The 57671-nt window shown below is 48.0% G+C and carries 45 protein-coding genes and 2 tRNA genes (1 of these 47 running past the window's edge); 32 read left to right on the top strand and 15 right to left on the bottom strand.

All coding sequences use genetic code 11. The features are described from left to right. The 9 genes from HCZ42_RS13750 to tldD all read left to right on the top strand — a co-directional run. A protein-coding gene (locus HCZ42_RS13750) for a DUF6701 domain-containing protein (RefSeq protein ID WP_167421228.1) crosses the window boundary here: on the top strand, positions 1-1667 show its end. Its footprint begins 1738 nt before the window's first position; 1667 of the gene's 3405 nt are visible here — the last part of the coding sequence; its start codon lies off the left edge, out of view; the stop codon is at positions 1665-1667. Positions 1668-1819: 152 nt separating this feature from the next. Next, a complete protein-coding gene (locus HCZ42_RS13745; RefSeq protein WP_053410609.1) occupies positions 1820-2863 on the top strand; it encodes a rod shape-determining protein in 1044 nt (347 codons plus the stop codon). A gap of 51 nt (positions 2864-2914) precedes the next feature. Beyond that, a complete protein-coding gene (mreC, locus tag HCZ42_RS13740) occupies positions 2915-3799 on the top strand; it encodes a rod shape-determining protein MreC (protein WP_167421227.1) in 885 nt (294 codons plus the stop codon). After that, positions 3789-4277, top strand: a complete 489-nt coding sequence (mreD, locus tag HCZ42_RS13735) for a rod shape-determining protein MreD (protein ID WP_167421226.1) — start codon at positions 3789-3791, stop codon at positions 4275-4277. Before mreC ends, mreD begins: the two co-directional genes overlap by 11 nt. A gap of 2 nt (positions 4278-4279) precedes the next feature. Next, positions 4280-4840 carry a Maf family protein gene (locus tag HCZ42_RS13730; protein ID WP_167421225.1) on the top strand — a complete coding sequence of 187 codons (561 nt, stop codon included), beginning with the start codon at positions 4280-4282 and terminating at the stop codon, positions 4838-4840. Positions 4841-4861: 21 nt separating this feature from the next. Continuing rightward, complete coding sequence (rng, locus tag HCZ42_RS13725; RefSeq protein WP_167421224.1) at positions 4862-6331, top strand: ribonuclease G; 1470 nt, start codon at positions 4862-4864, stop codon at positions 6329-6331. An 8-nt stretch (positions 6332-6339) separates the two neighbouring features. Further along, positions 6340-10212, top strand: coding sequence for a YhdP family protein (locus tag HCZ42_RS13720; RefSeq protein WP_167421223.1), 3873 nt, complete (start codon positions 6340-6342; stop codon positions 10210-10212). A gap of 12 nt (positions 10213-10224) precedes the next feature. Further along, the gene (locus HCZ42_RS13715) at positions 10225-11043 is read left to right on the top strand and encodes a carbon-nitrogen hydrolase family protein (protein ID WP_167421222.1); all 819 of its coding nucleotides are present in this window, start codon (positions 10225-10227) and stop codon (positions 11041-11043) included. Positions 11044-11052: 9 nt separating this feature from the next. After that, on the top strand, positions 11053-12498 hold the full coding sequence (gene tldD, locus HCZ42_RS13710) for a metalloprotease TldD (protein ID WP_167421221.1): 1446 nt from the start codon (positions 11053-11055) through the stop codon (positions 12496-12498). A 79-nt stretch (positions 12499-12577) separates the two neighbouring features. Here the strand turns inward: tldD and arcA are convergent, their stop codons facing one another. Next, positions 12578-13798: an arginine deiminase gene (arcA, locus tag HCZ42_RS13705; protein WP_167421220.1), complete on the bottom strand. Its 1221-nt coding sequence runs from the start codon at positions 13796-13798 to the stop codon at positions 12578-12580. A gap of 567 nt (positions 13799-14365) precedes the next feature. On the opposite strand from arcA, the gene rraB reads away from it, so the two are divergent. Both rraB and HCZ42_RS13695 read left to right on the top strand, forming a co-directional pair. Next, positions 14366-14782 (top strand): ribonuclease E inhibitor RraB, encoded by a 417-nt coding sequence (gene rraB, locus HCZ42_RS13700; RefSeq protein WP_167421219.1) that lies wholly within the window; start codon positions 14366-14368, stop codon positions 14780-14782. A gap of 120 nt (positions 14783-14902) precedes the next feature. Continuing rightward, positions 14903-15703, top strand: a complete 801-nt coding sequence (locus HCZ42_RS13695) for a glycosyl hydrolase 2 galactose-binding domain-containing protein (protein ID WP_167421218.1) — start codon at positions 14903-14905, stop codon at positions 15701-15703. On the opposite strand, the gene HCZ42_RS13690 is transcribed toward HCZ42_RS13695, so the two are convergent. The 5 genes from HCZ42_RS13690 to argR form a co-directional block, all read right to left on the bottom strand. After that, positions 15700-16095, bottom strand: coding sequence for a DUF2061 domain-containing protein (locus HCZ42_RS13690; protein ID WP_167421217.1), 396 nt, complete (start codon positions 16093-16095; stop codon positions 15700-15702). The genes HCZ42_RS13695 and HCZ42_RS13690 overlap by 4 nt on opposite strands. A 144-nt stretch (positions 16096-16239) precedes the next feature. Next, positions 16240-16677 (bottom strand): universal stress protein, encoded by a 438-nt coding sequence (locus tag HCZ42_RS13685; RefSeq protein ID WP_167421216.1) that lies wholly within the window; start codon positions 16675-16677, stop codon positions 16240-16242. Positions 16678-16769: 92 nt separating this feature from the next. After that, entirely contained in the window at positions 16770-19349 is a 2580-nt protein-coding gene (locus HCZ42_RS13680) for a TRAP transporter permease (RefSeq protein ID WP_167421215.1), read from the bottom strand. Between the two features lie 225 nt (positions 19350-19574). Then, positions 19575-20543: a TAXI family TRAP transporter solute-binding subunit gene (locus tag HCZ42_RS13675; protein ID WP_167421214.1), complete on the bottom strand. Its 969-nt coding sequence runs from the start codon at positions 20541-20543 to the stop codon at positions 19575-19577. A 332-nt stretch (positions 20544-20875) separates the two neighbouring features. Next, positions 20876-21346 (bottom strand): transcriptional regulator ArgR, encoded by a 471-nt coding sequence (gene argR, locus HCZ42_RS13670; protein WP_167421213.1) that lies wholly within the window; start codon positions 21344-21346, stop codon positions 20876-20878. Positions 21347-21758: 412 nt separating this feature from the next. Here argR and mdh point away from each other — a divergent pair, with 412 nt between their 5' ends. Together mdh and HCZ42_RS13660 are read left to right on the top strand one after the other, a co-directional pair. Continuing rightward, positions 21759-22691 (top strand): malate dehydrogenase, encoded by a 933-nt coding sequence (mdh, locus tag HCZ42_RS13665; RefSeq protein WP_167421212.1) that lies wholly within the window; start codon positions 21759-21761, stop codon positions 22689-22691. 137 nt (positions 22692-22828) lie between these two features. Beyond that, positions 22829-23020: a hypothetical protein gene (locus tag HCZ42_RS13660; protein ID WP_167421211.1), complete on the top strand. Its 192-nt coding sequence runs from the start codon at positions 22829-22831 to the stop codon at positions 23018-23020. Positions 23021-23086: 66 nt separating this feature from the next. On the opposite strand, the gene HCZ42_RS13655 is transcribed toward HCZ42_RS13660, so the two are convergent. From HCZ42_RS13655 to HCZ42_RS13635, 5 genes are all read right to left on the bottom strand, one after another. Next, entirely contained in the window at positions 23087-23476 is a 390-nt protein-coding gene (locus HCZ42_RS13655; protein WP_053410580.1) for a RidA family protein, read from the bottom strand. Between the two features lie 124 nt (positions 23477-23600). Next, positions 23601-24062 carry an aspartate carbamoyltransferase regulatory subunit gene (gene pyrI / locus HCZ42_RS13650; RefSeq protein ID WP_053410579.1) on the bottom strand — a complete coding sequence of 154 codons (462 nt, stop codon included), beginning with the start codon at positions 24060-24062 and terminating at the stop codon, positions 23601-23603. 17 nt (positions 24063-24079) lie between these two features. After that, complete coding sequence (pyrB, locus tag HCZ42_RS13645) at positions 24080-25009, bottom strand: aspartate carbamoyltransferase (RefSeq protein ID WP_167421210.1); 930 nt, start codon at positions 25007-25009, stop codon at positions 24080-24082. Between the two features lie 255 nt (positions 25010-25264). Next, the gene (locus HCZ42_RS13640) at positions 25265-26269 is read right to left on the bottom strand and encodes an ornithine carbamoyltransferase (RefSeq protein WP_167421209.1); all 1005 of its coding nucleotides are present in this window, start codon (positions 26267-26269) and stop codon (positions 25265-25267) included. A 119-nt stretch (positions 26270-26388) separates the two neighbouring features. After that, positions 26389-27765, bottom strand: a complete 1377-nt coding sequence (locus HCZ42_RS13635) for a PhoH family protein (RefSeq protein WP_167421208.1) — start codon at positions 27763-27765, stop codon at positions 26389-26391. 493 nt (positions 27766-28258) lie between these two features. Between HCZ42_RS13635 and rapA the strand changes: the two genes are divergently transcribed. The 5 genes from rapA to HCZ42_RS13610 all read left to right on the top strand — a co-directional run bounded on the left by rapA (position 28259) and on the right by HCZ42_RS13610 (position 35312). Then, positions 28259-31168 carry an RNA polymerase-associated protein RapA gene (gene rapA / locus HCZ42_RS13630; RefSeq protein WP_167421207.1) on the top strand — a complete coding sequence of 970 codons (2910 nt, stop codon included), beginning with the start codon at positions 28259-28261 and terminating at the stop codon, positions 31166-31168. A 78-nt stretch (positions 31169-31246) separates the two neighbouring features. Continuing rightward, complete coding sequence (gene rluA, locus HCZ42_RS13625) at positions 31247-31984, top strand: bifunctional tRNA pseudouridine(32) synthase/23S rRNA pseudouridine(746) synthase RluA (RefSeq protein ID WP_167421206.1); 738 nt, start codon at positions 31247-31249, stop codon at positions 31982-31984. Between the two features lie 30 nt (positions 31985-32014). Then, the gene (locus HCZ42_RS13620; protein WP_167421205.1) at positions 32015-32977 is read left to right on the top strand and encodes a D-2-hydroxyacid dehydrogenase; all 963 of its coding nucleotides are present in this window, start codon (positions 32015-32017) and stop codon (positions 32975-32977) included. Positions 32978-33144: 167 nt separating this feature from the next. Next, positions 33145-34320, top strand: a complete 1176-nt coding sequence (locus tag HCZ42_RS13615; protein WP_167421204.1) for a YjgN family protein — start codon at positions 33145-33147, stop codon at positions 34318-34320. Beyond that, positions 34320-35312, top strand: coding sequence for a M48 family metallopeptidase (locus HCZ42_RS13610; RefSeq protein WP_167421203.1), 993 nt, complete (start codon positions 34320-34322; stop codon positions 35310-35312). The genes HCZ42_RS13615 and HCZ42_RS13610 overlap by 1 nt, the downstream gene beginning before the upstream one ends. Before the next feature lie 67 nt (positions 35313-35379). Here HCZ42_RS13610 and HCZ42_RS13605 read toward each other — a convergent pair whose 3' ends face one another. The 3 genes from HCZ42_RS13605 to pepA form a co-directional block, all read right to left on the bottom strand. Continuing rightward, a complete protein-coding gene (locus tag HCZ42_RS13605) occupies positions 35380-38238 on the bottom strand; it encodes a valine--tRNA ligase (RefSeq protein ID WP_053410570.1) in 2859 nt (952 codons plus the stop codon). Positions 38239-38409: 171 nt separating this feature from the next. Beyond that, the gene (locus HCZ42_RS13600) at positions 38410-38859 is read right to left on the bottom strand and encodes a DNA polymerase III subunit chi (protein WP_167421202.1); all 450 of its coding nucleotides are present in this window, start codon (positions 38857-38859) and stop codon (positions 38410-38412) included. A 61-nt stretch (positions 38860-38920) separates the two neighbouring features. Beyond that, on the bottom strand, positions 38921-40429 hold the full coding sequence (pepA, locus tag HCZ42_RS13595) for a leucyl aminopeptidase (protein WP_167421201.1): 1509 nt from the start codon (positions 40427-40429) through the stop codon (positions 38921-38923). A 191-nt stretch (positions 40430-40620) separates the two neighbouring features. On the opposite strand from pepA, the gene lptF reads away from it, so the two are divergent. Beyond that, positions 40621-41721: an LPS export ABC transporter permease LptF gene (gene lptF, locus HCZ42_RS13590; RefSeq protein ID WP_167421200.1), complete on the top strand. Its 1101-nt coding sequence runs from the start codon at positions 40621-40623 to the stop codon at positions 41719-41721. Between the two features lie 3 nt (positions 41722-41724). Next, complete coding sequence (lptG, locus tag HCZ42_RS13585) at positions 41725-42795, top strand: LPS export ABC transporter permease LptG (RefSeq protein ID WP_167421199.1); 1071 nt, start codon at positions 41725-41727, stop codon at positions 42793-42795. Between the two features lie 57 nt (positions 42796-42852). Here the strand turns inward: lptG and mutS are convergent, their stop codons facing one another. Next, a complete protein-coding gene (gene mutS, locus HCZ42_RS13580; RefSeq protein WP_167421198.1) occupies positions 42853-45417 on the bottom strand; it encodes a DNA mismatch repair protein MutS in 2565 nt (854 codons plus the stop codon). An 83-nt stretch (positions 45418-45500) separates the two neighbouring features. Between mutS and pncC the strand changes: the two genes are divergently transcribed. The 12 genes from pncC to HCZ42_RS13520 all read left to right on the top strand — a co-directional run bounded on the left by pncC (position 45501) and on the right by HCZ42_RS13520 (position 57671). Continuing rightward, positions 45501-45986: a nicotinamide-nucleotide amidase gene (gene pncC / locus HCZ42_RS13575; protein WP_167421197.1), complete on the top strand. Its 486-nt coding sequence runs from the start codon at positions 45501-45503 to the stop codon at positions 45984-45986. Positions 45987-46183: 197 nt separating this feature from the next. Continuing rightward, positions 46184-47230, top strand: a complete 1047-nt coding sequence (gene recA / locus HCZ42_RS13570; RefSeq protein ID WP_167421196.1) for a recombinase RecA — start codon at positions 46184-46186, stop codon at positions 47228-47230. An 85-nt stretch (positions 47231-47315) separates the two neighbouring features. Then, positions 47316-47771, top strand: coding sequence for a recombination regulator RecX (gene recX / locus HCZ42_RS13565; protein ID WP_167421195.1), 456 nt, complete (start codon positions 47316-47318; stop codon positions 47769-47771). 230 nt (positions 47772-48001) lie between these two features. Further along, positions 48002-50557, top strand: coding sequence for a nitrite reductase large subunit NirB (nirB, locus tag HCZ42_RS13560; RefSeq protein WP_167421194.1), 2556 nt, complete (start codon positions 48002-48004; stop codon positions 50555-50557). Positions 50558-50570: 13 nt separating this feature from the next. Continuing rightward, the gene (nirD, locus tag HCZ42_RS13555) at positions 50571-50894 is read left to right on the top strand and encodes a nitrite reductase small subunit NirD (protein WP_167421193.1); all 324 of its coding nucleotides are present in this window, start codon (positions 50571-50573) and stop codon (positions 50892-50894) included. 114 nt (positions 50895-51008) lie between these two features. Next, complete coding sequence (locus tag HCZ42_RS13550) at positions 51009-51854, top strand: formate/nitrite transporter family protein (protein WP_167421192.1); 846 nt, start codon at positions 51009-51011, stop codon at positions 51852-51854. Positions 51855-51935: 81 nt separating this feature from the next. Then, on the top strand, positions 51936-52691 hold the full coding sequence (cobA, locus tag HCZ42_RS13545; RefSeq protein ID WP_167421191.1) for a uroporphyrinogen-III C-methyltransferase: 756 nt from the start codon (positions 51936-51938) through the stop codon (positions 52689-52691). A 307-nt stretch (positions 52692-52998) separates the two neighbouring features. Continuing rightward, the gene (alaS, locus tag HCZ42_RS13540) at positions 52999-55581 is read left to right on the top strand and encodes an alanine--tRNA ligase (protein ID WP_167421190.1); all 2583 of its coding nucleotides are present in this window, start codon (positions 52999-53001) and stop codon (positions 55579-55581) included. 197 nt (positions 55582-55778) lie between these two features. Then, complete coding sequence (locus tag HCZ42_RS13535) at positions 55779-56966, top strand: aspartate kinase (RefSeq protein ID WP_167421189.1); 1188 nt, start codon at positions 55779-55781, stop codon at positions 56964-56966. A gap of 92 nt (positions 56967-57058) precedes the next feature. Then, positions 57059-57256, top strand: a complete 198-nt coding sequence (gene csrA / locus HCZ42_RS13530; RefSeq protein ID WP_004415691.1) for a carbon storage regulator CsrA — start codon at positions 57059-57061, stop codon at positions 57254-57256. Positions 57257-57439: 183 nt separating this feature from the next. Next, a tRNA-Ser gene (locus HCZ42_RS13525) sits at positions 57440-57532 on the top strand. Between the two features lie 62 nt (positions 57533-57594). Continuing rightward, positions 57595-57671: transfer RNA gene (locus HCZ42_RS13520), tRNA-Arg, on the top strand.

The following is a 57671-nucleotide window of genomic DNA, read 5'->3' as shown; positions in this document are numbered from 1 at the left end:
ATCAACAACCGCTGGCTCCTGAACTGGCGAGTGATTTGGTATTTACCGCCAAGCTCAGCGACACCAACCGTAATGCAGAGATGATCTTCAAAGAATCTGGTCATATTAAAATGCAAATCCAAGACCAGAGCTTTGTATGCGACCAAGACAACTGTCCGGTTGAAGGTGGTACATTGAAAGGCGAGTTTGAGGTCTATTCTCGTCCGTGGAAACTGGCGATTTGCGATGTGGTTCAGGCAACCAATATCGCCAATCTTAATCCAGCCACAACATCCAGTGGAACGGGATTTATCGCAGCAGGTGAACCGTTTGATGTGACTTACCGACCGATTGTACATCCCGATTCGCGAGTCAATGAGAACGATGAATGTAAATACCCACTTACCGGCAATTACTCGTTGGATAAAGGCCCGATTGAGCTTTCCTATTCGGTCGCCTATCCAACCTCTTCACTGACTAGCTTAGGTGCATTATCGTCTGTGCCGCTCACACCGTTTGAGCCAAACAGTGAGACGAAAACCGTTGAACACAGTTGGAGCGAAGCGGGCACGTTGCAGCTAGAGACCACGGCAAATTATCTGACGATGGACATTGATATCGACAGTCAGGCGATTGGTCGTTTCTATCCGGCTAAATTGGTCATGCAACCCGTTAACGAACAATGGCAATACGCGACAGGACATGATGGTTTTGCCTACATGAGTCAGCCAATCACTCACGCTTTTTCCGTTGAAGCGCAAAATGTTGAAGGGAATCCAACCTTTAACTACGGCTTGTTTAGCGACGCTTTGATTGTCGATTTGCAATACACCGCGAAAGAGCAGGTCAATGGTAACTCGTTAACCAACCGATTATTGGCCAGCGACAATTGGAACAGTGGCCTTTGGGGAGACAGTGCCGACTGGTTAACCGCAGACTCGGGTGGCGTGGTGAATAGTTCTCGACTGGCATTGGCAGTGAGTGATTTTAGTTTAGAAAAACAGACGGTTATTCATGCGTCGGGGAACTATACCTCACAACCTGATGGGCCGTTTGACGAGAGCAACGCGTGGTTTGGCCTGAACATCGTTGATGATCCTGACGGGATTCGCTTCTTAGTCGAAACCGACAACGCAGGAGTGCCGACTCAATCATTTGAACTCGAAGATGCGTTCCCAGAACAACCTGATTTTCGATATGGTCGTATGCGCCTGCAAGACAGCGGTACGACGACTGGAGTGAACGGCCTTAAGATTCCGCTCAAAGTGGAATATTGGGATAACAACCGATTTGTGACCAATACCGCTGATAGTAACAGTGACTTTGATGGGGCTGACTACTGTAAGCAAGTGATCTGGCCTGATTCCCTCACAAGTTCTGCCGCCACGCTGCAAGGTCAAGGCTCAGTCATCAATGGCCAATCAAATAACTTAACCGTTGACCATAGCGGAACGGAGCGTGAACAAGTGCGTATCTGGGCACGAATCAATCCGCTTGCTCCTGTGGCGCTCAATGGTGAAAACCCAATTAACTGCGGCAGCGACGGGAATATCCCCGAACGGTCATGGTTGAGGTACAATTGGCGCAACAACGGCGATGAAGATCCACCCGCGGTGATCACCTTTGGTATTTTCCGTGGCAATGACAAAGTGATCTTTCGCGGCGAACCCGGATTAATCGGACTCTAAATTTTGTGTTTTTTTTACGCTAAGTAAGGAATCTGTTAGAAATTGCGGGTTTCAGCCCATGTTTAGGTACCAATGCCTTGCTGTAGCGGCAAGGCATTGGTACATTTAGTGCAATTTTCTATCTTCTAATTCTTTCAGGACGAGCGAAGAATATGTTCAAAAAACTTCGTGGCATATTTTCAAATGACCTATCTATCGATTTAGGTACTGCCAACACTCTTATCTACGTTAAAGGACAGGGTATTGTTCTAGACGAGCCTTCAGTTGTCGCTATTCGTCAAGATCGCAAAGGCGCGGGTAAAAGCGTTGCCGCTGTTGGTCACGCAGCGAAACAAATGCTAGGTCGTACTCCTGGTAACATCTCAGCTATCCGTCCGATGAAAGATGGTGTTATTGCTGACTTCTACGTAACAGAAAAAATGCTACAGCACTTCATTAAGCAAGTGCACGACAACAGCGTACTAAAACCAAGCCCACGCGTACTTGTGTGTGTGCCTTGTGGCTCTACACAAGTTGAGCGCCGTGCAATTCGTGAATCAGCACTGGGTGCTGGTGCACGTGAAGTGTACTTAATTGATGAGCCAATGGCGGCGGCTATCGGTGCAGGCCTACGCGTATCTGAGCCTACCGGTTCTATGGTGGTCGATATCGGTGGTGGTACAACGGAAGTCGCGGTTATCTCGCTAAACGGCGTTGTTTACTCCTCATCTGTACGTATCGGCGGTGACCGTTTTGATGAAGCGATCATCAACTACGTACGTCGTAACTACGGCAGCTTAATCGGTGAAGCAACTGCAGAGAAGATCAAACACGAGATTGGCTCAGCTTATCCTGGTGATGAAGTTGAAGAGATCGAAGTGCGTGGTCGTAACCTTGCAGAAGGTGTACCGCGCAGCTTTAGCCTAAACTCAAACGAAATCCTAGAAGCGCTTCAAGAGCCGCTAACGGGTATCGTATCTGCAGTCATGGTTGCACTAGAACAGTGTCCGCCAGAGCTAGCGTCAGACATTTCTGAAAACGGTATGGTACTGACAGGTGGTGGTGCGCTACTGAAAGACCTAGACCGTCTGCTAACCGAAGAAACGGGCATTCCAGTGGTTATCGCTGAAGATCCACTAACCTGTGTGGCTCGTGGCGGCGGTAAAGCTCTAGAAATGATCGACATGCACGGTGGCGATCTATTTAGCGAAGAATAAATCGTATCGCCTTAGTTTGGCTAAGGTATCAAGATAAGGAACTCATATTCAATGAAGCCTATTTTTGGCCGAGGACCTTCACTTCAGTTACGTCTGTTTTTTGCCGTTATTCTATCAGCCAGCCTCATGCTGGCTGATAGTCGTTTAGGCGCATTTGCCGAAGTGCGTTACATACTCAACAGTATCGTAGCGCCCATTCAGTATCTGGCTGACGTGCCTCGTGTCGTATTTGATGATGCTTACGAGCGTTTTAACGTGCGTAAAAGCTACATGGAAAGCAACTACACGTTAAAAAGAGAGATCCTACGCCTGAAGAATGATCTACTGTTGCTCGATCAATACCGCGAAGAAAACCAAAGACTGCGTAAACTGTTAGGTTCTTCGTTTGTCCGTGATGAACGCAAGGTTGTCACTGAGGTAATGGCAGTGGATACCTCGCCATATCGTCACCAAGTTGTGATCGATAAAGGCCAGATCGACGGTGTTTACGTAGGTCAACCAGTCGCAAACGAGAAAGGTATTGTTGGTCAGGTGACATTTGTCTCGGCTCACAATAGCCGCGTGTTACTGCTTACCGATAGCTTAAGTGCGATTCCGGTTCAGGTGATCCGCAATGACATTCGTGTGATTGCTTCGGGCAGTGGCGATATGGAACACATCAACTTAGACCATATTCCTATCAGCCTTGATATTCAGGAAGGGGACTTGTTGGTCACCTCCGGATTAGGCGGTGTATACCCAGAGGGTTACCCAGTCGCTCATGTCTCGAAGGTTGACCGCGATAACGCGCGCGAGTTCGCCCAAATCGAAGCTGAACCGGTGGTGGACTTTGAAAGACTTCGTTACCTACTACTGATTTGGCCAAATGATTCAAGACAGGAAAAAATTCAGCAAGTGATCCCGGAACAACAAGAGGAACTCACCAATGGCAAATAGCATCTTTAAAGGACGCTTAGTGGTTTTGTGTTCTTTCTTGATAGCACTAACGTTGCAGACGATTCCTTGGCCGGGCACGCTCGATTTACTGCGTCCATCTTGGTTATTGTTGGTTACTTGTTATTGGGTTCTGGCGCTGCCACATCGAGTTAACGTCGGGACTGCACTGGTCCTTGGCTTGCTTTGGGATTTACTACTCGGATCTACATTAGGGATTCGCGGTATGATGTTGTCTATCGTCATTTACCTTGTTGCACTAAACTTTCTGGTAATTCGTAATATGGCGCTTTGGCAGCAAGCCATTCTTATCGCCTTAATGTCAGTGATCTTGGATCTATTGATTTTCTGCGGTGAGTACCTGATTCAGGACATCTCCTTTAATCCAGTCACCTTATGGAGCGGCGTGATTAACTTTATTCTCTGGCCTTGGATGTTCTTATTAATGCGCCGAGTCAGACGCAGTTGGCATGTGAGGTAAACATGAGCAAAGCGTTAGTTTTAGCCTCGTCGTCACCGCGACGTAAAGAGTTGCTGTCACAACTGGGTTACGAGTTCACGGTACTTGCTACTCACGTTGAAGAACGTCGTGAAGCGCATGAAAGTGCCGCGGAGTATGTTGCGAGGTTATCGCAAGACAAAGCGTTGGCAGCGCTAGAGATGAAGCCAGAATCAGTCGTGCTCGGTTCGGATACGGTTGTGGTGTGTGACGGGCAAGTGCTCGAAAAGCCGCTAGACTTTGCCCATGCAAAGCAAATGCTGCAGATGCTATCGGGTAAAGAGCACCAGGTAATGACGGCCGTTACCGTTGCAGATGAACAGAATCAACAGACCGTCGTAGTATCGACGAGCGTATGGTTTAAAACCTTGTCAGACAATGAAATAGAACAATATTGGCAGTCAGGTGAACCATGCGACAAAGCTGGTAGTTATGGTATTCAAGGATTAGGTGGACGTTTTGTAACCCGCATTGAAGGCAGTTATCACGCCGTTGTAGGGCTTCCATTATTTGAAACTGACCAGCTGCTGCATAAGTTTTTATAATTTTAACTTTGAGGTGCGCTCATGAGTGCAGAGTTGCTGATCAATGTCACCCCGAGTGAGACTCGGGTCGCCATGATTGAAGGGGGGACCCTACAAGAAATCCATGTAGAACGTGAATCAAAACGAGGTATCGTCGGAAACATTTACAAAGGCAAAGTGAGCCGCGTACTTCCGGGAATGCAGGCTGCATTTGTCGATATTGGCCTTGAAAAAGCCGCGTTCTTGCATGCTTCTGATATTGTCCCTCACACAGAATGTGTTGCTGAAAATGAAAAGCAGCAGTTCCAAGTGCGTGATATTTCTGAATTGGTTCGCCAAGGTCAGGATATCGTTGTGCAAGTGGTTAAAGACCCGCTTGGCACTAAAGGCGCGCGTCTGACTACCGACATTACCCTACCTTCCCGTTATCTGGTGTTTATGCCGGGTGCGAGCCACGTGGGCGTTTCTCAACGCATCGAAAGTGAAGAAGAACGTAACCGTTTGAAGAAAGTCGTAGGTCACTACTGTGACGAAGACGGTGGCTTTATCATTCGTACTGCCGCTGAAGGCGCGGTCGACAAAGAGCTTTCGCAAGACGCCGCGTTTCTTAAACGTTTATGGTCAAAGGTGATGGAGCGCCGCGTTAAGTACAAAACGCGTTCTACGCTCTACGGTGAACTTGGCCTTTCTCAGCGCATCCTACGTGATTTCGTTGGTACGGAACTGACAAAAATTTTGGTCGATTCACGTCAGGAATTTGAGAACTTAAAAGAGTTCACTTCCGAGTATGTGCCGGAGCTGACCGATAAACTTGAGCTGCACGAAGGCGATAAGCCTATCTTCGATATGTACGACACCGAAAATGAGATCCAGCGTTCACTAGAGCGTAAGGTGGAACTCAAATCGGGCGGTTATCTGATTATTGATCAAACCGAAGCGATGACCACGGTGGATATCAACACTGGTGCGTTTGTCGGCCGACGTAACCTCGAAGAGACCATCTTCAACACCAACATCGAAGCGACTCAAGCGATCGCTCGCCAGCTGCGCCTGCGTAATCTGGGTGGCATCATTATTATCGACTTCATTGATATGTTGTCTGATGAGCACCGTCAGCGAGTACTTACCTCGTTAGAGGCTGCGTTATCGAAAGACCGAGTGAAGACCAATATCAACGGCTTTACTCAGTTAGGGTTGGTGGAGATGACGCGCAAACGTACTCGAGAAAGTATTGAACATGTACTGTGTTCTACCTGTCCAACTTGTGAAGGGCGTGGTAGCGTGAAAACGGTCGAGACGGTGTGTTACGAAATCTTACGTGAGATCACCCGTGTTAACCGCGCGTACGACGCGGATAAGTTCGTTGTGTATGCGTCTCCGGCCGTGGCCGATACGCTGCAAGGCGAAGAGTCCCATGCTCTTGCTGAGCTGGAAGTGTTTATTGGCAAACAAGTTAAGATTCAGGCAGAGCCGCTCTATATCCAAGAGCAGTTTGATGTCGTAATGATGTAAGGTCGTATGTGAGCTCTAGAGCAACATTATTCACAAGGTTTGTTTTATGGTTAGCCGTTACGGTGATGGTCTTATTGGCCATCGTTGTCACGGCGTTACGTATTGCTCTACCTCAGTTAAATCATTTCCAGCCAGAGATAAAACAGTGGGCGAGTGGCAGAGCCGGGTTTGAACTCGAAATCGAGGACATTCACGGCTTTTGGCGTAACCTTCACCCGTCAATTTCTCTGCAAGGCATTCAAATCCACACGCCGTCGAGCAGTGGTATCACCTTCAGTGCCGACCGCGTTGAAGTCGAACTTGACCTGGTCCAATCTCTGCTTGAACTGCAGCCAGTTGTAGCCCAATCGAGTATCTACAAATTAACCCTAGATATGACGTCGGTAAAACTGGTCAAAAACCAGCAAGATCAACCTGTGCTGGAGCCGGAAGGTTCGCAGCAAAAAGTGTTTGAGCAATTAGACAACTTGCTGCTGAGACAGCTTGATGACTTCTCGTTGATTGACTCCACCGTCCATTTACAGAGTGTAGATGGCTCCGCGATTCAGGTTGACGTTGATAAGCTGCGTTGGATAAATAAAGGTGACCGTCACCTTATCGATGGTGAAGTAGGCCTTGCAACCAGTAACATCAACTCAGTGCTGGTCAAAGCGGATTTTATTGACCACGGCTCGTTGAAAGACGTCAGTGGTGAATTCTACGCATCGGTACAAAATGTTCGAGTGACGCCTTGGCTGACGGAGTACCTCAAACAAGAAACTGGTATTGAGAAAGGCTTAATCAGCTTTAATAGCTGGTTAACGATTGAACGCTCAAAGCCAGTAAGTGCTTACTTAGAAATCGAGTCTTCAGAGCTTGTTTGGCAGGAAGGTCATCGCCACGAGCTGTTTGTTGAGTCTGGTATTTTTGAGTTACAGCCGAAAAACAACGGTTGGCAAGTAAATGCTCACTCACTTGAACTAAGAACCGACGACACACCTTGGCCTGAATTGGATATGGTGTTCGAATGGCAACCGACACAATGGCGGCTCAATGCGTCGCAGCTAGATTTGAGCACAGTAACACCTTTAATCAAGCTTGCTCCACAATCAGCGCAAACGAACGAGTTACTGGAAACCCTCAAACTTGGCGGCCTTGTTGAAGATATCCGAGTATCAATGGGAGAAGAGCTGGATAGCTTGCGCTACTCTGCCGAGTTAACCAGTGGTTCGATGGCACAATGGGAATTACTGCCAGAGCTGCATAATTTGTCGGCGAAAGTATCCGGTAACTGGTCTCAGGCCAACGCGCATGTGTCGCTAATTGACGACATTCTACCTTATGGCGATGTTTTCCAAGCGCCACTGCGGATTCGTCAGGGAGTGGTGGATATCGTTTGGCAACAAGACGAGTCGGGCTGGCGTTTATGGGCGGATAAAGTCACCGCAGCAACACCAGACCTGCAAGTGCTCGGTGCATTCAGGCTCGATTTCCCCAAAGAGAAGAGCCCTTTCCTCTCTTTTTATGCCGAAGCAGACCTCTACAACGGCGGCGAAGTATGGCGTTACTTACCGACATTGGCGCTAGGGCGCGACTTAACCGATTATCTGTCTAGCGCGATTCAGGGTGGTAAAGTCAATACTGCTAAGTTGCTCTGGTACGGTGAGCTGGGTGATTTTCCGTATAAAGACAATAACGGTATGTTCCAGGCGTGGGTTGGTCTCAAAGACGCAAAGTTCAGCTTTGATACCGCTTGGCCTCCGATCACCGATTTACAGCTGGATTTACTGTTCCAAAATGATGCGATGTACCTCGATTCTCGCAGTGCCAAACTGCAGGATGTCACCGCCACGCGCATAACTGGGCGCATTCCGGAATTAGCTCCAGGCGGCCATATAGAAATTGAAGCGAGCGCGTTTGCTCAAGGTAACGCGGTACGCGATTACATGACGGCAACCCCTTTGGTCGATTCTGTTGGAGCAGCGTTAACTGCAGTGCAAGTCACGGGTCCAGTAACGTCCAGCTTCCAGCTCAACGTTCCATTTACTTCAGAACAAGAGGTTAGAGCTTGGGGTTATGCTGACCTGAAAGACAACCAAGTTGAGATCAATACGCCACCAATGGTTCTGGAGTCGGTCTCAGGCCGTATTGAATTTGACAACGATGTGGTTAAAGCGGCTGGGATCAATGCGCAGCTTCTCACTCAACCGGTGGCGATCGACTTTACTGGTGAGAATGCCAGCCAAGGTTACGCGGTTGGTATTGATGTTGTAGGAGATTGGGATATCAAGCCTGTCGCTCCATACGTAGGTGAAAACTGGGTCAAACCTTTGCATGGTCACGCGCCTTGGCGAATGGACGTTGATATCCAGCTAAACGATGTCGGCTTTACTTACCAGATTGATACCAGCGCCGATCTAAGAATGCTGCGCAGTGACTATCCATATCCGCTCAACAAAGCTGTCAAGCAAGCGGGCAAAGCGCGACTTCAGGCGTCGGGGAACCAAGAAAGTATCTCCGCTCGTTTGCAATTGCCAAACGCTAAATATCAAACCGAAATTGATATTCGCCCAGACATTCCTGTTTTGCGTGCCACCAACCTTGTGCTGGGTAAAGGCAGTTTTAAGGTTAGCCCTGTGGTTGGGCATCACGCCTCAGTGAGAACCGATAAGTTTGACCTCGACCAATGGCTCGACTTTATTGGCGAGCATAAGCTGGGTAGCGCCAAAGGGAAATCGACATCGAAAATGCCGGAGGTTCCGATGCCTCAGCGCGTGGCGCTGAACGTGAAGGAACTGAAACTTGCGGGTATCGACTGGAACGACGTCGTGTTCTCGGCTAAAGAAAAAGACCTAAGCTGGTATATGAAGCTGTCAAGCCAAGAGGCTAAAGGTGAAGCGACCTATATTGCGCCGTATGACCTGACGGTCGCATTGGAGCGTCTACACGTATTCGTGCCTGCTTTGGACGAAGAATACAAAGATTCGACCTTGTTAGATATCGAAGACGAAGAGCAGCCGCTGATCACCGCTTTCGATCGCACCCTACACCAGCAAATCCCGAATCTTACCCTGACGATCGATGACTTTTGGTTCCAAGGCTATAAAGTCGGTAAAGCGAACCTTGATCTGCAACGCAAAGGTGACCGAGTTGAGTGGAAGAAGCTCTCGTTTGAAAGCGGCACCAATAATGTCGAGATGGGCGGTTACTGGTTGCTAAACCAAACCCAAAATCACACCCGCTTAAAGGTGTCGATGAAAGGGGAAAACAACAGTGATTTGATGGAGCGTTTCGGCATTTCATCTGGCATCCAGAAAGCGCCGTTTGACTTAGATACTAACCTCGAATGGGATGGTGCTCCGTGGGGAATTAAAGTCAGCACGCTTCAAGGCAATGTGAAGACTACGCTTGGTAAAGGGATGATTTCCGATGTCAGTGGCGCGGCTCGATTACTCGGCCTGTTCAGTCTGGACTCGATTATCCGTAAGATGCAGCTCGACTTTACCGATGTGTTTGATGGCGGTATGGCATTTAACTCGATTACTGGTAGCGGCGAAATCAAAAATGGCATTTTCTTAACCAATGACATTAAGATGGATGCCGTAGCAGGCGAGATGACGATTCGCGGCTTGGCGAACTTAAACAACGAAACGGTCGACGCAGAAGTGAATTTTGTGCCAGACATTACCTCTGGTATTCCTGTGCTGACCGCGTTTGCGGTGACGCCTCAAACTGCCTTATACGTATTAGCGATCACGACGGTGATTTCACCGGTAGTAGAAGTCTTTACCCAAGTGAATTACGAAGTCAAAGGTCCGCTTGAAGCACCGGAAGTCAAAGAGCTATCGCGTAGCAAAGGCGAATTTGAATTACCGAAGAAGTTAAGGGAAATCGCAAAATAAAGGATGGGCCTCATGGATAGAGTGGGATTGATTCAAATGACATCCGGACCTGTGGTTGCAGAAAATCTGGCGTTTATTGCGCGTCAGGTGGAGTTACTGGCACAAGTCGGTGCGCAGCTGATAGTCACGCCGGAAAACTGTATCGTGTTTGGTAGCCGAGCGGACTATCACCAAATGGCACAGCCACTTGGCGAGGGCGAGGTTCACTCTCAGCTTGCAGAGCTGGCGAAGCGTCACTCTGTTTGGCTGGTGGTCGGCAGTATGCCGATTCGCAGTGGGGCTGGAGTCACGACGACCTCTTTACTGTTTGACCCGCAAGGGCAATGCGTCGCGCACTACGATAAACTGCATATGTTTGACGTTGATGTCGACGATGAACATAGCCGCTACCGCGAGTCAGAAACCTTTACCCCGGGGACAAAAATCGTCTCAGTGGAGACACCACTGGCGCATTTGGGGCTGACAATCTGTTATGATGTTCGTTTCCCGCCGCTATACAGTGAGCTGGCTCAGCGTGGTGCTAACGTCATTTTAGTGCCAGCAGCATTCACTGCTGTTACCGGGAAAGCGCATTGGGAAACCTTGCTAAGGGCAAGAGCGATAGAAAGCCAAACATGGGTTATCGCGGTTAACCAGTGCGGCACTCATCCTTGTGGACGAGAAACGTGGGGACACTCGATGGTGATATCACCTTGGGGGAAAGTCGTCGCTAGTCTAGAGAATGAGCCACAGAATTTGGTGGTCGATATCGACCTCAATCAAGTTCAAGAGTTAAGGAAAACCATGCCTGTTCTTGAGCACACCAGATTCAACAACCAGTTAAAAGTTTAAGAGCGAAGTATGACAATTAATCATGTAGAAGATGCGTTGCTAACCTCTGCAGGGCTGACACAGCAAGATGTTGCCGACACCCTAGCAAGTATGGCAACACGTCAGATCGACTATGCCGATATCTATTTCCAGTCAAGCTGGCACGAATCTCTAGTGCTTGAAGACAGCATCATCAAAGATGGCTCTTTTAACATTGATTGTGGTGTTGGTGTTCGAGCGGTGACGGGCGAAAAGACCGGTTTTGCTTACTCAGACCAAATCCAGCTCGATGGACTGAAACAAAGTGCTATCGCAGCGCGCGGTATCGCACAACAAGGCCAAAATGGCAAAGTCCAAGCGTTTCAACGTAGCGATAACCAACATGTCTACGGTGCGGTTAACCCGCTAGAGTGCTGGGAAAAAGAACAAAAGACTAAGTTATTGAAAGCGTTGGACGCTTATATTCGTACCAAAGAGCCTCTGATCAAAGAAGTTTCTATTAGCCTGAGCGGTGTGCACGAACAGATGTTGGTTGCGGCGACGGACGGCACTTATGCCGGCGATATTCGCCCGTTGGTTCGTTTGTCGATCAGCGTACTGGCTCAGCGTGGTGAACGTCGTGAACGCGGCAGCGCGGGTGGCGGTGGTCGCTTTGGGTATGACTTCTTTATTTCCGAACAACAAGGTAGCCAAGTCGCGTACCAATTCGCAGACGAAGCCATTCGTATGGCGCTGGTTAACCTAGAAGCGGAAGCGGCGCCAGCTGGCGCGATGCCTGTCGTTTTGGGCTCTGGTTGGCCAGGCGTACTGCTGCATGAAGCGGTAGGTCACGGTTTAGAAGGTGACTTTAACCGTAAAGAGTCGTCGGTATTTAGCGGCAAAGTCGGCCAAAAGGTGACCTCTGAACTGTGTACGATTGTCGATGATGGCACGTTGAAAGACTTGCGTGGTTCACTCAATGTCGACGATGAAGGCGTGAAAGGGCAATACAATACTCTGATTGAAAACGGAGTGTTGAAAGGTTACATGCAAGACAAGCTTAATGCGCGTTTGATGGGCGTAGCACCGACGGGTAACGGGCGTCGTGAGTCATATGCGCATCTACCCATGCCACGAATGACCAACACTTACATGCTACCGGGTCAGCACACGCCAGAAGAGATCATCTCGACCGTGAAGAAAGGTCTGTACGCGCCAAACTTTGGCGGTGGTCAGGTTGATATCACTTCCGGTAAGTTCGTATTCTCGGCTTCTGAAGCGTATTTGATTGAAGACGGTAAGATCACTCGACCAGTGAAAGGCGCAACTTTGATCGGTTCGGGCATCGAAGCGATGCAGCAAGTGTCTATGGTGGGTAATGATCTGAGTATCGACCGTGGTGTTGGTGTATGTGGTAAAGCGGGTCAAAGTGTACCTGTAGGTGTCGGTCAGCCGACACTGAAACTCGACTCCTTGACTGTGGGCGGCACCGAGTAACCGCACCAACAACGAATAAAAAAGCTGCGATTGTCGCAGCTTTTTTTGTTGATTGATTTTTTGTGCATTGAACCGAGGATTAGATTCCGTCACGTTCGATTGGACAGCTCATACAACGTGCGCCACCGCGACCGCGACCCAGCTCGTTACCTGGAATAGTCAGTACTTCAATGCCTGCTTTGTCGTATTTTTCGTTGGTGTAAACGTTGCGCTCATAACCAATCACTACGCCTGGTTTTACGGTCAATACGTTGTTTGCGTCGTTCCATTGTTCACGCTCTGCTTCGTAGCTGTCACCACCGGTGGTAATGACTTTCAAGTAATCCAGCCCCAAAGCTTCTTCAATCGCGTGAATGTAGCTAGGCACTTGTTCAACCTTAATGTCACCATCATCTTTGGCACTTAAGCGCCATGTGTTGAGGTCTTTGCGCATGATCTCTGGGTATACCGAGAAAGTATCGATATCCATATGCGTCATGACTGTGTCCAAGTGCATGCACGAGCGGTGCTTAGGAAGCTCTATCGCGATCACTTCTTTCGCTTGGCCGTGTTTAAACAGATTCGCCGCTAAATTTTCCACGCCTTGTGCGGTGGTACGCTCAGACATGCCGATCAACACAGAACCTTTACCGATAACTAAAACGTCACCACCCTCAATGTTGGCATTATCGTAGTGAAGGTCTTCGTCACCAAAGTACTTGATAAAGTCCTGACCAGCGAACACTGGATGCCAGCGATAAATCGCTTTAAGGTGGTTTGTCTCGCGTTGGCGCGCAGGTTTCATCATTGGATTGAGTGACACACCGCCGTATACCCAGCACGAGGTATCACGTGTGAACAGGTGGTTCGGTAGTGGTTCAATAACGAAATCAAGCGGGCGATGCATCTTTGGTAACATCGATGCGGTAGAAATAGGTAGCTCAGAATAGGCAAGGCCACCAAGTAGGATAGTTGCGAGGTGCTCGTTATCCATCTCCGCTAAGTAAAAGCGCAAGTCACGCGCAAAGATAGGGCCGTAACGGAAATCTGAAATCTGAGTGTTAAGCAGCCACTCTTTCGCTTCACGTACTTCAAGCGTTTCTACCAATAGGTCATGCAGTAGTAGTACTTCGACGCCCTGCTCAGTCAAGGTCTGGGCAAATTTGTCGTGCTCTTCGCCTGCGGCTTCAACCGCTAATACGTCATCGAACAGTAGTTCATGGCAGTTTGATGGGGTTAAATGTGTCAGTGCGCGCTCCGGGCGGTTTAACAACACTCGTCTTAACTGGCCAACTTCAGAGCCTACATACAGCTTACTCATTTTGCATCCTTACAAATAACTATTGAGCGTATTTATGACAAGGATGTTATTAAGATGCAAGCGGGCATGATGGATGTAAATTCTTACTTATGACAAATGTTTGGTTATATATACTGATATTTTAATCTTGAGTGTCGAGGTTTTGCTATTTTGTATTTTTTTCCGCTTTGGCGGGAGAGTGCGTTGCTATTCGATAACCTGCTGCAACAGGTTTGTGGCGGCATTGAGCTTTTACTACATAGCTATGCATAAGCTATCTTACTAGGCGCGATAAAGTGGCTTTTTATGCATTTGGACCATATCTGGATATATGCAGAGTAAAATAATAAAAACGCATACATTGGCGGCAAATCGCCGTTGATAGCTCGGCAGATAATTCTGAATACAACAAATGATAAAAAAATGTTAACTTTCTCGTCTTGTGAACTCGATCAGATTAATTTGAGTGCGGATCTGCCAATAAAGATCCGGATCTTCAGTGATTCTGGGTGGTATTTTGCTTAGATACATGCGATAGTCCGGTGCGTTAAATTACGATCAATATTGTCACTATCTGGAGCACGACTTATGTCTCATGAAGATGAATATCTATCAGTTGAAGAATTAATTGAGATTCAAAAAGAAGATACTCGCGACATTATCCAAGCACTACTTGAAGACGGCAGTGATCCAGAAGCTCTTTATGAGATCGAGCACCACCTGTTCGCAGAAGATTTTGCAACGCTAGAAAAAGCGGTTGTTGAAGCGTTTAAAATGGGCTTTGAAGTCCTAGAAGCGGAAGAGACCGAAGACGAAGACGGCAATAAGCTACTGTGCTGTGACGCGACAATGGAATCGGCACTGAATGCTGAAGCGATTGATGCGCAAGTTGAGAAACTGGTTCACCTAGCTGAGAAATACGACATCATCTACGATGGTTGGGGTACGTATTACGAAGGTGAAGACGCGCTTTATCCAGAAGAAGATGATGAAGACGAAGCGTAATTCAACTCGCTAACTTGTTTTTGAATGCCAGTCATAACGACTGGCATTTTTGTATCTTTGTCATGCGCACTGTTTTATAATCGAAAATTGATCTAGCTCAATTAAACCAGTGGACGTTCTATGCAGCTTTCTTTAGCAGGCCTTTGGCAAATCTCTCCCCTGACAGATCTTTCGATTCCTCAAGATGATATTGAATTTCCTGCTCCACTAAGTGACAAACTGCCTGTCGAGCTAGATGAACAAACCATCGCCGAACAAGAATGGCACCTGATGCACGACATCGAAGTGGACGACGCCATGCTGGCTTTTCCTGCGGTTGACCTCGTGCTAGGTGGTGTCGATTATCACGCAGAGGTACGTCTGAACGGTATTGCCCTGTTTGATTGCGATGGCACGCAAGCCGAGTACAGAAAAGACATCCGTCCGTTCATGCAGCTTGGTCGAAACCGCTTTGAGATTCTGTTCCTTGAAGAAGAAGAGGGACTGATTTTCGACGAAGACTTGGCAGAGCTCTGCTCGTTGGGAGAGCAAAAGCCGGAAGTTTTTGATCAGCGAATCGGTATCTGGAAAGAACCGTACCTGCAGTTTATTCGTCATATGCGTTTAGAGCACATCACGACCGAACAAATCTGGCACCACGGTGGTGGATGTGAGTTTATGGTCGAGCTGTATTACAAAACATTATCCGCTGGCTTAGTGTCTGCTTCGGTCAAATTTAATGGCATGACCTATCACGTGCCGATCGATGTGAGAAACAACCACGCCAGCGCGCTATTCCAAGTCGAAGCGCCGGTTTATATCGACGCAGAAAACCCAAATCCAGCTGATTTTTATCAACTGGAAGTGAGTTTAGATGGACAGGTTCAGAGCTTCAAAATCGGTCTCAGTGAAGACCTGTGCGTGACGCATTTCCCGATCTAAGCGTGTGCGCAGTGCCATGCCGAAGTGTGTGGCGCTTGTTTACGCTGCCATACTTTCTCGTGGAAGTAGAAGGCCATGGTGTTGATGCTTGGTTCAATCATCGCCATCACTCCACCGACTAGCCAACTGCCTGTCATCAAGTACGCCACACCAAATGCAACATTAAAGTGAATCACAGCAAAGCTGGTGGTTTTGATCCCTGTTGCGTTTGCAAGAGAGCGAAGTTTTGTATGGCTTTGCCAAGTGCGTTCATGGAAGTAGAAAGCCACCGTGTTCACCATTGGTTCGATCATAGCGATCAGACTGCCAAGTAAAATATCACCAGTCAGAACGTACGCCACGCTGAAAGCAATTGTGAAGTGTATTGCGGCAAATGTGATGGTCTTTTTCATGGGATAGTCCAACCGTTGTTGTTTCGATAGAACCATTATTGATAACTATTTGCATTTAAGAAAGGTGGATATAACTATAAGATTGATAGTTAACACCGATTAAAAAAGGGCTCTTAGAGCCCTTTTTTAAATTAAAGCTATCGACTAGCCTTGTGGCTTGACGACTAAGACATTGATCGGTGACTTCTGCACCACCTTGTTAGCAACCGAGCCTAAAATCACTTTGTCGATCTTTGAACGTTTATGACTAGGCATCACGATAAGGTCAGCACCCAATTTCGCTGCGTATTCGAGAATCGTCGAAGACGGCTTCCCCTCAGCCACATTAATGCTGTAAACCACTTCTTCTGGGATATGGTCAACGGCAAACTTTTTCAGTTGCTTCTCGACATCTTGCTTCATTTTCTTCGCTGCGTCTTTCGGGAAGTAAGTCGCGACCATCGACATATGAATACCCGGAAGCACATTGAGCAAGTGCAGTTGTGCATTGGAATGTTTCGCATGCCAAACGGCGGTTTTCAGTGCTTTGTCAGAAAAGCCTTGATCGTTCAGGTCTACTGGTACAAGGATTTGTTTGTACATTGCTGTGTCTCTTATTCAACGCTCCCTTTAAGGAGCTGAGTAAATGTATCCTGATTAAAGTGTAGCTCCACCTCAACGGTGGAGCTTGTTGATTACGCGGCTTGTTGCTCTTTACGAATACGGCGTTTTTGGTTCATCCCTAAGCCAAACAAGATCAATAGCGCAGGGACGAACACCCATTCTTTCATCGGGCGGTCTGAATCGACGACAACCGAACGGATTTCCCAATCAAAATCGATACCTGCAGCTTCAGCAGGGCTACCAAACTCGACCATATCCACCAGCATGCGGCCGTTCTCGTTGTTTAGCATCAGACCCATTGAAGAGATGCGCTCTTCAGCCGTCTTCGCTCTATCATCGAACGGTAGGCGAACGGTCTTCGAGCTGTAATCGCCTTCAAGGTTTTCACCAGCGACCATCAGTTCGACCTCCTCACCTACTTTCAAGCCTTCGACAATTTCAGTCACGCTTGTACCTGGGTAAAGGATGGTGGCTGGGTAAATCTTGTCCCACCAGTAACCTGGACGGAAGAAAGTAAACGTCAGCACTAACAGTAGAACGGTTTCCCACCACTTGTTCTTGGTAAACCACCAGCCTTGGGTTGCAGCGGAGAATATCAGCATCGCAATCACCGAGGAGACGACGGTCAACGTTAAGTGCCACCAACTGTCTATGCCCATCAAGAGTAGCTGGGTGTTAAAGATAAACATAAACGGCAGGATCGCGGTTCGTATATCGTAAGTGAAACCTTGAATACCGGTTCGAATAGGATCCGACTTGGCAATCGCTGCTGCTGCAAACGCGGCTAAACCTACTGGTGGGGTATCATCGGCCAAAATACCGAAGTAGAACACGAATAGGTGGACCGCGATCAATGGAATGATCAGACCGTGTTCAGCACCCAAGGTAACGATAACCGGCGCCATCAAGGTGGATACGACGATGTAGTTCGCCGTCGTCGGTAGACCCATGCCCAAGATCAAGCTGATCACTGCGGTAAACAGCAACATTAGGATCACGCTACCACCGGAAATGAACTCGACAAAGTCGGTCATAACCAAACCGATACCTGTAAGAGTTACCACGCCAACAACCGTACCCGCCGCCGCCGTAGCAACACCGATACCGATCATATTACGCGCACCCGCGACAAGACTCTCGGCAAGATCAATAAATCCAACTTTAGTTTGTTCTAGCAGATCACCTTGTTTGGACAAGATAGCGATAAGTGGACGTTGGGTGATCAAAATGAAGATCATAAATACCGTCGCCCAGAATGCGGATAGACCAGGTGAGAAGCGTTCAACCGTCAAACACCAAACCAGCACAACGATTGGTAGTAGGTAGTGCAAGCCCGATTTAATAGTTGGACCCGGATCCGGCACTTCATTGAGTTCCGCATCGATTTCGATCTCGCCATCTTTCGCGTGACGAGCTGAGACGCTGACCAATGCTACATACGCGATCAATAACGCCACCGTCACGATTGGGGTTGCTGCTGCGCCGAAGACATCTTTGGTCCAACCCACACCGTAATAGACCACAGCACTGATTACGCATAGGCCTAAGATGGTGCCAGTAAACGACAGCAGGCTCTGCACCAGAGTTGGGTTATGGCGACGAGGCAGCCCCTCCATTCCTGCTTTACACGCTTCTAAGTGAACGATGTAAATCAGTGCGATGTAGGAAATAAGCGCAGGTAGTAGTGCGGCTTTGATAACTTCAACGTAAGAGATACCCACGTATTCAACCATCAAGAAAGCCGCGGCGCCCATGATTGGTGGTGTAAGCTGACCGTTGGTCGATGCGGCAACTTCAACAGCACCTGCTTTGGTGCCCGGGAAGCCAACGCGTTTCATCAATGGAATCGTAAAGGTACCTGTAGTAACTACGTTCGCGATCGACGAGCCTGACACTAGGCCAGAAAGACCCGATGCGACAACCGCCGCTTTCGCTGGACCACCACGCATGTGACCAAGTAGGGAGAAAGCCACCTTGATAAAGTAAGCACCTGCGCCTGCGCGCTCTAGCATGGCGCCGAATAGTACAAACAAGAATACAAATGAGGTTGATACGCCAAGCGCGACACCAAATACGCCTTCGGTGGTTAGCCAAAGGTGAGACATGGCTTTGTTCAGGCTTGCCCCTTTGTGCGCGATCACGTCTGGCATGTAAGGACCGCCAAAGGTGTAAAGTAGGAATACGGCAGCAACCACCATTAGTGGTGGACCTAACGCGCGTCGAGTCGCTTCAAGAAGCAAGACCATACCGACAACCGCTACGACAATATCAACGGTTGTTGGTGCACCTGAACGTCCGGCTAGTTCGGTATAAAACAAATAAATGTAGGCAGCAGAAAAACTACCCGCTAGTGCAAGTATCCAATCTAGAGCAGGAATGCGGTCTCGCGGAGAATGCTTCAGTGCTGGATAAGCGGTAAACGCAAGAAATACCGCAAACATAAGGTGTATTGAACGCGCTTCCGTGTCATTGAGTACGCCAAAATTAAAAATAAAAGGCAGAGGGGATGCGTACCATAGTTGAAATAGTGACCAGCATAGTGGCACAAACCAAAGGATGCGACCGGGAACCCCTTGCGGGGCACGAGCACCTGTATCGGCTTGAGCGACCATATCTTGCACATCTTGAGACGGAGATGTTGTCTTCGACATGTACTTTATCCTTGTTATATGTGGTTCGATTATTTTTGTTTTGTGAACCGATATTTAACATCTTTCAGTGTAGTGAAAAGATGAAATATTGCTCAGTCGTTTGATTTTCTTAGGTATAAAACGGAGTTGAGTTTCAAAAATGTGAAACTCTAAACATGGTGTCAGTAAAGAAAAAGTCACCGAGAATGACTGGGGAGGCTCACACCTCCCCAGAACAAAGAACGCTTACTTAAGTAGGCCAACTTCTTTGTAGTACTTCTCTGCACCTGGGTGTAGAGGGATTGAAAGACCAGCTTTCACCATGTCTTCTTTTTTCAAGTTTGCAAATGCAGGGTGAAGACGCTTAAACGTATCGAAGTTTTCGAATACCGCTTTTGCTACGTTGTACGCCACTTCGTCAGATACATCGCTAGTGGTTACCATAGTTGCAGCAACACCAAAGCTGTTTACGTCTTTATCTGTACCGCGGTACATACCTGCTGGTACTGTGCTGTACGCGTAGTAAGGGTTGTTAGATACGATCTCATCGATCTTAGGACCAGATGCCGATACTAGCTTCGCATCACATGACGTTGTCGCTTCTTTGATTGATCCGTTTGGATGGCCAACCACGTACACGAATGCGTCGATCTTGTTATCACACAGTGCTTGAGAACGCTCTGAGCCTTTTAGCTCTGACGCTAGTTTGAAGCTGTCGTTTGTCCAACCCATCGCTTCCATAACAACACCCATGGTCGCACGGTCACCAGAGCCTGGGTTACCGATGTTTACGCGCTTACCCGCTAGGTCTGTTACGTTCTCAATGCCAGCATCGCTACGTGCGATGATGTTGAAAGGTTCAGTGTGAAGAGAGAACATTGCACGCAGTTTTTTGTACGGACCTTGTTCTTCAAACTTACTTGTGCCGTTGTAACCGTGGTATTGCCAATCTGACTGAACGATACCGAAATCTAGTTCGCCTGCACGGATAGTGTTGACGTTGTAGATTGAACCGCCAGTAGATTCTACTGAACAACGAATGTTGTGGTCTTTACGGCCTTTGTTAACCAGCTTACAAATTGCACCACCAGTTGGGTAGTAAACACCTGTCACAGAGCCCGTACCAATAGTGATGAATTCCTGAGCGTTAACTGCGCCAGCGCCCATTACCGCTGCTGCAATAGCGCCAACTTTGATAAGTTTGTTAAATGCCATGAATTTCCCTTCCTTTATTCATTATTAACCCTAAGGCAAGTGTAGTTGCTTCGGGAGTTTCCTAGTATTGGAAACGGCATCTTTTTCAATCCATTTGTTGAAAAAGTGTCTGAATAATACCAAAAAATCGCTAAATAATTACACGATTGTTAATCAATGTAGTGAAAAATAGTGAAGAGTGCCCAGACGGTAAAATCAAAACTTACCGTTAAAGGTAAGAAAAATCATACATTTATGGGATTTGTCTTTATTGAGGTGATTTTCATAAGATGTGAACTGAATCACGCCATAAAATTGGCGGCGCGATTCAAATTACTGACTTAAACTGGAAACTATCCAGTATATTCAAAGAGTTCGCACACTGAACTGAATAATTGCTCTGTGGTTACCGATAGGGTTGGAGTAATGAAAATCGTATCATCACCAGCAACAACACCAAGGATACCTTCTGACTTACCTAAAGAGTCCAATAGACGAGCAATCAGCTGCGCTGCACCTGGGCCAGTATGAATAACAACCACTGCATTGTTGTGGTCAATATCTAATACTAACTCGCGAAGTGAGCTTGATACCGTCGGGACACCTAATTCCGCAGGAAGGCAGTAAACCATTTCCATTTTGGCATTTCGTGTACGTACAGCACCAAACTTGGTCAGCATACGTGAAACTTTTGATTGGTTGATATTCTCAAAGCCTTCGTTTTTCAGAGCTTCTACGATATCCCCTTGAGAGCCGAAGCGTTCTTCCTTCAATAGGGCTTTGAAGGCGCGGACTAGGTTGTCTTGTTTTTCTGAATGGCGCATGGTTCTCTTTCACCAAATAGTTCTATAAAAAGCAAGTGCATATTCTCGCATAGCTATGCAGTCATTGCTACGACGGGAGGGCAAATCTGTCTAACGTATCACTGAAAAATTACGTTTAATTAGTGATATGAAACACAGTTAAATAGTTGTCATTAAAGAAGAAGGAAGTAATATGTCGCGCAAGGGTGTAGCACGTTTTAGCTGGATTGCGCGAGGTCGCAAAGCTGGCGTTAATTGATTGTAATCAGCTTGTGATTGCTATAGCTTGGTTACGCTCAAAATTTTCTATACCTAAGTGACCTCATTGGTGAATTAGAGAATGGCAAAATAGCCATATAGGGTGAGGTTGCTCAGGTATATCCAACCCTACAAGATACGTATATATAAGAGAGTCATCTCAAGGAGAACTACAATGAAAGTAGCCGTTATTGGTGCCGCTGGTGGCATCGGTCAAGCCCTAGCACTATTGCTGAAAAACCGTCTTCCTGCTGGTTCAGACCTAGCATTGTATGACATCGCGCCGGTAACTCCAGGTGTTGCAGCTGATCTAAGCCACATCCCAACGCCTGTATCAATCAAAGGTTACGCGGGCGAAGACCCAACGCCTGCACTAGAAGGTGCTGACGTGGTTCTTATCTCTGCGGGTGTTGCGCGTAAGCCAGGTATGGACCGTGCTGACCTGTTCAACGTTAACGCAGGCATCGTAAAATCACTAGCAGAGCGAATCGCTGTGGTTTGTCCAAAAGCGCTAGTTGGTATCATCACTAACCCAGTGAACACAACTGTGCCTATCGCGGCTGAAGTACTGAAAAAAGCGGGCGTTTACGACAAGCGTCGCCTATTCGGTGTAACAACACTAGACGTTATCCGTTCTGAAACTTTCGTTGCAGACCTTAAATCAAAAGATCCAGGTGACGTACGCGTTCCTGTTATCGGTGGTCACTCTGGCGTAACTATCCTGCCACTACTATCTCAAGTTGAAGGCGTTGAGTTCACAGATGAAGAAGTCGAAGCACTAACTAAGCGTATCCAGAACGCGGGTACTGAAGTTGTTGAAGCGAAAGCGGGTGGCGGTAGCGCAACGCTTTCAATGGGTCAAGCGGCATGTCGTTTTGGTCTATCTCTAGTTAAAGCACTTCAAGGTCAAGAAGTTGTCGAGTACGCTTACGTTGAAGGTAGCGGCGAGCACGCACCATTCTTCGCACAGCCAGTGAAACTAGGCAAAGAAGGTGTAGAAGAAGTACTCAGCTACGGCCCTCTAAGTGACTACGAGAAGTCAGCGCTTGACGGCATGCTAGAAACGCTAAACGGCGACATCCAAATCGGTGTTGATTTCGCAAAGTAAGCGTAAAAAACTGATTGAGTTAAGCCGGCTTTCGAGTCGGCTTTTTTGATCTCTCCAGTCTGTGATTACGTAGAAACGGGCAGTCATACCAATCACAGTTATTTACTACGATTGGTATTAGTTAAAGGAGAGAAAATATGGAATTGAGCCAAATCGAGAAAGGTATGTGGCTGACTTGCGAGCAGGGCATCGGCAAAGTGCTGGTCGTTGACCAGAAAATGCAAACTGTGTTGTTAGAGGATCGTGCGACGCAGCAGCAATTCGCCGCTGAAGCGAGTGAATTATATGAAGCCCCTCAACTGCACAGCGGCTGTGATAAGTACTACTGAGCCTGAATAGAGAGATCAAAAAAGCGAGCTAATAGCTCGCTTTTTTAAAGGCTGACAACCTTGCTGTTATTTGCGAACAGCGATCGCTTCGATTTCGATACCCACATCTTTAGGTAGACGAGCAACTTCTACACAAGAGCGTGCTGGGTAGTGAGCTACATTGTGCTCGTCGAAGAACTTACCGTAAACTTCGTTCACTGTACCGAAGTCGTTTAGGTCTTTAACGAATACCGTTAGTTTCACGATATCAGCAACCGTTAGACCAGATGCTTCAACAACCGCTTTCACGTTGTCTAGTGATTGACGAGCTTGTTCCGCGATATCCGCTGATACTTCACCAGTTGCTGGGTTTACTGGGATTTGACCTGAAGTCAGTACCATGTTGCCTAGGTCTACGCCTTGGATGTATGGGCCGATTGCTGCAGGTGCAGATTCTGTGTGAAGTACTTTAGTCATTATAATGTTCCATCTATATTATTAGGGATAAAGAGTAATCAGTTTGCCCTGAAAGCGCTGCTAGGTAAAGAGAAAACCCCACGATAAAAACGTGGGGCTAGACTTTAATTATTAGCAGACAAATCTATCGTTCAGTGACAATTTCGCGGGAGAAAACTTTCTCGCAATACTTGCACTTTAAGCGGATATCTTCTTTCTTTTCAAAGATCTTAAAGCTGCTTTCTACTGGCTCGTTGTGCGAGATACAGTTGGTGTTCGGACACTCAAACACGTTGTTGATTTGCTCCGGCAGTTCAAGCGCTAGCTTCTTCACCACTTGGTAGTTTTCAATTTGGTTAACCGTCGCGTGAGGCGCGTAAAGTGCCAGCTTGTTCGCTTGCTCCTCACTGATGAAAACATTCTCAATCTTCAATAAGTCTTTATGACCAAGCGCTGATGAAGGCAGGTTTAGACCAACGGTGACGCGCTGTTCTGACTTATGCATCGAGAACAGTTTTAGAACTTTAATCCCGATTTGCGCTGGGATATGGTCGATTACCGTGCCGTTTTTGATTGCTTCTACCTGCAATTGAGTTTCTTTAGTCATCTTCGTTTCTCCCTCGATTACAGTGATTGGTTCAGAACTAGAGCCAGCAGAGCTTCGCGCGCATACACGCCGTTTTCAGCCTGTTGGAAGTAGTAAGCGTGTGGCGTTTTATCGACATCAACGGTGATTTCGTCAACACGTGGTAGTGGGTGTAGCACCTTGAGGTTTTCACGCGCGCCTTCCAGCATCGCGGCTGTTAGGATGTACGCCGATTTGATGTGTGCGTATTCAGATTCATCGAAGCGCTCTTTTTGTACGCGCGTCATGTACAACACGTCCAGCTCAGGGATAACGCTCTCCATGTCGGTGTGTAAGCTGTACTCAATGCCCGCATCATCCAACTCTTCACAGATGTAGTCTGGCATGGCCAAAGCTTCAGGAGCGACGAAGAAGAAGCGGATATTGTTGAATTTTGCCAGTGCTTGAGTCAGTGAGTGTACCGTGCGACCGTATTTGAGGTCGCCGACAAACGCAACGTTCAAGTCGTCTAAGCGGCCTTGTGTTTCCGCGATAGAGAACAGGTCCAGCAGTGTTTGTGTTGGGTGTTGGTTCGCACCATCGCCCGCGTTGATAACCGGCACACCTTTAGAGAACTCAGAAGCCAGACGCGCCGCGCCTTCTTGTGGGTGGCGCATGACGAATGCATCAACGTATGAAGAGATAACCTGAACCGAGTCAGCCAGTGTTTCCCCTTTCTTCGCCAATGAGGTGTTACCGCCGTTATCGAAGCCGATAACGTCACCACCGATGCGCTGAATCGCGGTTTCGAAAGAGAGGCGGGTACGGGTTGAAGGTTCAAAAAAACAGCTCGCGATCACTTTGTTCTTGATCAGATCTGGGTTTGGTTCGGCTTTCAGTTCACCAGCAGTTTTGACAATCAATTCCAGCTCGTCACGTGACAGCTCAGGAATCGAGATAATGTGCTTGTTGTAAAGCGAGTTTGTCATAGTCATCTTCCCATCTGAGTACGAATTTTAGGCAATAAAAAAGCCTCCCATTACGGGAGGCTTTTAAAATCGGTAGAAATAGAAAAAACCAAGGCCGGTAAGCATTTTCGCTTACCCAGTGTAATACGCTGTGTAGAACACGAATTACGTGGCATTTTTTTCTCTATCTCCAGACAAATTGCGGAGCATTATACGCCTAACTTTTGCCAACGCAAGCGATTACATCGCGGCTTTAATCTGCAAATTGTCGTTTACTTATGCACCGAGTGTGGCAACCATCACGGCTTTTATGGTATGCATACGGTTTTCGGCTTCGTCGAATACGATAGAGTGCTCAGACTCAAACACTTCTTCGGTTACTTCTAAGCCTTTCATACCGTATTTGTCTGCAACTTCTTTGCCTATGGTGGTTTCATCGTTATGGAATGCAGGCAGACAGTGCATGAACTTTACTTGCGGATTACCCGTTTTCTCAATCACGTTCATGTTGACTTGATAAGGTGTCATCATCGCAACGCGTTCATCCCACGCTTCTGGCGCTTCGCCCATTGAAACCCAAACGTCGGTGTATAAGAAATCACACTCTTTGACACCTTCTTCGACGTTTTCGGTCAAGGTGATTTTTGCGCCAGTGTATTTAGCGATCTCAAGACATTCTGCGACTAACTCATCTTCAGGCCAGTAGGCTTTAGGCGCGACTAGACGGATGTCCATGCCCATTTTCGCAGCACCAACCATCAGTGAGTTGCCCATATTGTTACGCGCATCGCCGAGGTACGCGAACTTGATTTGGTGCAAAAGTTTGCCACGCCCATGCTCCAACATGGTTAGGAAGTCGGCCAGAATTTGGGTTGGGTGAAACTCGTCGGTCAGGCCATTCCATACTGGCACACCAGCGTGCGCGCCGAGCTCTTCAACGATCTCTTGGCCAAAGCCACGGTATTCAATCCCGTCGTACATTCTGCCCAGTACACGAGCGGTATCTTTCATCGATTCTTTGTGGCCGATCTGCGAGCCAGAAGGGCCGATGTAAGACACCTGTGCGCCTTGGTCGAAAGCGGCAACTTCAAACGCACAACGTGTTCGGGTAGAGGCTTTTTCAAAGATCAGAGCGATGTTCTTGCCGACCAGTTTTTTCTGTTCTGTACCGGCGTATTTTGCCTTCTTCAGATCAGCAGAAAGATCGAGCAAGAATTGGATCTCTTTTGGGGTGAAATCGAGTAGCTTAAGAAAGTTGCGGTTACGTAGGTTAAAAGCCATTGCTCCAGTCCTTGAATGTTCATTCATTTAATGGAGATAGTTAAACATATTCAAACTGCATTTGTGAATATTTATTTTAAAATAATGGTGAGATATGAATTATATCTCACCAGGGGTGACTATAAATTCTCTTCGGCGAACTCAGCCAAGCGACTGCGAACCACGCCGTTGAGGTGGATGTTGGCGCTGCCTTCAAAGTTTTTAAAGCGCTCAACCATGTAGGTTAAACCCGACGTCACTGGGGTGAGGTAATGGGAGTCAATCTGCGCCAAGTTACCCGAGCAGACGATCTTCGTCCCTTCACCACAACGGGTGATGATGGTTTTGATCTGTGAAGCGGTGAGGTTCTGACATTCATCGAGCAACACGAACGCATTTTGGATCGAGCGTCCGCGCATAAAGTTGATCGATTTGAACTGGATATTGGCTTTGTCGCAAATGTACTTGAGCGAGCCTTCGGTGCAGTGATCGTTTTTATGCAGTGCTTCCAACGTGTCAGTCACTGCCGCCAACCACGGCATCATTTTCTCTTCTTCGGTGCCCGGTAAGAAGCCGATCGATTCGCCAATATCGGGGGTATTTCGCGTAACGATGATCTTATCGAACATCTTACGCTCGATGGTTTGTTCTAACGCCGCGGCCATCGCGAGCAATGTCTTACCGCTACCGGCGGCACCCGTTAAGATCACTAAGTCGATTTCGGGATCCAGTAGGGCGTCCATCGCCATCCCTTGGTAAATGTTTTTCGGTGTAATGTCCCAGGCTCGGCGGTGCATCATGCGCTCGCGGCTAAGGTCTTTGAGTGTGATTTTTTCCGGGGTAATTTCTTCAACACGGCCGGCAAAATCACTCTGTTCATCAATCACGTACTGGTTGATGTAAGTGGGGTCGAACGGCTCTCGGTCAAGAACATGGTAGGTGCGCCCGGCAAGGTTTTTGGTTTCAACTTGTTCAACGTCACTCCAGAAGTCGCCTTCCACTTGCTGGAAACCTTTAGTTAGGTATTGAACGTCGTCGATCAGTTGGTCTGTTCGGTAGTCTTCAACAAAACGAACTCCCGCGCCTTTGGCACGCAAGCGCATGTTGATGTCTTTGGTGATCAGTACCACTTCGCGTGGCGCGCGTTTGTTTTGTAAGTAAAGAACGGCATTGAGAATACGGTTATCGCCCGCTTTGTCGGCAAAGGCTTTAACGGTCTCTTGCAACTCGAAATCGGCAAGAATTGAGATATGCCCGGTGTGTTCTTTGTCGCGATTAATCGGGATACCCTCGGAAATTTCATCGGGGGTCGCTTCTTTGAAAAGTGCTTCAAGCGCGCGGATCGCAACTCGTGCATCGCGGGCTACGTCGCGTTTACTGTCTTTGATTCGGTCAAGTTCTTCAAGCACTGTCATGGGGACAACGACGTCGTGCTCTTGGAAGGAGTAGATAGCTAAAGGTTCGTGAAGAAGGATATTGGTGTCGAGGACGAATAGTTTTCGATCCGTGTCGCCCATAAGCGTCTCCTTTGCCGTGTGCGGCGTGCTCGCCTTCATACTCAAAATGAAGGGCCTAACTGCGCTTGCTTGCAGAATGTAGCCGACGACATCTTATCTTGGCGATCGGATACCCCAAATGGGGATCGAGTGGTTCGACGACATTGCTGCAAACCCGTGTTGATCTTCATCCTTAACAGCAGTCATCACTAAAAGTGCTTCAATCGTCGAGTAATGGCTGTCTGTCACTAAGATTATAAATCAAAATTTCAACTCTCCCTTTTAGATGTGCCACTGTTTTCTTACAATTTGATGTCATGCAAAAGGTCGGCAAAAATTTGTTGATTTTTGAGGTCTTTGTGCGTGACCAATATCACAGCTTCGAGTAAGATTAGCGGCCTTTTTCTGCGTGGCCGCTGACACATTTTCCCCGTTAGACGCCTTTTAAGTCACGTCAGAATAGCTAAGATAAATAGACCCATTTTCGAATTAAAACAGGTGAGGTAGTCGATTCATGACTTTTGCTTTGGGCCAGCGCTGGATCAGCGATACAGAGAGCGATCTAGGTTTAGGAACTGTTGTAGCATTGGATGCTCGTACTGTGACGTTAATGTTTGCAGCTTCTGAAGAAAACCGAGTTTACGCTCGAACTGATGCGCCTGTAACCCGAGTGACTTTTAATACCGGTGACGTGATTGATTGCCAACAAGGTTGGTCACTAAAAGTTGAACAAGTCATCGAAGATCAAGGCCTGTTTACTTACATCGGTACACGTGAAGACACCGGTGAACAAGAGGTTGAGCTGCGTGAAATCATGCTGAGCAACCAAATTCGTTTCAATAAGCCACAAGATAAACTGTTCGCGGGTCAAATTGACCGTATGGACAACTTCGTGCTGCGTTACCGCGCGCTGATGAACCAATACGAACAACACAAGAGCCCAATGCGTGGTCTGTGTGGTATGCGTGCCGGTTTGATTCCTCACCAGCTTTACATTGCGCATGAAGTGGGCCGTCGTCACGCGCCACGCGTATTGCTTGCGGATGAAGTTGGCCTCGGTAAGACCATCGAAGCGGGTATGATCATCCACCAGCAAGTACTGGCAGGTCGTGCTGAGCGTATCCTGATTGTGGTACCAGAAACGTTGCAGCACCAATGGTTGGTGGAAATGATGCGTCGTTTCAACCTGCATTTTTCGATCTTCGACGAGGAACGCTGCATCGAAGCGTATGCCGATTCTGAGAACCCATTTGATACCCAGCAATATGTGCTGTGTTCACTCGACTTCTTGCGTAAGAGTCGCAAGCGTTTTGAACAAGCGTTAGAAGGCGAGTGGGATCTGTTGGTGGTCGATGAAGCGCATCACCTTGAGTGGAGTCCTGAAAACCCAAGCCGTGAATACCAAGTGATTGAAGGCTTAGCAGAACGCACTCCTGGCGTATTGTTGCTCACTGCAACCCCAGAACAGCTTGGTCGTGAGAGCCACTTTGCCCGTTTGCGTCTTCTTGATTCAGACCGCTTCTTTGATTACCAAGAGTTCGTCAAAGAAGAAGAGCAATACGCGCCAGTTGCCGACTCTGTTAGCGCGCTGTTTTCTGGTAACAAGCTGGAAAACGACGCGAAAAACCAGATCACTGAGCTGCTGTCAGAGCAAGACGTTGAGCCTTTGTTCCGTATTATCGAGAGCGACAGCGACGAAGTAGAAAAAGCGGCAGCACGCCAAGAACTGATTGATAACTTAATGGACCGCCACGGTACGGGACGCGTGTTGTTCCGAAACACTCGCGCGGCGATCAAAGGTTTCCCAACGCGTAACGTAAACCTAGTACCGATGCCAATCCCACAGCAATACACTACGTCAATGCGTGTATCGGGCATGATTGGCGGCAAGATCAGTGTTGAAGCTCGCGCGATGAAGAACCTTTACCCAGAAGAGATCTTCCAAGAGTTTGAAGGTGATGACGCGAGCTGGTGGCAGTTCGATAGTCGCGTGAACTGGTTATTGGAAAAAATCAAAGATAAGCGCAGTGAGAAGATCTTAGTGATTGCGTCGCGCGCGAGTACGGCGCTGCAACTGGAGCAAGCACTGCGTGAGCGTGAAGGCATCCGTGCGACGGTATTCCACGAAGGAATGTCGATTCTAGAGCGCGACAAAGCAGCCGCTTACTTCGCTCAGGAAGAGGGCGGTGCGCAGGTTCTCATCTGTAGTGAAATTGGCTCTGAAGGTCGTAACTTCCAGTTTGCTAACCAGTTGGTGATGTTCGATCTGCCATTCAACCCAGACTTGCTTGAGCAGCGTATCGGCCGTTTGGACCGTATTGGTCAAAACCGCGATATCGATATCCACGTTCCTTACCTGCAAGGTACGTCACAAGCGATCCTAGCGCGTTGGTTCGACGAAGGTTTGAATGCGTTTGCCGAAACTTGTCCGACTGGTCGCGCGGTATACGACAAATACGCTGACCGTTTGATTGACATGCTTGGTTCAGGCGATACCAGCGAGTTAGACGAGGTAATTGCCGAGTCTGCCGCCATGAACAAAGAGCTTAAAGCGCAGCTAGAACAAGGCCGAGACCGTTTGTTAGAGATGCACTCGAACGGCGGCGAAAAAGCGCAAGCGATCGTTGAAAAGATTGCCGCGACCGATGGTGATACCAATTTGGTGACCTTCGCGCTGAGCCTGTTTGACACGATCGGTCTAAACCAAGATGACAAAGGCGAAAATGCGCTGGTTGTAACGCCGTCAGAGCACATGATGGTGCCGAGTTACCCAGGTCTGCCGTACGAAGGGGCGACGATCACTTTTGACCGTGAAACCGCGCTGTCACGTGAAGACATGCACTTTATCAGTTGGGAACACCCGATGATCCAAGGCGGTATTGACCTTCTGATGAGTGAAGGTGTCGGTACGACTGCGGTTTCTCTACTGAAAAACAAAGCGTTACCTGTCGGTACCATGCTACTTGAGCTGATCTACAAAGTGGACGCGCAAGCGCCGAAACGCAGTGGTATTAGCCGCTTCTTGCCAACTACGCCAATTCGTTTGATGTTAGACGGCAAAGGCAATGATCTCTCATCGCAGGTTGAATTCGACAGCTTTAACCGTCAGTTGAGCCCAGTCGGTCGCCATATTGCGACTAAGCTTGTGGCGTCAGTACAAGCTCAAGTACATCAAATGATTACCGCGGGCGACACACTGATCGTCGAGAAAGTGGCGGCGATTCGCGAGCAAGCGCAGAAAGAGATGCAATCTAGCCTTAATGCAGAGCTGGAGCGCCTACAAGCGCTGAAAGCGGTTAACCCGAATATCCGTGATGAAGAAATTGAAGCGATTGACGAGCAAATCAAAGAGCTGACGGGTTATATCGGTCAAGCTCAGTACCAGCTTGATTCATTGCGTATGATTGTTGTCTCACACAACTAATTTAGACTCAGGCCTTGTTTGCCTTATCGATGGGGTAAGGCGGCAAGCTGTCTCGGTAATCTCAATCGGAACAAATCCATGGCAATGCTAGAGTACAACCCACCGGCCGATCCTTGGGTTGATATTGTGTTTGAAGACGAGCATATCTTGGCGGTGAATAAACCGTCGGGACTGTTGTCTGTACCTGGTCGTGCGCCGGAGCACCACGACAGCATGTGGTCGCGACTGCAACAAACTTACCCAGAGGTTCAGGTGGTTCACCGTTTGGATATGTGTACCTCCGGCTTAATGCTTCTGGCGAAAAGTAAGAGTGCAGAAAGTGCGTTGAAGAAGCAGTTTCAGTATCGTTTAACCCACAAGGTGTATTATGCCAGAGTGTGGGGACAGGTCGAACAAGACGAAGGAGTGGTTGAACTGCCGCTCATTTGTGATTGGCCGAATCGCCCGAAACAGAAAGTTTGTTTTGATGACGGCAAGCCGTCGAAGACGTTGTTCCAGGTCGCTAAGCGAGAAGAGAAGACCACGATTGTTCGCTTACTGCCGATCACAGGGCGCTCTCATCAGCTACGCGTACACATGCAAGCGCTCGGTCACCCGATTGTCGGCGATGAGTTCTATTCGGAAGGGGAAGCGTTTCAGTTTTCTGATCGTCTGGAACTGCACGCGGCGGAGCTGAGTTTCTATCATCCCCGCAGCCACTGGTTACGTAGTATCTTCGTTCCTTGTGACTTCTATCCTGAAGCGGAAGAGATGATCTTTAACTATTTTGATCCTGTGCGAAAATTACCGGATTACAAAACGCTGCCAAGACCATAATACCGATATAAGGCAGCACAAGGAGATTGTATGTCGCTGCCTACTGTTGTTTTCTTGGATCGTGCCACGATCCCAACTCATATCGAACTTCCTCATCTGCCTTTCGATCATCAATGGATCGAGTATGACTTTACCTCTCCGGAACAAGTCGTCGAGCGACTTAAAGATGCTCAAGTCGTGATCACCAATAAAGTCGTGCTAGACCAGCAAGTGCTTAGCCAACTGCCTGATTTGAAATTGATCGCGGTATCAGCGACCGGCTTTAACAACATCGATGTTGAATTTTGCCGCGAACACGACATTGCTGTAACTAATGTTCAAGGTTATTCAACCCGCTCAGTGCCTGAGCACGTCATCGCCATGACGTACGCGCTAAAGCGAAACTTGTTTGGTTACCATCAAGACATCGCCAAAGGAGAATGGCAACGCAACAAGCAGTTCTGCTTCTTTAGCCACCCAATCACCGATGTAGCGGGTTCGACGCTGGGTATCGTTGGTTCTGGCGCGTTAGGGCAGGCGACGGCGGCTTTGGCTAAGGCGATCGGTATGCAGGTGATTTTCGCCGAACGCAAAGGCGCTCAGCCGTGTCGAGATGGTTTTGTACCCTTTGAACAAGCGCTGAAGATATCTGATGTGCTGACTTTACATTGCCCGCTCAACGAGCAGACCCATAACTTAATTGGTGAGCAAGAGTTGGCGATGATGAAGTCGAGCGCAACTTTGATCAATGCAGGTCGTGGTGGACTGGTCGATGAGACCGCTTTGGTTGCTGCGCTACGCCAAGGCGTAATTGCCGGGGCGGGAGTGGATGTATTTACTCAAGAACCAGCAGACATTAATAATCCGTTACTGGACGCAATGGATCTACCGAATCTGCTACTCACTCCTCATGTTGCTTGGGGCAGTGATTCCTCCATCCAGAGCTTGGTGGATATTTTAATGGATAACATCGCCGCCTTTATCGCAGGGCGAGAACAGAACCGAGTCGTGTAATGTTGATGAGTAGATGAATCATCGTAGATTACATTTTCGCTAACTATGGTTTGTGATGCATATCTATTGGTGATGTATTTTCTGGCGTTGCTTATAGACGCTTTGAATGAAATGTAAGACATTGTTGCAAGTAAGGTTATTTATTCAAACGTCAGGAAAACCAAAGCATGGAAAACAATCAAATTACAAACCCTGTGCAGTTTAATGGTCGAGGAGGCGAGTTTTTTGGCATCTGGATTGTCAATATCTTGCTCTCTATCATCACGCTAGGTATCTACTCCGCTTGGGCGAAAGTTCGCACCAAACGTTACTTTTATGGCAATACGTCGATTGCCGGAGACAACTTCGAATACCACGCCACGCCAATGCAAATTCTTAAAGGGCGTTTAGTGGCTTTGGTTGTTGTGTTGTTGTGGTCGGTGTCTAACAGTATCGCGCCGATGATCAGTATGGTGTTGCTATTAGTCTTTTACGCAGCTTTACCGTGGTTACTATGGAGCAATGCGCGTTTTGACGCGGCGATGACCAGCTACCGTAATGTGCGCTTTTCATTTACCGCAACGCTAAAGGACGCGTATTTATCGCTACTTGGGCGTGGTCTGGGTGCTTTGCTGGTGGCGATGATCTATTTTTCTATCGTGGTTGCTATTGCCTCCCAGTCGGTGATGGCAGCGGTGATTTTAGGCGCAAGCTCATTGATCCTATTGGCTGTGCTTTACGGCTGGGTGATCGCGGGCGTGCAGAAGTTCTTTGCTAATGGCTATCAGTACGGCGATTGGAAGTTCAGTGCCGAGCTGACCAACGGCTTCTTTATCAAAACCTACCTTAAAGCATTATTAATTGGTGTGCTTGCTTCTGCGCTATTGGGCTTTGTTATGCTCGGTTCGGTATTTAGTGGGATGGACTTCCATGCGCTGCAAAACGGTAACTTTAGCTCGTTGGAAGATGGTTCTCAGATGAGCGTGTTCATCTTTGGCTACCTGGCTCTGTTTGCGTTGTCTATCGCGTTAAGCGCTTACACTACGGTTTGTGTTCGCAACCATGTATTTGGTCAGCTTTGTGCGAATCACGAACAGACACCAGAAAACCAATATCAGTTCAACTCCAGCTTAACGGTCTTTGGTTATGTGTGGCTGGTGGTGTCGAACTTTTTACTGCAAGTTATCACGCTAGGTATTGCTCGTCCTTGGGTCATGGTTAGAACTACACGTTATTTAGCAGACAATACCGAAGTGATCGGTGATATGACGTTGTTAGAGGCGATAGACCTAGATTCTGATGTGAAATCTGCGATTACCGATGAAGTCGCACAAGCGTTCGATATCGGCATTGGTATCGGTTAATGCGGATTCAAGGAACCGCCTTTCCGCCTCGTAGCTCCGTTCGTTATGAGGCGGAGCTGGACGTCAGCCAAGCCAATTTCTTAAGCCTTCGTGTGGGCGGCGATATCATCAGCTGTCAGCAACAGGAAGTAGAAATCAGCGTGCCTGTTGGCAATTTGCCGATTCGGTTTGCTTTCCCTGATGGCTGGGTCTTTGTCGTGGAGCGCAGCGTAGAAGTTAGCGCGTGGCTCAAACGTAACCGCAAGTCAGGATGGGTGGATAAAATCGAATCCAACGTGATGGCTTGGCTCGTTGCAATAGCTGTGTGTCTGGGTGTAGTGCTCGGTGGCTATTTTTACGCGTTGCCTTGGGTTAGCGAGAAAGTGGCACAGTCGCTGCCAGACTCGGTCTCGGTGAGCTTGGGTAACAAGATTCTGGAAACCTTTGATAACAACTGGCAACCGAGCGAGTTACCCCTAGAGCAGCAAGAAGCGATTCGACAGCGTGTCACCCAGCATTTGCGGCAGTTGGATCCATTGCCGTATCCGGTCGAAATCATTTTTCGTTCATCAGACATTGGTGCGAATGCGTTTGCTTTGCCGGGTGGGAAAGTAATTTTGCTTGACCAACTGGTTGAGCTCGCCGCGAATGAGCAGCAACTGGATAGCATTATCCTGCACGAGATTGGTCATGTTCATCATCGTCACATGATGGAGAAGTTGGTTCACTCGAGTATTTTGTCGGTCGGGGTAGCACTTTTGACCGGTGAGAGTTCAGGTATTGTTGATAACCTTGCAGGTGTTGGCGTGTTCTTCTTGTCTAACGGGCATTCGAGGCAGGCGGAGAGTGAAGCCGACCGCTTTGCGAAACAAGCAATGGTGAAAGTATACGGCAGCAGTGAACCGATGGCGGAAATGTTTGAGTTGTTCCAGCAGCAAGACTCACTTGATGTTCCAGAGTGGCTTAACTCTCATCCAGATTTCGAGCAGCGCATCCAAGCCGCTCGGGATTAATACTCAAGTCAAAAGAAACAAAAAAGGCAGCGAATTCGCTGCCTTTTGTTTTATTCAGTCACTGCTATTACAGCGCTGCGATAGTCGTTTTCTGCTCTTCAAGCTTAGCCAGAGTTTCTTTGTAACCTTCTAGCTTCTCACGCTCTTTTGCAACAACCGCTTCAGGTGCTTTTGCAACGAAACCTTCGTTACCCAGTTTACCTTCGATACGTTTGATTTCGCCGTGAGTTTTCTTGATTTCGCCATCCAAACGAGCAAGCTCAGCGTCTTTGTCGATTAGACCCGCCATTGGAATCATCAGTTCAGACTTCGCAACCAGTGCCGTTGCACACGCTGGTGTTTCTTCACCTGCTGCCAGTACACGTACTGACTCAAGTTTCGCTAGAGAAACCAATACTTGCTTGTTCGCTTCTAGACGAGCCGCGTCTTTCTCGTTAGCTGCTTTCAGCATCACTTCAAGTGGCTTGCCTGGGTTGATGTCGTACTCAGCACGTAGGTTACGGATGCTAGTAATGAAGGCTTTCACCCATTCGATGTCATCAAGTGCTTCTTGGTTGAAGTTTGCTTCATCAAACTGAGGAAGCGCTTGAAGCATAATCGTGTCGCCTTCAACGCCATCAACTAGTGGCTTGATGCTTTGCCAAATCGTTTCGGTAATGTATGGAATCACTGGGTGAGCCAGACGAAGTGTCTTCTCAAGCACTGTGATTAGCGTACGACGCGTACCACGTTGCTGCGCTTCGTTACCTTTCCACAGAACAGGCTTCGTTAGCTCTAGGTACCAGTCACAGAATTGGTTCCAGATGAACTCGTAAATCGTGTTCGCTGCCATATCCAGACGGAAGTTGTCTAGGTGAGCATTGAACTCTTTTGCTGCCAGTTCAAACTGAGATTCGATCCATTTGTCTGCCAGTGAGTATTCAATCTCACCTGCGCCAAAGCCACAATCTTGCTCTTCTGTGTTCATCAGTACGTAACGGCTTGCGTTCCATAGCTTGTTACAGAAGTTACGGTAACCTTCCAGACGCTTCATATCCCAGTTGATATCGCGACCAGTAGAAGCCATTGCTGCCAACGTGAAACGTAGCGCGTCTGTACCGTATGGTTCGATACCGTTTTCAAATGTTTTACGCGTGTTCTTTTCGATCTTCGCTGCAAGTTGAGGCTGCATCATGTTACCAGTGCGCTTCTCAACCAGAGATTCTAGGTCGATGCCGTCAATCATGTCGATTGGGTCAAGTACGTTACCCTTAGACTTAGACATCTTGTCGCCGTTTTCGTCACGGATTAGACCTGTTACGTAAACCGTCTTAAATGGTACTTGTGGCTTGCCGTTTTCATCTTTACAGAAGTGCATCGTCATCATGATCATACGAGCAACCCAGAAGAAGATGATATCGAAACCAGTGACGAGTACGTCTGAAGGGTGGAAAGTTTTCAGATCGTCGGTGTTCTCTGGCCAACCTTGAGTGCCGAACGTCCATAACGCTGAAGAGAACCAAGTATCCAGTACATCGTCGTCTTGGCGTAGAACCACAACTGGTGCTAGGTTGTTGTTAGCACGAACTTCTTCTTCAGTGCGACCTACGTAGACGTTGCCGTCGTTGTCGTACCATGCTGGGATGCGGTGACCCCACCAAAGCTGACGAGAGATACACCAGTCTTGAATGTCGCGCATCCAAGAAAAGTACATGTTTTCGTATTGCTTAGGCACGAATTGGATTTCGCCGTCTTCAACTGCTTTGGTCGCTGTCTCTGCAAGAGGTGCAGTACGTACATACCATTGGTCAGTCAGCATCGGTTCGATAACCACGCCACCACGGTCACCGTAAGGAACGGTTAGGTCGTGATCTTTGATTTCGTCCAGTAGGCCAAGTTCTTCAAATTCTGCCACGATCGCTTTACGCGCAGCAAAACGCTCCATGCCTTGGTATTTAGCTGGAATCTCAGTTGAGTAAGCGTCGCTTGCTTCGCCGTTGGTGTTAAACACTTCAGCAGCATCACGAATGTTCGCGTCAAAGGTTAGGATGTTGATCATTGGTAGCTGGTGGCGCTTACCGACTTCGTAGTCGTTGAAGTCATGCGCAGGTGTGATTTTCACACAGCCCGTCCCTTTTTCCATATCCGCGTGCTCGTCACCCACGATAGGGATGCGACGATCAACGATAGGAAGTAGAATTTCTTTACCGATCAGATCTTTGTAACGAGGATCTTCTGGGTTAACCGCAACACCAGTATCGCCTAGCATAGTTTCTGGACGAGTCGTCGCCACAACGATGTAGTCTTTACCATCTGCTGTTTTAACGCCGTCTGCTAGCGGGTAACGGAAGTGCCACATGTGGCCTTTTTTATCTTTGTTCTCAACTTCTAGGTCTGAGATCGCTGTGTGCAGTTTTGGATCCCAGTTAACCAGACGCTTACCGCGGTAGATCAGATCTTCTTCGTACAGACGCACGAACACTTCTTGAACCGCGTTAGACAGACCGTCGTCCATCGTGAAACGCTCACGATCCCAGTCTACCGATGCGCCAAGGCGACGTAGCTGCTTAGTGATAGTGCCACCAGACTCGCCTTTCCATTCCCAGATTTTGTCGATGAACGCATCACGGCCGTAATCGTGCTTCGTTTTGCCTTCTTCCGCTGCGATCTTACGCTCAACAACCATCTGTGTAGCGATACCCGCGTGGTCAGTACCCACTTGCCAAAGGGTGTTTTTACCCTTCATACGCTCAGCACGGATCAGTGTATCCATGATGGTGTCTTGGAATGCGTGGCCCATGTGTAGGCTACCAGTGACGTTCGGTGGCGGGATCATAATGCTGTATGATTCTTTAGTCGTGTCACCGTGTGGCTTGAAGTAGCCTTTCTCTTCCCAAGCTTGGTATAACGCTTGTTCAATTGAAGTTGGGTTGTATGTCTTTTCCATAGCGCTCATTTTTCCTCGTCATACTTGGGCTAATAGCGGCGTTAACTGCTTTCGCAAAGCCTAGGCTCAATTATTTAGAGGAAATCTTGTCTAGTTTCTGGTTAATTTCTAAGTCAATCTTTATAAGTGAGGGATCTTAGCCAAGATCGCCTTAACTATAAGGATTGACCGTTAGTTGTGTGCAATCTCTATCGTTTGTAGCTGATAGCCAGCTTGACGATAGATTTTATATCTTTCTCTTGCGAGCTGCTTAGCTTTTTGTTCGCAAGGGACGAAGTCTACCACTTCGGCAAACTTGTTCGCAAAGGTTGTCTCATTTTCAGCCAAATTAATTACCAATTGACGGTTCCAAGAAGGTTTTACCCCTTGATGACCGATTTCAATATTGGTGGCGTATCTGGGACCTTCACCAACAAGGTTATGGGCGATAAATTGTTCCGGTTCGATTTGCCAAAACAGCTCGGCTAACTGCTCTGCCTGTATTTGGTTGTCGCCGTTGATGTATACCTTAGCGCCTTGCTTAGCAAAGTGCTGAGCCAGAAACACCACATACGCGAGAAAGCCTTCGCTTTGTGCTTGAGGCGTGTCGTCGTTGACGATGTAAAAAGTGGCATTTGGCATACGGTTCTCTCACCCAAGATATGAAAAAAGGGCCTTGCGGCCCTTTTTTGTTGTTGGAATATTATTCCTCAGTCTCATGGCCGCTGCGGTTCAATAAGAATTGGACTAGCATTGAGACCGGACGGCCGGTAGAGCCTTTCGCTGCACCAGACTTCCACGCAGTACCTGCGATATCAATGTGTGCCCAGTTGTATTTCTTCGCGAACTTCGACAAGAAACAACCTGCAGTGATAGTACCACCAGGGCGGCCACCGATGTTTGCCATGTCAGCAAACGGGCTCTTTAGCTGCTCGTGGTATTCGTCTGCCATCGGTAGACGCCATGCGCGGTCACTTGCTTGCTCAGAAGCGTTGATTAGTTCGTGAGACAGTGGGTTGTGGTTTGATACAACGCCGCTGATGTGGTGACCCAGTGCGATAACACACGCGCCTGTTAGTGTCGCAACGTCGATCACGCACTCTGGCTCAAAACGCTCTACGTAAGTGAGGGCGTCACACAGTACTAAGCGACCTTCTGCGTCGGTATTTAATACTTCAACCGTTTGACCAGACATCGTGGTTAGGATGTCACCAGGGCGGTATGCGTTGCTGCCCGGCATGTTTTCACAGCCAGCCAATACGCCGATAACGTTGATAGGCAAGTTCAGTTTTGCTAGGGCTTTCATCGTACCGAATACTGAAGCCGCACCACACATGTCGTACTTCATTTCGTCCATGCCTTCGCCCGGCTTAAGTGAAATACCGCCTGAATCGAAAGTCAGACCTTTACCCACCAGCACGATTGGTTTTGCATCTGAATCTGGGTTGCCCTTGTACTCCATGATAGACATCATCGACTCGTTCTTAGAGCCACGACCGACTGCTAGGTATGACGTCATACCCAGTTTTTCCATCTCTTGTTCACCGATGATCTTCGTCGTTACGGTTTCGTAGTCGTCAGCTAGGCGACGTGCTTGAGATGCAAGATATGCTGGGTTTGCAACGTTTGGTGGCATGTTGCCTAGGTCTTTCGACGCTCTCACGCCCGACGAGACCGCGAGGCCATGAGTGATCGCTTTCTCGCCCAAGCTCAGTTCGCGACGCGTTGGTACGTTGAATACGAGTTTACGTAGTGGGCGACGAGTTTCTGGTTTAACCGTTTTGAATTGGTCAAAGGTGTATAGGCCATCTTTTGTCGCTTCAACCGCTTGGCGTACTTTCCAGTATGTATCGCGGCCTTTAACGTGCAGTTCAGTGAGGAAACATACCGCTTCCATTGAACCTGTTTCGTTAAGCGTGTTAATGGTTTTTTGAATGATCTCTTTGTACTGACGCTCACCCAGTTCACGCTCTTTACCACAACCTACGAGTAAAACGCGCTCAGATAGAACACCTGGTACTTGATGAAGCAGTAGCATCTGCCCCGGTTTTCCTTCTAGATCACCACGGCGAAGTAGTGAGCTGATATAGCCATCGCTGATTTTATCTAGCTGTTCAGCAACCGGAGAAAGACGACGTGGTTCAAACACACCGACAACGATACATGCGCTACGTTGTTTCTCTGGGCTACCACTCTTTACACTGAACTCCATGCGTACTCCTACATCCTAAAGACAAATAGAACTAAATGTTAGATAATGGCGTCTTACTTGTTGAGTCCGCTACCGGAACTGACTTTAAATAAACGCGTTAACAGTTAGCCAAAAAATTTAAAAATAAAACGTTCAACGGGAAATTATAGTGATTCAATTAAAAAAACAAGTTTTGTATAGGTAATTTCAGCGTGATTATTGTTAGATATTTGATCCGCGAGACACTCAAGAGCCAGTTAGCGATATTTTTCGTGCTTTTTTTGGTATTTGTGAGTCAGAAGTTTATCAGTGTGCTCGCTGATGCTTCAGGTGGTGATATTCCAGCAGGACTGATTTTTTCCATCGTAGGGTTGAATATGCCTGCAATGGGACTATTAATGCTGCCTTTGAGTTTGTATATCGGGATCTTGATTACTTTTGGCCGTTTATACGCTGAAAGTGAAATTGTCGTCATGAATGCGACTGGTATTGGGAATAAATTCTTGGTGCAAGCCGCGTTATACCTAGCGATCTTAACCTCGGGTATTGCCGCGTTTAACGCACTTTGGTTGTCGCCGTGGTCACAAGACAAAGTTGAACAATTGCTGGAACAAGTCGAAGCGGAAAATAGCGTTGATTTGTTGAAAAAAGGCCAGTTTCAAGGCACGCCAGACGGCTCTTCTATCGTTTTTATTGACGATATTAAAGGAAACTCGTTGGATAACGTCTTTGTTGCTCAAATGAGACCTAGAGACTCAATTTTGCCGAGTGTGATGTTTTCTTCATCTGGTGAAGTCAAAGAGCTTGCTGATGGGCGACAGTTGATCGTTATGCAAGACGGTACCCGCTACGAGGGAGTGCCGACTCGCGTTGAGTATATGATCACTAAGTTTGATGAATACGAAGGTGTGATTGGCCAGCGTGAAGTAAAACAAAAAGGTCGTGATTGGGAAGCGTATCCAACCTTAGACTTGGTCGGTAATCCAGACCCAGAAGCACAGGCGGAACTGCATTGGCGTATGTCGCTGTTCGTTTGTATTCCTTTGCTGACGATGTTGGTGATTCCGCTGTCGGCGGTTAACCCACGTCAAGGTCGCTTTGCAAAAATGGGTCCAGCAATCCTGATCTATTTGGCTTACTTCTTGGCGATCAGTGCAACGAAATCTGCGATTGAAAACGAAGATATCCCTGCATCGATTGGTATGTGGCCGATCAACGCGCTGCTGCTGATTGTGGCTATTCTCGCCAATTTGATGGATAGCGTGTCAGCCAGAAAACTCAAAGAAAAATTCCGTAAGAAGAGGCTCGCGTAAGCTGTGTTTAAAATCTTAGACCTTTATATCGGTAGAACGATTATCTCTACCACAGCGCTGGTTTTAGCAACGTTCATTGGCCTTTCAGGGATCATCAAATACGTTGAACAGCTACGCAAAGTCGGTAAGGGCGCTTACGACTTGCTGCACGCGTTGTATTTTGTGTTGCTGAGTATCCCGCGTGATATCGAAATGTTCTTCCCGATGGCAGCGCTGTTAGGCGCACTGATCGGTTTGGGGATGTTGGCGTCGAGTTCGGAACTTGTGGTGATGCAAGCGGCGGGTTTCTCGAAGTTAGATATCGGCATGTCGGTGTTGAAAACCGCGGTCCCTTTAATGCTGATCGTGATGGCGCTTGGTCAATGGGGCGCTCCAGAAGCACAGAAGATGGCGCGAGACTTGCGAGCATTTGCGTTATCCGGCGGTAACCTTGCATCGGTGCGAGCCGGGGTATGGGCGCGGGATGCGAATAACTTTATCTTTATTGGTAAAGTTGATGAAGACAAGCTCTATGGCCTAAACATGTGGCAGTTCGACGAGAACAAAAAGCTGCAATCGGTGGTGTTCGCTAAAGAGGTTAACTACCAACAAGACAACAACTGGATGATGAGCGACGTGCAGATCACCGATATGGCGGATGAAACGCAAATCGTTAAACGTGATGTTGATGAAATGGAGTGGCACACCTCGTTAGCACCTGACAAGCTTGCTGTGGTAACGGTGAAACCAGAAGAACTGCCGCTGAGTGGTCTGTACGACTACGTGACCTATCTAAAAGAGTCAGAACAAGATGTCTCTCGCTATGAGCTGGCATTCTGGCGCAAAGTCACCCAGCCATTTTCTATCGGTGTCATGATGCTATTGGCGCTCTCTTTCGTCTTTGGTCCATTGCGTAGCGTTAGTATGGGCGCGCGGGTGCTCTCTGGTGTGGTTGCGGGCTTTACTTTCTATATATCGAGTGAGTTCTTTGGTCCATTGACCTTGGTATACGGCATTCCACCTGTGTTTGGTGCTTTGATGCCGAGCTTGGTGTTCCTTGGTTTGGCGCTAATGCTGCTACGCAGAAAACTATAAATACACCGCATAGATAGAAATAAAAACGGCTGCCTGGTGGCAGCCGTTTTTTTGTTTTTAAAGCAGTCTTTTCAATCGATACAACTCTTCCAATGCTTGGCGAGGCGTAAGGTCGTCTGGGTCGATGTTCGCCAACGCTTCTTCGACTTCGCTTGGCTCAGGGATTAAGCTCAACTGGTTGGCAATATCTACGCCCGAGCCATTTGATGATGGCTCTTTGGCTACGCTGAGCTGTTCTAGCTGATTCAGTTTCGCACGTGCGTTTTTGATGACGCTCTTCGGTACACCCGCTAATCCAGCCACCGCCAGACCGTATGATTTGCTTGCCGCGCCTTCTTGCACCGCATGCATAAAGGCAATGCTGTCACCGTGTTCCACCGCATCGAGGTGAACGTTGGCTAAGTTGGGCAGCAGGCTTGGCAGTTCGGTTAACTCAAAGTAGTGGGTGGCGAACAGCGTCATCGAGCCCAGCTCTTTTGCTAACCATTCTGCGCTTGCCCAAGCAAGAGACAAACCATCATAGGTACTGGTACCACGACCAATCTCGTCCATTAACACTAAGCTGTTCGCAGTCGCGTTGTGGAGGATATTGGCGGTTTCGGTCATTTCTACCATGAAGGTTGAACGTCCTGAGGCAAGGTCGTCTGACGCGCCAATACGGGTAAAGATACGGTCGATGGAACCAATTTGCGCCGACTCGGCTGGTACGTAGGAGCCGATATGAGCCATCAATGCAATCAACGCGGTTTGACGCATATAGGTTGATTTACCACCCATGTTGGGACCCGTAATGATCAGCATCTTGCGTTGCGGATTCAACTCGATTGGGTTGGCAATAAACGGGTCATCCAATACCTGTTCAACCACTGGGTGACGACCGGCTTGAATATGGATACCCGCGTCTTTGGTTAGCACTGGGCGGCAGTAGTCAAGACTGTCGGCGCGCTCTGCGAGGTTTTGTAGTACGTCGATTTGTGACACTGCAGACGCCAAATTCTGCATCTGTTCTAGGTGTGGCATCATCAAGTCAAACAGCTCTTCCCACAGGCGTTTTTCTAACGCCAGCGCTTTAGACTTAGAGTTGAGCACCTTGTCTTCATGCTCTTTGAGCTCAGGAATGATGTAACGCTCGGCGTTTTTCAACGTCTGACGACGCACGTAGTGAGGTGGTACAAGGTGGCTCTGTCCACGGCTGACCTGAATAAAGAAACCATGAACGTTGTTGTAACCGACCTTAAGCGTATCAATGCCGTGGCGTTCACGCTCTTCGACTTCGAGTTTGTCGAGGTATTCGGTTGCGCCATCCGCCAGCTTACGCCACTCGTCTAACTCTTCGTTGTAGCCTTCGGCGATCACGCCACCATCACGAATCACAACCGGTGGGTTTTCTTTGATCGCACGTTCTAATAGTTCGCACATTTCATCCATTGGTGCCGCGTATTGCGCCAGCTTTTTCAGGTAAGGATGAGAGAGTGAATTCATCACTTCCGCCAGTTCTGGCAGTTGCTGCATCGCATTGCGCAGACGTGCCATATCACGTGGTCTTGCGCTGCGCAGAGCCAATCGAGCGAGGATACGTTCGATATCACCAATCTGTTTTAGTACCGGATACAAGTCGGCGAAAACCGCCAGCTCTTTGATATCGCTGATCGCATCCAAGCGCTGGTTAAGAGTGTCGATATTGCGCATCGGTTGATGTAGCCAGCGTTTGAGCATACGACTGCCCATCGGCGTTGCGGTATGGTCGAGCACTTCCGCAAGGGTATTGTCAGTGCCACCCGCCAAATTTTGCGTGATTTCGAGGTTACGACGGGTTGCCGCGTCGAGGATCACCGAATGATCTTGACGGTCAAAGGTTAACGAGCGGATATGTGGCAGCGCGGTGCGCTGGGTATCTTTAACGTATTGAATCAAACAACCCGCAGCGCACAGGCCAAGATTGGCGTGTTCAACACCAAAGCCGACTAAATCACGAGTGCCAAATTGCTGGTTAAGTTGTTGTTTGGCGGTATCCAGTTCGAATTCCCATATTGGGCGGCGGCGGTTTCCGTTACGCGACGCCATTAGATGTACGGGTTCAAAATCTTCAGGGAACAGCAATTCTCGTGGCGCGGTGCGTTGCAGTTCTGCCGCCATTGCTTCTTCGGTTTCTGGTTCCATTAATTGGAAACGACCGGAGGTCACATCCAACGTCGCATAGCCAAATTTACCGTCGTGGTAGTAGATTGAGGCGATCAAGTTATCCAGACGTTCAGACAGCAGCGCCTCGTCGGTCACCGTACCTGGGGTAACAATCCGGACTACCTTACGTTCAACCGGACCTTTGCTGGTGGCGGGATCGCCAATCTGTTCACAAATCGCGACCGATTCTCCAAGTTGCACCAGTTTGGCTAAGTAGCCCTCTACTGCGTGGAAAGGGACACCCGCCATCGGGATCGGTTCACCTGCCGATGCACCGCGCTTGGTTAAGGAAATATCAAGTAACTGAGACGCGCGTTTTGCGTCATCATAGAAAAGTTCATAGAAATCACCCATCCGGTAGAACAGCAAAATGTCCGGATTTTCGGCCTTAAGCTTCAGATACTGCTGCATCATGGGTGTATGTTTTTGTTCAGCTTTCACGGGTAACTTCTTTCGTTTATTTCTATTGCGGCTTAGGATACGTGAATAGCTATTAAGCGAAAAGATGCAATAAGGAGTTTGGCGTGGAATCACTACAAAATTTGTCTCAGCAGTTAGGGGAATTACTTCATCAACACGGATTAATACTCACTACGGCAGAGTCGTGCACTGGTGGGGGCGTTGCTTCGGCAGTGACAGATATTGCGGGAAGTTCTGCTTGGTTTGACCGCGCCTTTGTCACCTACAGCAATGAAGCCAAAATGGAGATGCTTGGTGTTAGGGAAAGCACTTTGCAACACTATGGTGCAGTAAGCGAACAAACCGTTGAAGAGATGGTACTGGGCGCGTTGGCGCATTCGCGAGCGAATATTGGAGTGTCGATCAGTGGCATTGCAGGACCGGGTGGTGGTAGCGCAGACAAACCAGTAGGCACGGTCTGTTTTGCTTGGGCAGATAAAAAGGGTTGGTTAAAGATCGAAACGTTTATGTTTGATGGCGACCGAGAACAAGTGCGCCACCAGGCTGTCGAAACCGCGCTAAAAGTACTGTATGAAAAGTTAAAGTTTTGAACTAACCACGATGCTTGCGAATTAAAATACATTAAAAATTAGATAGATATCATCTAATTCTAAAAAAAATCCATACAGCTATAGACACTGTATGAATCAACAGTATAATGGCTTTCATAGATTATTCGGGGTAGCCCGAAGTTTGAACAGAAGAATTCATTTTCATCAAGCCATTGATGAAATATTTGGAGAAAGTGATGGACGAGAACAAACAGAAAGCGCTCGCCGCTGCGCTAGGTCAGATTGAAAAGCAATTCGGCAAAGGCTCTATCATGCGCCTTGGTGATAACCGCGCAATGGATGTAGAAACTATTTCGACTGGTTCACTTTCTTTGGATATCGCACTAGGTGCTGGTGGTCTTCCAATGGGTCGTATCGTTGAAGTATACGGTCCAGAATCTTCAGGTAAAACAACTCTAACTCTTGAGCTTATCGCAGCTGCTCAGCGCGAAGGTAAAACTTGTGCCTTCATCGATGCAGAGCACGCACTTGACCCTGTTTACGCGAAGAAATTAGGCGTTGATATCGATGCGTTGCTTGTGTCTCAGCCAGACACTGGTGAGCAAGCGTTAGAAATCTGTGACGCGCTAGCGCGTTCAGGTGCTATCGATGTCATGGTCGTGGACTCGGTAGCGGCATTGACACCGAAAGCAGAGATTGAAGGTGAAATGGGCGACAGCCACATGGGTCTTCAGGCGCGTATGCTTTCTCAAGCGATGCGTAAGCTAACTGGTAACCTAAAGCAGTCTAACTGTATGTGTATCTTCATCAACCAAATCCGTATGAAGATTGGTGTGATGTTTGGTAACCCAGAAACAACGACTGGCGGTAACGCACTGAAATTCTACGCGTCTGTTCGTCTTGATATCCGTCGTACTGGTTCTATCAAAGAAGGCGACGAAGTTGTGGGTAACGAAACCCGTATCAAAGTGGTTAAGAACAAGATTGCAGCACCGTTTAAGCAAGCAGAAACTCAGATCCTATACGGCCAAGGTTTCAACCGTGAAGGTGAGCTAATCGACCTAGGTGTGAAGCACAAGCTAATTGAGAAGGCGGGTGCATGGTACAGCTACAATGGCGACAAGATTGGTCAAGGTAAAGCGAACGCGGGTAAATACCTACGTGAAAATCCTGAAGCGGCAAAAGCGATTGATTCGAAACTGCGTGAAATGCTGCTATCTCCAGCTGAAATTCAGCCAGAGGATGCTGAGCTTGGTCAGATGCCTGAGCAAGAAGAGCTATAATCTAACTAGTCAGTTATTATTTGAGAAGCCCTGCACATGCAGGGCTTTGTTGTATATACACCAAAGGAAAGCCTCTGGAGCCAAGATGTTTCAACGCAAACCACCAACCCTCTCAAGTAAAGAAGCCGCGATGCAGTTGCTGAGTCGTCGGGACCATGGTGAATATGAGCTGTACCAGAAATTGGCAGCAAAAGGGTACAGCGAAGACGATATCCAGCAAGCGGTGAACTTTTGTCTTGATCATAATTATCTGGATGATCTTCGCTACGCTAAAAGCCAGATCCGTCAGCATGTTTATAAAGGCCACGGCGAACGACGTATCAGGCAAGAGTTGAACCAGAAGCGCGTGGCTGAGTCGGTGATTGAACAGGCGTTAGAGGAAGAACCGCAGGACTGGTTCGAGCTAGCAAAGCAAGCCGCGGAGAAAAAGTTTAAAGGGGTAAAAGCGCAGGATCAGAAAGAGTACGCTAAACAAGTTCGCTTTTTACAGTACCGAGGTTACTGTTTTGAACAGATTGCTTACGCGCTCGGAAAAGAGTAAGCGTAACGGCTGCAATACGGTTTTGAATCCGCAAAAATATAAACCTATGTCTATGCTAGTTTAATTACTAGTTATTTAAGTTTTTGTAAATAAATAACAGTAAAAGACAAGGAAAACGTTTATCTACCCCTTTAGGGTAGTTTGAAATTGTAATTGATTTACATCATGTATTAATTTTCTTTCACAATTAACAATTGGCTCAGATAAATACCTAACCCTTAGGAAGTATTATGAGCAAGTTGAAGCTGGTCGTTGTTGGTAACGGGATGGTGGGTCACCGTTATATCGAAGACCTAGTAGAGAAGACGGATGCTTCTCGGTATGAGATTACTGTCTTCTGCGAAGAACCGCGCGTCGCCTATGACCGCGTCCACCTTTCATCTTATTTTTCTCATCACACTGCAGACGAACTCTCATTAGTCAAAGAAGGTTTCTACGACAAGCATGGCATCAATGTCTTGATCGGCGAGCGCGCGATTAACATTAACCGCGAAAAACAGATCGTTCACTCTAGCAGTGGTCGAGAAGTTCACTACGACAAACTCATCCTCGCAACGGGTTCTTACCCATTTGTACCGCCGATTAAAGGCAACGAGAGCAAAGATTGCTTCGTCTACCGCACCATTGAAGACCTTAAATCGATCGAAGCGTGTGCTAAGAAGAGTCAAAGTGGCGTGGTTATCGGTGGTGGTTTGTTGGGCTTAGAAGCGGCTGGTGCACTAAAAGCGCTGGGCGTTGAGACTCACGTGGTTGAGTTTGCGCCAAAATTGATGGCCGAACAGTTAGACCAAGCAGGTGGTGACCAATTACGCCAAAAGATTGAGCGTATGGGGGTTAAAGTTCACACCAGCAAAAACACTCTCGAAATCGCCTCGGAAGGTAAAACAGCGCGTAACGTCATGCGCTTTGCGGATGGTAGTGAGTTAGAGACAGATTTTATTGTCTTTTCTGCAGGGATTCGTCCGCAAGATAAATTAGCTCGCCAGATGGGGTTAGGCATTGCGCCTCGCGGTGGTATTGAAATCAACGATTTTTGCCAAACGACTGACGAAAACATTTACGCGATTGGTGAGTGTGCTTCGTGGAACAAGATGTTCTACGGGTTGGTCGCTCCGGGCTACAAAATGGCGACGGTGGCGGTTGACCACCTGCTTGGCAACGATAGCAAGTTTGCAGGGGCTGATATGTCGGCCAAGCTCAAACTACTGGGCGTCAAAGTCGGGTCGATTGGTGATGCCAACGGTCGTACACCAGGTTGTAAGAGCTACGTTTATCAAAACGAAGAGCAAGAGGTCTACAAGCGTCTGATTGTTTCAAAGGACAACAAGAAGCTGCTGGGTGCCGTGATGGTCGGTGATACGTCTGACTATGGTGACTTGCTGCAACTGATGTTAAATGACATTGACCTACCTGAGCATCCGGATAGTTTGATTCTTCCTGCACACGCAGGCGCAGAAAAACCGACCTTAGGCGCAGACGCGCTGCCAGACACTGCGGTGATCTGTTCTTGTTTCGATGTCACCAAAGGCAAGATCGCTCAAGCCGTCGCCGACGGACACCACTCCATCGGTGACATTAAAGCTGTCACCGGTGCAGGCACAGGTTGCGGTGGTTGTATTCCATTGGTGACCTCGGTACTCAACGCGGAACTTGCCAAAGCGGGTGTCGAAGTGAAAAACGATGTGTGTGAACACTTCGCTTACTCGCGCCAAGAGCTATTCCATCTTATCCGTATCGAAGAAATCAAGACTTTTGACGAACTGCTGGCCAAGCATGGACAAGGTTACGGTTGTGAAGTGTGTAAGCCACTTGCAGGTTCCATTCTGGCGTCATGCTGGGGTGAACATATCCTCAAGCCAGAGTTGGTCAAGCTTCACGATACCAACGACAACTTCCTCGGCAATATGCAAAAAGATGGCACCTATTCGGTAATTCCGCGTATGGCTGGGGGCGAAGTCACGCCGCAAGCGTTAAAAGTGCTGGCTGAAGTGGCCGCAGAGTACAACCTTTATACCAAAGTCACCGGTGCGCAGCGTATCGGTCTGTTCGGCGCGCAGAAAGATGACTTGCCAGAAATTTGGAAAAAGCTGATTGCTGCGGGTTACGAAACAGGTCAAGCCTACGCCAAAGCACTGCGTATGGCGAAAACCTGTGTCGGTTCGACATGGTGCCGCTACGGGGTTCAAGACTCAGTGGGTTTAGGTGTGATGATTGAGAACCGCTACAAAGGTATTCGCACCCCACACAAAATGAAGTTTGGTGTGTCTGGCTGTACGCGTGAATGTGCAGAAGCGCAAGGCAAAGACCTTGGCATCATCGCCACTGACGCTGGTTGGAACATGTATGTGTGTGGCAACGGTGGTATGAAGCCGCGCCACGCCGATTTGCTCGCCAGTGACCTAGACCAAGAAACGCTGATCAAATACATCGACCGCTTCATGATGTTCTACATCCGCACTGCAGCACCTCTGCAGCGCACATCTGTGTGGATGGAAAACTTAGAAGGTGGCGTGGACTACTTACGAGAGGTGATTGTCGAAGACAAGCTGGGCATCAACGAGCAATTGGAAACTGACGTGGCGAAATTGGTTGCTGAGTACCGCTGTGAATGGACTGACACCATCAATGACCAAGAGCAACTTAAGCGCTTTGCGCACTTCATCAACTCGGATCAACGTGATGAAAATGTCGTTTTTGTTCCGGCTCGTGAGCAGCATCGTCCGGCAACATTCACTGAAAAACATCCACAAGTGAAGGGCGATATCCTTCATGTAGACGCGGTATAGCGGGAGAACACACATGGCATTTCAAAAAGTCTGCAAGATCGAAGACATGATCCCAGGAACGGGTGTTTGTGCGCTGGTTAATGGTGAACAAGTCGCAATTTTCCGTCCAACTGATTCGGAAGAAGTGTATGCGATTAGTAATACCGATCCTTACTTCCAATCCAATGTGTTGTCGCGCGGATTAATCTGTCAGCACCAAGGTGAGCTTTGGGTAGCGAGCCCGCTCAAGAAGCAACGCTTTAACCTCACAACGGGTGTATGCATGGAAGACGAGCAATTTAACGTCAAAGCTTACAAAGCGCGTGTGGTGAAAGGGGCAGTGGAGGTCGCTGCTTAACCGCTGGAGATTAAATAGCTTAAAGGCTTGCTGTTTTTCGACAGTAGATAAGCAGCGAGCCTTTCACTATTCAATTTTCACTTTTAAATTTCACTTTTTGGTAGGGATAAGCATATGTCGGATTTAAAACCCGCAGAATTTGTACAAACAATGATTGACGTTGGCGAGGCGAAAGTAAAAACCAGCACTCGCGATCTGATCTTACGCGGCACCATGGCGGGCATCATTCTTTCTTTGGCGGTGGTTGTGGCGATCACTGCGATCACTCAAACCGGTATTGGTCTGGTGGGCGCGTTAGTGTTCCCGGTGGGCTTTTGTATCCTTAGCTTAATGGGGTACGACTTAGTAACAGGGGTATTTGGTCTAGCGCCACTGGCAAAATTTGAAAGTCGCTCAGGCATCACTTGGGGGCGCATTCTACGATGCTGGGGCTTGGTCGGGTTAGGTAACCTGATTGGGTCTCTGATTGTTGCGGCGCTGATTGCCGTTTCACTCACCATGAATTTCAGTGTTGAACCAAACGCAGTCGGCCAAACGTTTATCAAAGTCTCTACCGCTCGCACCGTTGGATTTGAAAACCTTGGTTTTGACGGGTGGATTACCTGCTTTGTGCGAGCCATCTTCTGTAACTTAATGGTCTGCCTTGGCGTGATCGGCAATATGACGGCGCGCACCGTGGCGGGCAAAGTGGCGGCAATGTGGCTACCAATCTTTATCTTCTTTGCTTTGGTGTTCGAGCACACGGTGGTGAACATGTTCTTGTTCCCATTAGGCATGATGTTAGGTGCGGATTTCGGTATCGCAACTTGGCTCAACTTCAATTTAATCCCAACTATTTTGGGTAACATCGTTGGCGGCTTGCTCTTCACTTGCATTCCGCTGTACTTGACTCACGCAAAGACGGCTCCAGCATTGAGCAACCGCTCTGCAACTGCAGCACAGCCACAACTGAGTAAATAACACCATCCAATACAGCAATCCTCGTTCAAGCCACGGCTGGTGGCTTGAACAACGGCTTCTTTATCTAAAGGCGTTGATATTATGACTGCACACTTATCTTCTACCATTTCGCGCGGGTTTGTCTCTTTGGTTGGTGCTGGACCAGGTGATCCGGACTTATTGACCGTGAAAGGTTACCGAGTGATCCAACAAGCGGACGTGGTGGTGTACGATCGTTTGGTTTCTGCGGAGATCTTGTCTTTGGCATCAACCAAAGCTGAGATGATCTACGTCGGTAAAAAGTTGGATTATCACTGTGTGCCGCAAGATCAAATCAATCAAATTCTGGTGGATAAGGCGCTAGCAGGCAATAAAGTCGTGCGTCTCAAAGGCGGTGACTCGTTTATCTTCGGTCGAGGCGGGGAAGAGCTCGAAGAGCTCGCAGAGCACGATATCGATTTCGAAGTTGTCCCCGGTATTACCGCCGCTGCAGGGGCGACCGCGTATGCGGGGATTCCGCTGACTCACCGAGAACACGCGCAAAGCGTACAGTTTATTACTGGTCATATTCAAAAAGATGGTCAAGAGATTGAATGGCATTCGCTGGCGCAGTCGAACAATACCTTAGTGTTCTACATGGGGCTGAAGCAAAGTGGTTACATCGCGCAGCAGTTGATGAGCAATGGTATTGATCAGCAGATGCCGTGTGCGATTATCGAAAATGGTACCCGTCGTGAACAGCGCGTTTTAACCGGTAAATTGAGCGAGCTCGCGGAGCTAGCCACACAAGCCGTCAGTCCAGCGTTAATTGTGGTTGGCAGCGTGACATCATTGCACAACAAGCTTAAGTGGTTCTAGCTTTCCAACATGTTTCCCCAATGCAAACTGGCGCTCATGGGCGGTTTTGGTTTCTGCGCCGACTAAAGCGTGGTTTGCATTTTATTCTTTCACCCATTGCCGATGATTTTCGGTGCATCTCGCCTGCGACTTGTTCGATCAAATTGCGTAATTTTCTTGGCTCCGCGGCAGGCTAAAACGCTTATATTTTGATTTGACGCGATATTTACTCTTAGTGTGGTATTTTCTACAAGAAAACTAGTCGTAGCTGATTGCTTGATCTACAATACGGCAAAATTCTAACTCGACTATTTTCAGGAAGAGCTGCATGTACATGAGCACTGATGAGGTTCGTAACGCGTTCCTCAAGTTCTTTGAAAGCAAAGGACACCAAATCGTAGAAAGTTCATCGTTAGTACCGCATAACGACCCAACCCTGCTATTCACTAACGCAGGTATGAACCAATTTAAAGATTGTTTCTTAGGTTTAGAAAAACGCGCCTACACTCGAGCAACTACGGCCCAACGCTGTGTACGTGCTGGTGGTAAACACAACGATTTAGAAAACGTTGGCTTTACTGCTCGCCACCATACTTTCTTTGAAATGCTGGGTAACTTCAGCTTTGGCGATTACTTCAAAGAAGACGCGATTGCGTTTGCTTGGGAGTTTTTGACCGAAGTTCTACAACTACCAGCGGACCGTCTACTTGTGACGGTATACGAAACAGACGACGAGGCGTTTGATATCTGGAACAAGAAAATCGGTGTCCCTGCTGACCGCATCGTTCGCATCGGTGATAAAGAAGGCGGTAAACCTTACGAGTCAGATAACTTCTGGCAGATGGGTGACACTGGTCCTTGTGGTCCATGTACTGAAATCTTCTACGACCACGGTGAACACATCTGGGGCGGCCGCCCTGGTACACCTGAAGAAGACGGTGACCGTTTTATCGAAATCTGGAACAACGTATTCATGCAGTTCAACCGTCACGCAGACGGCACCATGGAACCACTTCCAAAACCATCGGTAGATACAGGTATGGGTATTGAGCGTATTTCTGCGATCATGCAGGGCGTACACTCAAACTACGAAATCGACGTATTCCAAAAGCTAATCAAAGCAGCGGCTGACGTTATTGGCTACGAAGACCTATCTAACCAATCTCTACGAGTAATTGCGGACCACATCCGTTCATGTGCGTTCCTAATCGTTGACGGCGTAATGCCATCAAACGAAGGTCGTGGCTATGTTTTACGCCGTATTATTCGCCGCGCAGTTCGTCACGGCAACAAGCTAGGTGCACAAGGCGCATTCTTCCATAAACTGGTTGGCGTATTGGCTGAGGTTATGGGCACCGCTGGTGAAGAACTATCGAGACAACAAGCGGTGGTTGAAAAAGTTCTACGTATTGAAGAAGAAAACTTTGGCCGCACTCTAGAACGCGGTATGGCGATTCTGAACGAAGCGCTAGATAGCCTAGAAGGCAAAGAATTAGACGGCGAAACCGTATTTAAACTTTACGATACCTACGGCTTCCCAGCTGACCTGACTAACGACGTTGCACGTGAACGTGAGTTTACCATTGACGAAGCAGGCTTCGAAAAAGCGATGGAACAGCAGCGTCAGCGCGCTCGTGAAGCAGGCCAATTTGGCACTGACTACAATGCAGCGATCAAAACAGACGCACAGAGTGAATTCTGCGGCTATGCAGCGACGGCAGGTAACAGCGCAGTGGCGGCAATGTTTGTCGAAGGCGAAGAAGTGGAATCTCTGTCTGCGGGTGACAAAGCGATTGTTATCCTAGGCGAAACGCCATTCTACGCGGAGTCAGGCGGTCAGTGTGGTGATACTGGTGTCCTGAAAACGCAATCAGGCCTATTCAAAGTAGAAGATACGCAAAAGCTAGGTAACGCGATTGCACACCACGGTGTTCTAGCGGAAGGCGTACTAGCCAAAGGCGATGAGGTTGAAGCACTAGTTGACGCTGAGCGTCGTGCGGCTATCTCTCTAAACCACTCTGCAACTCACCTGCTTCACGCGGCACTGCGTAAAGTATTGGGCGAGCACGTCACGCAGAAAGGCTCGTTAGTGAAGCCTGAAAATCTACGTTTCGACTTTTCACACCTAGAAGCGGTAACAGCCGAAGAACTGAAAGAAGTTGAGCGTCTAGTGAATGCTCAAGTTCGTCGCAACCACGTGATTGAAACCAACATCATGGATATCGAGTCTGCGAAGCAAAAAGGCGCCATGGCTCTATTTGGTGAGAAGTACGACGACGAAGTTCGCGTACTTTCGATGGGTGAGTTCTCTACCGAGCTTTGTGGTGGTATCCACGCGTCAAACACGGGTGATATCGGTCTATTCAAGATTACCTCTGAAGGTGGTATCGCGGCTGGTATCCGTCGTATCGAAGCGGTGACGGGCGAAGCGGCGCTTGATGCTATCGAAGCGCAGCAAGCTAAGTTCGAAGAGAAACTGGCGGAATCGGCGCAGAAAGCGAAATCACTTGAGAAAGAAGTGCAGAAGCTGAAAGACAAGATCGCAGCGGCTGAAAGTGCAAACATCATGGGTAAAGCGCAAGAAATCAACGGCGTAAAAGTCTTGGTTGCGGCTCTTGATGGTGCAGACAGTAAAAACCTACGCACTATGGTTGACGACATCAAGAACCAAATGGGCAGTGGTGTTGTACTCCTTGCTAACGTGACTGGCGAGAAAGTTGGCCTGATCGCGGGTGTAACTAAAGATCTGACTGGTAAAGTAAAAGCAGGGGACCTAGTGAAGATGGTTGCTGAGCAAGTCGGCGGTAAGGGCGGTGGTCGCCCAGACATGGCACAAGCCGGTGGTACCGATGTTGGAGCGCTTCCAGAAGCAATCAAGTCAGTACAACCATGGCTAGAAGAACGCCTATAACGCTGACTATATAAAATCATACGCTCAATCAATTTTTTGATTGGGCGTAATTTTTTTCTATCGACCAAGTGGTTTAATTGCTGATGTTTTAATCAGAGCAGTTAAGCCACTTGGTTTTTGTTATAACGACCGCAAACATTATTCAATCGATTGAATGCGGTCCGAATGAGACTTTGGTCTTGGGAAGGTGAAGACTGGTGAAAAAGCCCCTTATCGTGCAAAAGTTTGGCGGAACCTCGGTGGGTTCAGTAGAAAGAATCCACAAAGTAGCTGAACACATCATTAAGGCGAAAAATGATGGCAATCAGGTTGTCGTAGTTGTTTCTGCAATGTCTGGCGAAACAAATCGATTAATGGAGTTGGCAAAGCAAGTAGACAGTGTGCCAACTGCGCGAGAACTTGATGTTTTGCTCTCTGCTGGTGAACAAGTATCGATGGCACTGCTGGCAATGACTCTCAACAAACTGGGTTATGCCGCGCGTTCACTTACCGGAGCACAAGCGAACATTGTGACAGACAACCAACACAATGACGCAACGATTAAAGATATTGATACATCAACGATCGAAGAGCTATTAGCGCAAGACCAAGTGGTGATTGTCGCTGGCTTTCAAGGTATCAATGAAAATGGGGATATCACTACGCTAGGTCGAGGTGGTTCGGATACCAGCGCAGTCACTTTGGCAGGTGCATTAAAAGCGGATGAATGCCAAATTTTTACTGACGTGGACGGCATCTACACATGTGACCCGCGAGTCGTTCCAACAGCAAAGAAACTTGAAGTGATTGATTTTCCTTCAATGGAAGAAATGGCACGCAAAGGAGCAAAAGTTCTACACTTGCCGTCAGTCCAATACGCATGGCACCACAACGTACCGCTGCGTGTACTATCAACTTTTGATGACAATAATGGCAGCCTAGTCAAAGGTGAAGAATGCCGTAGTGCCGTATGCGGTGTAGCAATTCAGCGCGATATGTGTTTGATTAAAGTTGAAAAAGAGTCTCTGTGTGGGTTGGAAAAACAGTGCCAAATGCTTGGTATCACTATCTGGAATGTGATCGAGCAGACAGAATGGGTAGGTGTAGTAATAAAACACGACGCTTATGCCAAGTTGGAACTGGTGTTTGGTGAAAAAATCCGCAATAGTGAAATGGTCAGCCTACTGACAACAGTTGGTCTATTGGTCGAAGGATTGATTCAAGAGTCTTATAGCTTGCTATCGGAGCAAGATATCAAGGTTCAGCATTTTGCGGTGAATCCACAGTCACTCATGCTCGTGTTGCCACCTGATAGTGTCGACAAAGCGGCTAACATACTGCATGATGCGTACATCACTTCTGCACAGGCACACGATTGCCAACAAAAACACGCCTTTTTAGGCTGATTTGGCTCAAGAATAGAGTTTACGAAAATATAACTTTTGTTGGATAATAACCTAGTAGCAAGATAAATCAGAGATTACTCAAGGAGCACAGAATGCTAATTTTAACTCGCCGCGTTGGCGAAACTCTTATGATCGGTGACGAAGTAACAGTAACAGTACTAGGTGTTAAAGGTAACCAAGTACGTATCGGTGTTAACGCTCCGAAAGAAGTTTCTGTACACCGTGAAGAAATCTACATGCGCATTCAAGCAGAAAAAGGTAATGGTAACGTTGCGTCTGGCAACTACTAATTACACAGAGAGGCTGACAGTTTTGTCAGCCTTTTTGCTATCTAAAGGCCTATATTTTTTACGAAAAGAACGAATTAGCACCGCTTTGATTAAATAGCCAACGGTTGGAAGACTTTTTGCTATTTTTGCCAAGAAAATGTTTGACATATTTTTGGTAAATCGTAATATGTGCCTCCGCAAGACGGTGAGGTGGCCGAGAGGCTGAAGGCGCTCCCCTGCTAAGGGAGTATACGGTTTGTAGCCGTATCGAGGGTTCGAATCCCTCCCTCACCGCCATTCTTGCAACGCTCTTCGGAGCATCGCTTAAAACACTTTCCTCGTGAAAGAATAGGCATTGCGCGTCCTTAGCTCAGCTGGATAGAGTACCTGGCTACGAACCAGGCGGTCGGAGGTTCGAATCCTCCAGGACGCGCCA

This window comes from Vibrio hepatarius (genome assembly GCF_011806575.1).
Lineage (GTDB): Bacteria > Pseudomonadota > Gammaproteobacteria > Enterobacterales > Vibrionaceae > Vibrio > Vibrio hepatarius_A.
This window is presented reverse-complemented; position numbering and strand designations above follow the sequence as displayed.

Bases quoted from the DNA above. Each gene is read 5' to 3' on its own strand.
- HCZ42_RS13745 (WP_053410609.1), top strand. From the start codon at position 1,820: ATGTTCAAAAAACTTCGTGGCATATTTTCAAATGACCTATCTATCGAT.
- mreC (WP_167421227.1), top strand. From the start codon at position 2,915: ATGAAGCCTATTTTTGGCCGAGGACCTTCACTTCAGTTACGTCTGTTT.
- mreD (WP_167421226.1), top strand. From the start codon at position 3,789: ATGGCAAATAGCATCTTTAAAGGACGCTTAGTGGTTTTGTGTTCTTTC.
- HCZ42_RS13730 (WP_167421225.1), top strand. From the start codon at position 4,280: ATGAGCAAAGCGTTAGTTTTAGCCTCGTCGTCACCGCGACGTAAAGAG.
- rng (WP_167421224.1), top strand. From the start codon at position 4,862: ATGAGTGCAGAGTTGCTGATCAATGTCACCCCGAGTGAGACTCGGGTC.
- HCZ42_RS13715 (WP_167421222.1), top strand. From the start codon at position 10,225: ATGGATAGAGTGGGATTGATTCAAATGACATCCGGACCTGTGGTTGCA.
- tldD (WP_167421221.1), top strand. From the start codon at position 11,053: ATGACAATTAATCATGTAGAAGATGCGTTGCTAACCTCTGCAGGGCTG.
- arcA (WP_167421220.1), bottom strand. From the start codon at position 13,798: ATGAGTAAGCTGTATGTAGGCTCTGAAGTTGGCCAGTTAAGACGAGTG.
- rraB (WP_167421219.1), top strand. From the start codon at position 14,366: ATGTCTCATGAAGATGAATATCTATCAGTTGAAGAATTAATTGAGATT.
- HCZ42_RS13695 (WP_167421218.1), top strand. From the start codon at position 14,903: ATGCAGCTTTCTTTAGCAGGCCTTTGGCAAATCTCTCCCCTGACAGAT.
- HCZ42_RS13690 (WP_167421217.1), bottom strand. From the start codon at position 16,095: ATGAAAAAGACCATCACATTTGCCGCAATACACTTCACAATTGCTTTC.
- HCZ42_RS13685 (WP_167421216.1), bottom strand. From the start codon at position 16,677: ATGTACAAACAAATCCTTGTACCAGTAGACCTGAACGATCAAGGCTTT.
- HCZ42_RS13680 (WP_167421215.1), bottom strand. From the start codon at position 19,349: ATGTCGAAGACAACATCTCCGTCTCAAGATGTGCAAGATATGGTCGCT.
- HCZ42_RS13675 (WP_167421214.1), bottom strand. From the start codon at position 20,543: ATGGCATTTAACAAACTTATCAAAGTTGGCGCTATTGCAGCAGCGGTA.
- argR (WP_167421213.1), bottom strand. From the start codon at position 21,346: ATGCGCCATTCAGAAAAACAAGACAACCTAGTCCGCGCCTTCAAAGCC.
- mdh (WP_167421212.1), top strand. From the start codon at position 21,759: ATGAAAGTAGCCGTTATTGGTGCCGCTGGTGGCATCGGTCAAGCCCTA.
- HCZ42_RS13660 (WP_167421211.1), top strand. From the start codon at position 22,829: ATGGAATTGAGCCAAATCGAGAAAGGTATGTGGCTGACTTGCGAGCAG.
- HCZ42_RS13655 (WP_053410580.1), bottom strand. From the start codon at position 23,476: ATGACTAAAGTACTTCACACAGAATCTGCACCTGCAGCAATCGGCCCA.
- pyrI (WP_053410579.1), bottom strand. From the start codon at position 24,062: ATGACTAAAGAAACTCAATTGCAGGTAGAAGCAATCAAAAACGGCACG.
- pyrB (WP_167421210.1), bottom strand. From the start codon at position 25,009: ATGACAAACTCGCTTTACAACAAGCACATTATCTCGATTCCTGAGCTG.
- HCZ42_RS13640 (WP_167421209.1), bottom strand. From the start codon at position 26,269: ATGGCTTTTAACCTACGTAACCGCAACTTTCTTAAGCTACTCGATTTC.
- HCZ42_RS13635 (WP_167421208.1), bottom strand. From the start codon at position 27,765: ATGGGCGACACGGATCGAAAACTATTCGTCCTCGACACCAATATCCTT.
- rapA (WP_167421207.1), top strand. From the start codon at position 28,259: ATGACTTTTGCTTTGGGCCAGCGCTGGATCAGCGATACAGAGAGCGAT.
- rluA (WP_167421206.1), top strand. From the start codon at position 31,247: ATGGCAATGCTAGAGTACAACCCACCGGCCGATCCTTGGGTTGATATT.
- HCZ42_RS13620 (WP_167421205.1), top strand. From the start codon at position 32,015: ATGTCGCTGCCTACTGTTGTTTTCTTGGATCGTGCCACGATCCCAACT.
- HCZ42_RS13615 (WP_167421204.1), top strand. From the start codon at position 33,145: ATGGAAAACAATCAAATTACAAACCCTGTGCAGTTTAATGGTCGAGGA.
- HCZ42_RS13610 (WP_167421203.1), top strand. From the start codon at position 34,320: ATGCGGATTCAAGGAACCGCCTTTCCGCCTCGTAGCTCCGTTCGTTAT.
- HCZ42_RS13605 (WP_053410570.1), bottom strand. From the start codon at position 38,238: ATGGAAAAGACATACAACCCAACTTCAATTGAACAAGCGTTATACCAA.
- HCZ42_RS13600 (WP_167421202.1), bottom strand. From the start codon at position 38,859: ATGCCAAATGCCACTTTTTACATCGTCAACGACGACACGCCTCAAGCA.
- pepA (WP_167421201.1), bottom strand. From the start codon at position 40,429: ATGGAGTTCAGTGTAAAGAGTGGTAGCCCAGAGAAACAACGTAGCGCA.
- recA (WP_167421196.1), top strand. From the start codon at position 46,184: ATGGACGAGAACAAACAGAAAGCGCTCGCCGCTGCGCTAGGTCAGATT.
- recX (WP_167421195.1), top strand. From the start codon at position 47,316: ATGTTTCAACGCAAACCACCAACCCTCTCAAGTAAAGAAGCCGCGATG.
- nirB (WP_167421194.1), top strand. From the start codon at position 48,002: ATGAGCAAGTTGAAGCTGGTCGTTGTTGGTAACGGGATGGTGGGTCAC.
- nirD (WP_167421193.1), top strand. From the start codon at position 50,571: ATGGCATTTCAAAAAGTCTGCAAGATCGAAGACATGATCCCAGGAACG.
- HCZ42_RS13550 (WP_167421192.1), top strand. From the start codon at position 51,009: ATGTCGGATTTAAAACCCGCAGAATTTGTACAAACAATGATTGACGTT.
- cobA (WP_167421191.1), top strand. From the start codon at position 51,936: ATGACTGCACACTTATCTTCTACCATTTCGCGCGGGTTTGTCTCTTTG.
- alaS (WP_167421190.1), top strand. From the start codon at position 52,999: ATGTACATGAGCACTGATGAGGTTCGTAACGCGTTCCTCAAGTTCTTT.
- csrA (WP_004415691.1), top strand. From the start codon at position 57,059: ATGCTAATTTTAACTCGCCGCGTTGGCGAAACTCTTATGATCGGTGAC.